This window comes from Palleniella intestinalis (genome assembly GCF_013166595.1).
In the GTDB taxonomy this organism is placed as follows: Bacteria; Bacteroidota; Bacteroidia; order Bacteroidales; family Bacteroidaceae; genus Prevotella; species Prevotella intestinalis.
On the sequence record NZ_JABKKG010000003.1, the window covers coordinates 288357 to 346027 of the forward strand.

The 57671-nt window shown below is 47.3% G+C and carries 34 protein-coding genes and 1 pseudogene (1 of these 35 only partly in view); 20 read left to right on the top strand and 15 right to left on the bottom strand.

What is annotated here, in order from left to right; translation table 11 throughout:
* The 4 genes from HPS57_RS05870 to HPS57_RS05885 form a co-directional block, all read right to left on the bottom strand.
* Window positions 1-5, bottom strand: the 5' end (the start) of a protein-coding gene (locus HPS57_RS05870) for a T9SS type A sorting domain-containing protein (protein WP_172181126.1). The gene continues 298 nt to the left of window position 1, outside the view; 5 of the gene's 303 nt are visible here — the first part of the coding sequence; its start codon is at window positions 3-5; its stop codon lies off the left edge, out of view.
* A gap of 166 nt (window positions 6-171) precedes the next feature.
* Window positions 172-837, bottom strand: a complete 666-nt coding sequence (locus HPS57_RS05875; RefSeq protein WP_172181414.1) for a YggS family pyridoxal phosphate-dependent enzyme — start codon at window positions 835-837, stop codon at window positions 172-174.
* Window positions 838-908: 71 nt separating this feature from the next.
* On the bottom strand, window positions 909-1397 hold the full coding sequence (locus HPS57_RS05880) for a DUF4494 domain-containing protein (RefSeq protein WP_172181128.1): 489 nt from the start codon (window positions 1395-1397) through the stop codon (window positions 909-911).
* Between the two features lie 159 nt (window positions 1398-1556).
* Window positions 1557-4088, bottom strand: a complete 2532-nt coding sequence (locus HPS57_RS05885) for a TonB-dependent receptor (RefSeq protein ID WP_172181130.1) — start codon at window positions 4086-4088, stop codon at window positions 1557-1559.
* A 546-nt stretch (window positions 4089-4634) separates the two neighbouring features.
* On the opposite strand from HPS57_RS05885, the gene susR reads away from it, so the two are divergent.
* The 9 genes and pseudogenes from susR to HPS57_RS05930 all read left to right on the top strand — a co-directional run bounded on the left by susR (window position 4635) and on the right by HPS57_RS05930 (window position 22740).
* Window positions 4635-6317, top strand: a complete 1683-nt coding sequence (gene susR / locus HPS57_RS05890) for a SusR family glycan utilization regulator (protein WP_172181132.1) — start codon at window positions 4635-4637, stop codon at window positions 6315-6317.
* Between the two features lie 774 nt (window positions 6318-7091).
* Window positions 7092-10346 carry a SusC/RagA family TonB-linked outer membrane protein gene (locus HPS57_RS05895; protein ID WP_172181134.1) on the top strand — a complete coding sequence of 1085 codons (3255 nt, stop codon included), beginning with the start codon at window positions 7092-7094 and terminating at the stop codon, window positions 10344-10346.
* A gap of 12 nt (window positions 10347-10358) precedes the next feature.
* Window positions 10359-11876 (top strand): RagB/SusD family nutrient uptake outer membrane protein, encoded by a 1518-nt coding sequence (locus HPS57_RS05900; protein WP_172181136.1) that lies wholly within the window; start codon window positions 10359-10361, stop codon window positions 11874-11876.
* 36 nt (window positions 11877-11912) lie between these two features.
* Window positions 11913-13358 (top strand): hypothetical protein, encoded by a 1446-nt coding sequence (locus HPS57_RS05905; RefSeq protein WP_172181138.1) that lies wholly within the window; start codon window positions 11913-11915, stop codon window positions 13356-13358.
* 136 nt (window positions 13359-13494) lie between these two features.
* A complete protein-coding gene (locus tag HPS57_RS05910; RefSeq protein ID WP_172181140.1) occupies window positions 13495-14847 on the top strand; it encodes a family 16 glycosylhydrolase in 1353 nt (450 codons plus the stop codon).
* 225 nt (window positions 14848-15072) lie between these two features.
* Window positions 15073-16203 (top strand): annotated as a pseudogene (locus tag HPS57_RS05915) (glycoside hydrolase family 5 protein); the annotation flags it as partial.
* 402 nt (window positions 16204-16605) lie between these two features.
* Window positions 16606-18834, top strand: coding sequence for a glycoside hydrolase family 3 C-terminal domain-containing protein (locus HPS57_RS05920; protein WP_172181142.1), 2229 nt, complete (start codon window positions 16606-16608; stop codon window positions 18832-18834).
* A gap of 51 nt (window positions 18835-18885) precedes the next feature.
* Complete coding sequence (bglX, locus tag HPS57_RS05925; protein ID WP_172181144.1) at window positions 18886-21150, top strand: beta-glucosidase BglX; 2265 nt, start codon at window positions 18886-18888, stop codon at window positions 21148-21150.
* A gap of 369 nt (window positions 21151-21519) precedes the next feature.
* The gene (locus HPS57_RS05930) at window positions 21520-22740 is read left to right on the top strand and encodes a BT3233 family polysaccharide utilization protein (protein WP_172181146.1); all 1221 of its coding nucleotides are present in this window, start codon (window positions 21520-21522) and stop codon (window positions 22738-22740) included.
* 599 nt (window positions 22741-23339) lie between these two features.
* Here HPS57_RS05930 and HPS57_RS05935 read toward each other — a convergent pair.
* Window positions 23340-26246 carry a triple tyrosine motif-containing protein gene (locus tag HPS57_RS05935; RefSeq protein ID WP_172181148.1) on the bottom strand — a complete coding sequence of 969 codons (2907 nt, stop codon included), beginning with the start codon at window positions 26244-26246 and terminating at the stop codon, window positions 23340-23342.
* A gap of 434 nt (window positions 26247-26680) precedes the next feature.
* Between HPS57_RS05935 and HPS57_RS05940 the strand changes: the two genes are divergently transcribed.
* From HPS57_RS05940 to HPS57_RS05965, 6 genes are all read left to right on the top strand, one after another.
* Window positions 26681-29788, top strand: a complete 3108-nt coding sequence (locus HPS57_RS05940; RefSeq protein ID WP_172181150.1) for a SusC/RagA family TonB-linked outer membrane protein — start codon at window positions 26681-26683, stop codon at window positions 29786-29788.
* Window positions 29789-29806: 18 nt separating this feature from the next.
* Window positions 29807-31459 carry a RagB/SusD family nutrient uptake outer membrane protein gene (locus tag HPS57_RS05945; protein WP_172181152.1) on the top strand — a complete coding sequence of 551 codons (1653 nt, stop codon included), beginning with the start codon at window positions 29807-29809 and terminating at the stop codon, window positions 31457-31459.
* Between the two features lie 199 nt (window positions 31460-31658).
* Window positions 31659-32213, top strand: coding sequence for a hypothetical protein (locus HPS57_RS05950; RefSeq protein ID WP_172181154.1), 555 nt, complete (start codon window positions 31659-31661; stop codon window positions 32211-32213).
* 76 nt (window positions 32214-32289) lie between these two features.
* A complete protein-coding gene (locus tag HPS57_RS05955; RefSeq protein ID WP_172181156.1) occupies window positions 32290-34647 on the top strand; it encodes an alginate lyase family protein in 2358 nt (785 codons plus the stop codon).
* A gap of 16 nt (window positions 34648-34663) precedes the next feature.
* The gene (locus tag HPS57_RS14320) at window positions 34664-36406 is read left to right on the top strand and encodes a glycosyl hydrolase family 18 protein (RefSeq protein WP_253946476.1); all 1743 of its coding nucleotides are present in this window, start codon (window positions 34664-34666) and stop codon (window positions 36404-36406) included.
* A gap of 31 nt (window positions 36407-36437) precedes the next feature.
* The gene (locus tag HPS57_RS05965; RefSeq protein ID WP_172181158.1) at window positions 36438-39050 is read left to right on the top strand and encodes a glycoside hydrolase family 2 TIM barrel-domain containing protein; all 2613 of its coding nucleotides are present in this window, start codon (window positions 36438-36440) and stop codon (window positions 39048-39050) included.
* A gap of 245 nt (window positions 39051-39295) precedes the next feature.
* On the opposite strand, the gene HPS57_RS05970 is transcribed toward HPS57_RS05965, so the two are convergent.
* A complete protein-coding gene (locus HPS57_RS05970) occupies window positions 39296-40102 on the bottom strand; it encodes a M48 family metallopeptidase (RefSeq protein WP_172181160.1) in 807 nt (268 codons plus the stop codon).
* Window positions 40103-40377: 275 nt separating this feature from the next.
* On the opposite strand from HPS57_RS05970, the gene HPS57_RS05975 reads away from it, so the two are divergent.
* Together HPS57_RS05975 and HPS57_RS05980 are read left to right on the top strand one after the other, a co-directional pair.
* Window positions 40378-40917: a hypothetical protein gene (locus HPS57_RS05975; RefSeq protein WP_172181162.1), complete on the top strand. Its 540-nt coding sequence runs from the start codon at window positions 40378-40380 to the stop codon at window positions 40915-40917.
* 785 nt (window positions 40918-41702) lie between these two features.
* Window positions 41703-42716, top strand: a complete 1014-nt coding sequence (locus tag HPS57_RS05980) for a family 43 glycosylhydrolase (RefSeq protein WP_253946486.1) — start codon at window positions 41703-41705, stop codon at window positions 42714-42716.
* A gap of 173 nt (window positions 42717-42889) precedes the next feature.
* Here HPS57_RS05980 and HPS57_RS05985 read toward each other — a convergent pair whose 3' ends face one another.
* The 9 genes from HPS57_RS05985 to HPS57_RS06025 form a co-directional block, all read right to left on the bottom strand.
* The gene (locus HPS57_RS05985; RefSeq protein ID WP_216653382.1) at window positions 42890-44680 is read right to left on the bottom strand and encodes a CocE/NonD family hydrolase; all 1791 of its coding nucleotides are present in this window, start codon (window positions 44678-44680) and stop codon (window positions 42890-42892) included.
* Window positions 44681-44975: 295 nt separating this feature from the next.
* Window positions 44976-45356: a fluoride efflux transporter CrcB gene (gene crcB / locus HPS57_RS05990; RefSeq protein WP_172181166.1), complete on the bottom strand. Its 381-nt coding sequence runs from the start codon at window positions 45354-45356 to the stop codon at window positions 44976-44978.
* Between the two features lie 52 nt (window positions 45357-45408).
* On the bottom strand, window positions 45409-48216 hold the full coding sequence (gene uvrA, locus HPS57_RS05995) for an excinuclease ABC subunit UvrA (protein WP_172181168.1): 2808 nt from the start codon (window positions 48214-48216) through the stop codon (window positions 45409-45411).
* A 77-nt stretch (window positions 48217-48293) separates the two neighbouring features.
* Window positions 48294-49439, bottom strand: coding sequence for an imidazoleglycerol-phosphate dehydratase HisB (gene hisB / locus HPS57_RS06000; RefSeq protein ID WP_172181170.1), 1146 nt, complete (start codon window positions 49437-49439; stop codon window positions 48294-48296).
* 10 nt (window positions 49440-49449) lie between these two features.
* Window positions 49450-50337 (bottom strand): 4-hydroxy-tetrahydrodipicolinate synthase, encoded by an 888-nt coding sequence (gene dapA, locus HPS57_RS06005; RefSeq protein ID WP_172181172.1) that lies wholly within the window; start codon window positions 50335-50337, stop codon window positions 49450-49452.
* A gap of 37 nt (window positions 50338-50374) precedes the next feature.
* Window positions 50375-51535: a sodium ion-translocating decarboxylase subunit beta gene (locus HPS57_RS06010; RefSeq protein ID WP_172181174.1), complete on the bottom strand. Its 1161-nt coding sequence runs from the start codon at window positions 51533-51535 to the stop codon at window positions 50375-50377.
* Between the two features lie 28 nt (window positions 51536-51563).
* Entirely contained in the window at window positions 51564-52001 is a 438-nt protein-coding gene (locus tag HPS57_RS06015; RefSeq protein WP_172181176.1) for an acetyl-CoA carboxylase biotin carboxyl carrier protein, read from the bottom strand.
* A 45-nt stretch (window positions 52002-52046) separates the two neighbouring features.
* Window positions 52047-53024 (bottom strand): OadG family transporter subunit, encoded by a 978-nt coding sequence (locus tag HPS57_RS06020; RefSeq protein WP_172181178.1) that lies wholly within the window; start codon window positions 53022-53024, stop codon window positions 52047-52049.
* A gap of 111 nt (window positions 53025-53135) precedes the next feature.
* Window positions 53136-54830 carry a putative transporter gene (locus HPS57_RS06025; protein ID WP_172181180.1) on the bottom strand — a complete coding sequence of 565 codons (1695 nt, stop codon included), beginning with the start codon at window positions 54828-54830 and terminating at the stop codon, window positions 53136-53138.
* Window positions 54831-55113: 283 nt separating this feature from the next.
* Here HPS57_RS06025 and mazG point away from each other — a divergent pair, with 283 nt between their 5' ends.
* The 3 genes from mazG to HPS57_RS06040 all read left to right on the top strand — a co-directional run bounded on the left by mazG (window position 55114) and on the right by HPS57_RS06040 (window position 57483).
* Window positions 55114-55908, top strand: coding sequence for a nucleoside triphosphate pyrophosphohydrolase (mazG, locus tag HPS57_RS06030; RefSeq protein WP_172181182.1), 795 nt, complete (start codon window positions 55114-55116; stop codon window positions 55906-55908).
* Between the two features lie 70 nt (window positions 55909-55978).
* On the top strand, window positions 55979-56563 hold the full coding sequence (locus HPS57_RS06035; RefSeq protein WP_172181184.1) for a lipocalin-like domain-containing protein: 585 nt from the start codon (window positions 55979-55981) through the stop codon (window positions 56561-56563).
* Window positions 56564-56565: 2 nt separating this feature from the next.
* Complete coding sequence (locus HPS57_RS06040; RefSeq protein WP_172181186.1) at window positions 56566-57483, top strand: ribonuclease Z; 918 nt, start codon at window positions 56566-56568, stop codon at window positions 57481-57483.
* Window positions 57484-57671 lie beyond the last annotated feature (188 nt).

Sequence of the window (57671 nt, forward strand, 5' to 3'; positions counted from 1 at the left end):
ATCATAAGCTATTCGTTTGTATTTTATATGCAAAAATAGCAAATTATTTGAAAAAACACAAGAAATCAAAAACGCAAGTGCGGTATATTATTTTTTTTTAACACCCGGCATACAATAATCAGGCAACATGCTAAGTTGCTATCGTCTCATGCCACATTGTCCGCATAACTTTTAGTATTGTCGCTCACCGAAAATATACGTTCCGACACGCACCATGGTGGAACGGCACTGCATGGCAATCTTGAAATCCGAGGACATTCCCCATGAACGCTCGCGGAAATTCTCATCATCGGCGAAATAAGCGTTCTTGACCTCGTCAAAAAAGTCTGCTGCCTCAGTAAACTCAGAGCGTATCCGGTCTTCGTCATCGGTGTTGGATGCCATCATCATCAGTCCGCAGATTTGCACATGTTCCATACTGCGCCATTCGCCGTCGGCAAGAAACCGTCGGCAGTCTTCGAGGGAAAAGCCGTATTTTGACTCCTCTTCAGCAATGTGAAGCTCAAGCAAAACCTTTATTATGCGGTTGTTTTTTGCAGCCTGCTTCTCAATCTCTCTAAGCAGTTTGGCAGAGTCGCATGCCTCCACCATGTCTATGTACGGCGCGATATACTTGACCTTATTGGTCTGAAGATGTCCTATAAAGTGCCACTCGATGTCTTTCGGCAGCAGTTCATGTTTCCGTCTGATTTCCTGTTCATGGCTTTCGCCGAACACACGCTGTCCCTCCTCATAGCAGGCAAGTATCGCCTCTGCGGGGTGGTATTTGCTTACAGCCACAAGGCGGCAGCCCGGTGCAAGGCTGTCAAGGACGTTATGCAATCTATCCTTTATCATCAGAACTTGTTGGAAATTATGAATTGTCGGTTGTCCCACGATGATTCCGGCGTGAGACAACCGCATTGTGTTTACTGTTCGTACTCAGGTTTGTCGTTCACTTCCTGCTTCTTTGCAGCGTTGTGCTCAAAGATGTCCATGATAGAAGTGTCCTGAATGGCTGCGAAGATGTAGTCAATGGCTGTTCCGCCCATTACGTCTTCAACATATTTCACAGCCTGCTGCAGTGTGTGAGCCTGCACAAGATAAGTCACAGGAGAGAGCTTCTCCTTTTGTGTCTTCTCGTCGATAGTGATGAATTTCAGCTTTACTTTGAAGAATTTGTCGTCAGTATCAGCGTCAGAGAACATGATTTCTCCGTATCCTGCCTGTGATATGCCTGTCACTTTGAAATCTCCGCTGATGTAGCTTGACATTTCTTCTATGATAGCTGCTTCTGCCTCAGTAAATGAAAGTGCGTCAACGACATAAAGCTCTGTCACCATTTTCTGCTGGCCGTTCTCCATCATCTTCTCGTAACGTATCTTGGTTTCAAACCAGTTCGCTGTTCTTGATCTCATTTTCTTGTCTTTTTATAATGTATGTATTCGTTTATATATGTTTTGAGAGCTTACGCTCTTTTGCATAGTTTCTGCAAAATTACGCATAAGCCCTCAAAATACAAAGGTTTTTGTGTGATTTTTTCAATTATTTAGCAGAGCACAGTCTGCTTCCACGGCTTAATCCTCGCCGCCTCCGCCGTATGAGCCGGCGGCATCGTCATCATTATCCTGGCGATGGTCCATTCCCGGTTTCTTCTTGGCATTGTTGTTACCGAAGGACCATGTGACGGTGAGATTGAACTTGCGGGCATGTCTCCAGTTCTCGCTGTACTGTTGGAATGTCTCGCTTTCGGTGACGCTCTTCCTGCGGCGTGAGTCAAGCAAGTCGCGGCAGTTCAGTGCTACGGTGAGTTTCTTGTCCATGAAACTCTTGCGTATGCCGAGGTCTATGCCGTAGCCCGGTTTTCTGTAACCTTGCGTAATGACACTGCGTGAACGGTAGTTTCCTTTAACCTGCACGGAGAAGTCCCATGGCAGGATTACGCTTGCCTGTATTCTCGCGTTCCAAGAGAAACGGCTGTCACTCTCTCCTGTCACGTGCACCGTCTTGCCCATGAGCGGGTCAAGAAGCTCATAGTCAAATCCGTCAAGCTTGTAGTAGAACGCACTTGCGGTGGTTGTGAGGTCGAGGATGCGGAAGAACTTGTTTTTGAGAGTCAGTTCAAGTCCTGAGTTGACGCTCTCGCTGAGGTTCATGCTTGTCGAGAATGTGCGGTTGTCACCGTCAATCATGTATCTTACGCGCTGTATGACATCCGTTGTCGGGCGGTAGTATGCCGAGATGAGGAACGAATGGTTGGAGAATGTCTTCAGATAGTTCAGCTGGAATGAGTTGCTGTACTCAGGTGTCAGTTCCGGATTACCGAAAGAGACGCTTGTAGCGGAACGTGTGTCCATGAATGAGTTGAGTTCTCCTCCCCATGGGCGGCGCAGACGGCGTGTCACATTAAGCTGCAGCTGGTCGTTCTCCGTGAACTGGTAGGAGAGGAAGAGGCTTGGGAACAGTTTGAAGAAATCCTTGTTGTAAGCCGGATTCTTCTCCTTTCCGAGAAACTCCTGACCGTAGTCGTAGCTCTCTGTGTGCACTTTCCAATATTCGCCTCGCAGACCTGCCATTACTCCGAACTTGCCGAACTTCATCGTTGCTGTGGCATAAAGCGAGTGGGAGTCCATGTTGTACTTGAACCTGTTGTAGAAAGCCTCGTCGATGATAGCGTCTGTGCCGTCGTAATTGTCTGAACTCCAAGACTCTTGCGGTGTGTTCTCACGGCTGAACATTGCGTTGTATCCCGCCTGAAGCATGAACTTTTCAGAGATAGGATTCTCATAATCCAGCTTCACGTCGGTATGGTTTGAGCGGACAAACATCGGGCGGTACTGATAGCTTTCCTTGTCATCGTCGCCATTGTCATAGACAGTTCGGTCCTGATACCAGTTGTCATTGTCAGCATCCCATGAGCCACGGCTTATGTTGAAGTCAAGATAATGCCTGTCGGTGAAGTTATGACGGTAGCCGAACTCATAATGCAGCATGTCCATTTTGCCCCTTCCTGTGGTCTGACGGGTAAGGATATGAGTCTGTACAGGCGCAAGTTTGTTTGCTCCTGTGTATGTGCCATAATAATAAGGTGTGTTGGAACTGCTGTTGTTCCCTCCGTGCATAAGCATTCCGCCAATGGTGAAATCATCCTTTGCAGTGGCATGGAATGTCACTCCGGCGCGTGTGAAGAGGTTGTTTCCGCGACGGTTGGATACGGTGCGTGAGTTCTGGTACGATGCCAATGCTCCATTGCTGAAGATGTCCTGCTCAGAGACAGAGCCGCTCTCGTCCTCATGGTGGCGGTAGCCGATGCTTGCATAAGCGTCAATCCACTTTGAGTTCATGTTTATGTTGACACTTGTGTTGGCACCGCCGGCAGTGTTTCCGCCCGCCTGCACTGATCCATAGTAGCCCGCTTTGCGGTCACGTTTCAGGATAATATTGATGATTCCGGAGCTTCCTTCCGCCGAGAATTTCGCCGAAGGGTTGTCGATTACCTCGATGCGGTCAATGCTTTCGGCAGGAATCTGCTGAAGTATCGTACCACGGTTGTCGGAAGTCAGTCCGCTGCTCTTGCCGTTAATCCACACTTCCACACTCGTGCTGCCACGCAGAGAGATGTTTCCGTCCTGGTCAACCTCCACGGAAGGGATGTTCTCCAAAGCCTCTGACGCACTCGCACCGACATTGGCGAGGTCGTTGGAGACATCGTAGGACTTGCGGTCCACCTCCAGTTTGACGGCAGACTTCTGTCCTACGACCGTCACTTCTCCAATCTGGTGGGCATCCTCAAAGAACAGAATCTTGCCCATATAGACTATCGGCTTCTCTTTCTTGATAGTCACCGACTTTGTCACAGTCTTGTAACCGACGAATGAAATCTGCACATCATACGTTCCGAACTGCAGTCCTGAGAGTTCAAAATGTCCTTCCATATCAGTCAGGCCGCCTTTGACAACAGCAGTCTGTCCCGGCTTCGTTATCTTGATGTTTACATACGACAGGGCTTCTCCTGACGAATCCTCTACTACGGTACCTTTTACCGTTCCTTGCGCTGCCATCACAATGGCGCATAGACATAAAAAAATGAGTGTTGTAAATCGTTGCATACCTTTTTAGATGCTTTCTGACATTAAAAGTTTATTTTTGGAATGCAAAATTACTAAAAAATCCTGATTCAGGCAAAAAATGAGTGTCAATCATACTGCTTATATTGACTATGGACAAGTGGATTATAGACTTGAAACCGAATCTATGGCAGATGACATTATGAAAGGTAACACTTCGTTATGCAAAAGGTAACGTTTGACTTAGTGAAAGGTAACACTTCGCATGATAAAGTGTTACCTTTGGTTATATTAACTGTGTTTTAACACCTGTTAGATTTTGTGATTCGGTTGAGGAATGAAATATATTGCATTTTGTTGTTAAATATTTGATTTTGCTTGCAAATTGATAATTTCGTATAGTCGCCGTCTGTGATATGTGTTTGCCTTATCATTAAGGTTCGCGAGTAAATGTAATCAGGAATATACAGATACCATTTACCACAAAAATCCTTTTCGTGAAAAAATAAAACCATATTTATTTGCATGTTTTCAGAAAAAACATTAATTTTGTAATCAAACCTTAATAATCCGCAAGCTAACTACACCATGGAAACGCTCAAACGTCTTGTATTCTTTATAATTGTTTTATTGTGCTCCGCACTCTCGGCTGCCGGCAGGAACGTTGATTCCGTGTTGGTTGAACTTGACGGTGTGTTGCTGAAATGGCCTGACTATGTAGAGCAGCATGAGGAGAAAATCAGCGAGTTGCGTAAGGAACTGGCTCGCGCAAAGGACGATAAATTGCGCAGTGAGTGCCTTTATGAGCTGTTTGAGAAATACAAGTCATATCAGAACGACTCCGCGTTGGTGTATATAGAAAAATGTGCTGAACTGGCAGGGAAGATGGGCGACAAGGCGCGTGAGGGCGAATGTCTGGCTCTCCTTGCTTACCAATGTGCGTCAACTGGCATGTATGCTGAGGCTGACTTGATTCTCAGCAGGATTAACGTAGATGAATTGGAGGGGGTGGGACAGAAGAAATACTACATGACAGCCACCTATCTTTATTCGGAAATGGCGTTTTACACTCAGGTTCCTGCCCTGCGTTCCGTCTATGGCAGGAAGTCGAAGGAAGCCAACGAGAAGATGCAGGAGGCTTTTGCAAATTCGTTGTTTGATGATTTCTTTCTGCAGTGTAAGGAAATAAAGATGTATAATCAGCACAAGGTCGCCGAAGGATTGAAGATCAATGACGAGCGACTCTCACAGATTCGCACCGACAGCAGGGAGTTTGCCATCATCGCCTTTTATCGCTATATTGGTTACAAGAGCAAGGGTGACATCGAGAAGGCAAAATATTGGCTGGCCAAGTCGGCTGTTGCCGATGTCAAGCATGCGGTGAGAGACCAAGGCGCTATGTGGGAGTTGGCAAACCTTCTCATGGCGGAAGGCGACATAAGCCGTTCGTACAGGTACATAAGTTATGCTTGGGACTGTGCCAACAAGTACGGTACAAAGATGCGCAGCTGGCAGATAGCACCGGTTCTTTCCACTGTTGACAAGAACTATCAGGATGAGTTGGACAGCACAAACAGCAAACTGACGTTGTCGATAGTGCTTGTCAGCGTGATGTCATTGCTGTTCCTTGCCATGCTGTTCTACGTGATGCGCCAGAGGAACAGTCTCAGGCAGGCGCGTAATGAGTTGGACGAGAAGAACAAGAAACTGTCGGAGGTTGTCGGACAGTTGCGTGAGGCGAACGACCGCCTGTCCTCTGTGAACCTGAAAATGGGCAGTGCCAATGTGCAGCTCAATGAGTCCAACAGGGCAAAGGAGATGTATCTGGGCATTTTCCTGCGGCAGTGCTCTCTGTACATCGACAAGTTTGAGACTTTCCGCAAGCGTCTTGAGAAGCTGGCGAAGAACCGTGAGTTTGATGATTTGTACAAGTTGGTGCGCTCAGACAACTTCAAGGCTCATGAGCTGGAGCAGCTGTACGAGAGTTTTGACAAGACTTTCCTCCACCTTTATCCTGATTTCGTTGAGCAGTTCAACAGTCTTCTGCGTGAGGAGGAGCGCATCATCCTTCCCGAAGAAGGCAAGCTCAACACTGTAATCCGCATCTTTGCCTTGATACGCCTTGGCATAGAGGACAGTTCAAAGATAGCCAAGTTCCTGCATTATTCAGTGAACACAATCTACAATTATCGCGCAAGGATAAAGAATGGTGCGATAGCCGACCGTGAGAACTTTGAGAAACATGTGAAGGAAATAGGCACGGGAGCATAGGAATAATGATTATTGGTGTGGGGCAATCCCATGCGCAGCGTTATTTGTAATCTGTATTTGATTATATAGCAAGTATATATTGTGTTACTATAATCTCACCTTATTATATAGTAAGCATGTGTAGTGTTATTTGTAATCTATATTTGACTATATAGTAAGTATACATGGCGTTACTATAATCTGCACCTTATTATATGGTAAGCATGCGTAGTGTTATTGTAATTCGTATCTTACTGTATTGCAAACTTTATTAGACGATAATGAAAGTTGTTTCGCTAATAAATGTGGCGGAGCCACAATCCTCATGGTAACCACCGGCTTCAGCCGTGCGGTCCTAAAGGTGCACCAATAACTTGTGTGGTGGAACCACACTCCTTTATGTTTCCTATAATTATCCCACCTACATATCACAGATTAGTGCTGATTATATTTCAGGCATAAAGGAGTGTGCCTTTACCAACACTTTTTGATGTTCATTAGCATATATTCTACACAAGGATATGCAGGATTTTTTTACCAAGTACTGGCGAAAAGCAATACTTTTCCTATTATAAGTGTTATAAAAACCACTATACATTATCCACTTTTTTGTATAACGGTGTTTGCTTTATTTTGTTGATTTTTAGTGTTTTATTATTGGGGTAGGTAAAAAGCAATCCACTTTTTTTATTTGCATCCTGTTTTTTTGCAAAGAAAATAAATACCTTTGCAATCGGGTATAAAAAGCCTATCAAATAAACTAAATAACTTTTTGAACCATTAACTAAAAGTGAAATGAAAAAAGAAAGGTTTCTAATTTCGTTATTGGTATTCTTTGTGTCAATAACGGCCTTTGCTCAGAAACAGAATTTCTCGGGCACAGTAGTGGATAACCTCGGCGAACCGGTCATTGGTGCCTCGGTTGTTCTTAAGGGAAGTTCCAACGGAACCATTACCGATGTGGACGGAAAGTTCACCGTCAATGTCGAGAAGGACGCTGAGTTGGAAGTGTCTTTTGTCGGTTATGCAACCCAGCGCGTCAAGGCTTCCCAAGGCATGCGCATCGTTCTTCATGAGGACAATGCATTGCTTGACGAGGTTGTTGTCGTCGGCTATGGTGTCCAGAAGAAGAGTGTTGTCACAGCTTCCATTGCAAAGGTAAGCGCAGAGGATTTGGCAGGCAAGAGCCCTGTACGTATGGACAACGCACTGAAAGGACTTGCGGCAGGTGTGAATGTGACATCATCATCAGGCCAGCCAGGCGCTGCTCCTAAGGTACGTATCCGTGGTACAGGTACAATCAATAATTCCGACCCGCTTTACATTGTTGACGGTATGCCTATCGAAGGCGGTCTTGACTTCCTCAACCCGTCAGACATCGAGTCTATCGAAGTGTTGAAGGACGCCGCTTCCGGTGCTATCTATGGTGCACGTGCTGCCAATGGTGTCATCCTTGTCACAACAAAGAAAGGCAAGATGGGCAAGGCTGCTATCAACTACAATTTCTCTTATGGTTGGCAGAGCGCAGCGAAGAGACGCGATGTTACCAACGCTACTGATTATGCAATTCTCCAGAACGAGTTCTATGTAAACGGAGGTCAGAATGCTATTTATGCTGATCCTTATAATCTTAAGGACATTAACGGTGATGCTGTTGTCGGTGGTGGAACAGACTGGCAAGACCTTGTTTTCAACGACAATGCTCCTGTTGTAAACCATGAAGTAAGCATCAGCGGAGCTTCTGAGAAAATAAACTACTATCTCTCTTTGGGCTATTACGACCAGGAAGGTATTGTAGGTGGCAACTACGGCCAGTCCAACTACAATCGTCTCAGTATGCGTTCAAACACCAATTACACGATTCTTGACGCTTCCAAAGAGCGCAACTTCCTGAATAAGATTGACTTGAACGTAAGTCTGGCTTATACACGTATCAAGAATACTGGTATCAGTGAGAACACTGAGTGGGGTTCTGTACTTGGTTCCGCACTCTACATGTCTCCGATACTTCCTCTTTCTGTGACAAAAAAAGAAGTCATCGAAGGAATGGAGACGGCTTCTGCAGGTTATGAACTCATCCGTGACGCTTATGGCAATCCTTATACTGTACCAAACTACTTCGGCGCTTATCAGGAAATCAACAACCCTATCGGCATAATGAGCAAGCCTGCACAGCAGAACTGGTCACATAAGTTTGTTCCGAAGTTCGCTTTTGATGTGCAGCTTTGGGGCAACCTGAAGTACCACTTCTCTTATAGTGCCGACCTCGCTTTCTGGGGCAACGAGTCATACAATGCCACAAAATGGTATCTCTCTGGAAACAATAAGGCTGACCACACAGGCGCTTCGAAGCGTTCGGATAAAGGAACAACATGGCAGGTGGAAAACACACTTACTTATGACAAGACCTTTGGCAAGCATTCTTTTAGTGTAGTCCTCGGACAGTCTGCATTCAAGAGCAAGAGCGACTACCTCGGTGGTAACCGCTATGACCTTGTGAACCCTAACAAGCCTTCAATCGATTACGCTACGGGTAATATAGATTACTCCTATATGACTGACGCAAATGGCAATTTCGTCTTGGACGACGATGGTAAGAAGATCATCACCGGTGCAAGCGCATTGTTTGGAGTCTATGGTGGCAACAATGTTGTGCATACTCTTTCTTCTTATTTCGGACGTGTGAGCTACAACTACGATGAGCGTTACATGTTCCAAGGAACTCTCCGCCGTGACGGTTCAAGCCGTTTCGGTTCTAACAACAAGTATGGTGTGTTCCCATCATTCTCTGTGGGATGGAACGTGATGAATGAGATGTTTATGGAAAAGACACGTTCTTGGCTCAGCAACATGAAGTTCCGCTTCTCTTGGGGTAAGAACGGTAGTGATGCGATTGGTGACTTCCGTTACACAGTGTTGACATCAATGGGCAACAACGTCCTCTTTGGTAAAGACGCCATCAAGTTCAACGGTTCTAAAGCAAGCGGTCTGCCTAATGCCAACCTCAAATGGGAGGAGTCTGTACAGACCGACATAGGTATCGACTTGGGCTTCATGAACAACGCTTTGACATTCACTGCCGACTACTATGTCAAGAAGACCTCCGGAATGCTTATGACAATGCCTATCCCAAGCTATGTAGGTGAGACAAAGCCTATCGGTAACGTAGGTGACATGAAGAACAGCGGTTTCGAGTTTGAGCTTGGTTACAAGTGGCATGTGGCAGATGCAATCTTCTCTGTAAAGGCGAACGCCACTTATCTTAAGAACGAGTTGACAAAACTCGGTGAGGCAAACGGTTACATTGATGTGGACGGTGTTCACGGAATCAATGGCGGTGGTACTCGTGGTATTGTAGGACAGCCGTTCCCATTCTTCTTCGGCTACAAGACAGATGGTATCATCCAGAACGTGGCAGAGCGTGACGCTTACATCAATGATGTACTTAAAGGTGATCTTGCAAACTTCACTCTCGGTTCAAACCTTGCTCCCGGTGATGTGAAATTTGTCGATGTGGATGGCAATGGCATAATTGACACCAACGACCGTACAAACATCGGTAACGGTACACCTGACTGGACATTCGGTATCAACCTCAACGCTGCTTGGAAGGGCTTTGATTTCAACCTCTTCATGCAGGGAGTCACAGGTGCGGATGTATTCGACGGAACATACCGCACAGACATCTATGCCGGAAACTATCCTACATGGATGCTCGGCCGTTGGACAGGTGAGGGCACTTCCAACAAGTATCCTATCCTGAAGGCGGGTGACACACAGAACTGGCTGATGTCTGACCTCTATGTATGCGACGGTTCTTACTGGCGTATCAAGAACATCTCTATCGGTTACACTCTGCCACAGAATATTACACGCAAATTCTTCATAGACCGTCTCCGTGTCTATGTTCAGGCGGACAACCTCGTAACTTGGACAAAGTACTGGGGCTTCGACCCTGAAATCTCTTCAGGTGCTACATCACTCGGTGTTGACCGTGGTGTATATCCGCAAGCTCGTACATGGACTATTGGTGTAAATGTTTCATTCTAACAATCAAAAATCATGAAAGCAACAAAATATATAGCAATGGGCTTGTTGGCAACCTCTGTTATGTTGACAACAGCTTGTAGTGACAGTTTCCTTGAGGTGGAGAATCCAAGCGGTGAGCCTTTGGAGGAGTATTATACTACCGATGCGCATATTCAGGAAGCACTGTATGCTGCTTATGACCCGACCCACTGGCCTGACTGGGGACTTGGACAATATAACGCACTCAATATTGATGCAGAGGTTATGGGCGACAACTTCTGGGTTGGCGGTGCAAACAAGGGCGATATGGCCACATGGCACAAGCTCTTCAATTTCGAGGCAAACGAAAACGAGACATTCAGCTCACTGTGGACAGTGGACTACTCAGGCATCAAGCGCTGTAATGATGTGCTGAAATACATACCTTGGGGCACTGATGTCACACCGGAAAACGCCAAGAGCTATGAGATGCAGGCTCGCGCACTGCGTGTCTACTACTACAATAACCTGTGGCACTACTTCGGCAACATTCCTTTTTATCTTACAAACCTTGAGGGCAACTACATCGCTCCACAGCTTCCGGCAGACGAGGTATATGCAGAACTTATCCGAGAACTTGAGGAAGTCATTGCATCAAATGTGCTTCCTATGCGTTGGGACAACACTTATGCCGGCAAGGTATCACAGGCAATGATATATATGATGTATGCCGAGATGGTAATGTATCAGAATGACCAAAGCCGTTATGCTAAGGCTCTCGAGTATATGAACAAAATCATTTCCGACAGCCAGTATGACCTCGTGGACGATTACGCTTCCATCTGGGAGACTTCCGGTGAATGGAGCAAGGAGTCTATCTGGGAAATCAACTATACCGATAACGGTAACGAGCGCGGATGGGGCAGCCCATTGGCAATCGGTGGTACAGTTCTCCCGACACTTATCTCGCCTCCAAACATGAAGCCTTTCCCTGAGCACGGACTCACACAGGACGGCTGGGGATTCCTCCCTATGAAGCAGGAGACTTACGACATGTTCGAGGCTGGAGACACCCGTCGTGACGCTACAGCATGGGATCTTCGCGATGTACCTTATGAGCCACGTTATCAGAACACAGGCTTGTGGCTGAAGAAGTATCGTGCCCAGGATGCCAACAACGCAAATGCGGTTGGTGACAAGAACCTGAACTTTAACAACAACCTGCGTGTGTATCGTTATGCAGAGACACTGCTCAACGCTGCCGAACTTATCCTGAAGACCGGTGGAAACGCCACAACAGCTTTGGACTATGTAAATAAGGTTCGCGAGCGTGCCGGCATAGGCAAACTGTCCACAGTCAATGAGGACTTGATCATCCAGGAGCGCAACTACGAGTTTGTGGGTGAAGGCAAACGCTATTTCGACCTTGTACGTACAGGCAAGGCGGCAACAGTACTTGTTCCGGACGCTTACGGCTATCGTACCAATTCATGGACTCCTAACAAAAAGTACATTCCTATCGATCAGGCCGAGCTTGACTCTGACCCAGCATTGAAACAGAATGATTATTAATATATGGCAATACAAAAACAAATAAAACAGTAAACTATGAAAAAGGTTTTTAACTATATAAGTTGCGCACTGATGACTGTATTGGCACTCGTAGCATGCTCGCCTGACGACTTTGATGGAGCTAATTCCAACGGCGTGCCAATTGTGTCCGACCTCGTTGAAGGTGTTGACTATATGGCTGAAGTGGACCAGGAAACAAATATTGTCACTTTCGTCCTTAAAACGCCGGGATATTATCCTATATGGACAGTAGAGGGTGAAAACGGTACTAAGACCACCAACGGTTATCAAAAGAAAGTCATGATTGCCGGCACATACAGGTACAGCCTCAAAGTAGGTAACAAGAACGGTATCTCTGACGGAAGCATTGATGGTACATTCACAATAGAGACCACACGTTTCGACTTCTCTGAGTTCTATAAAAAACTTTGCGGTGACGGAACAAAAGAGTGGCGCATATCAAGCAAGGACGAAGGACACCTTGCCTGCGGCGAATCCGGCTCTGACGGTACAGGATGGTGGAAGGCCGGAGCTGACGAGAAGGCTGATTTCGGAATTTATGATGACCGTATCACATTCTCTACTGACGGCACTTACACATACAGCCCAGGTGAGGACGGACTTATCTTTGCAAATAAGGATGTCACTGCTCTCGGTGCACCTGCTCATAGCGAAGACTATACAACTCCGGTTTCTGCCCAGACCTCTACCTACTCTCTGGTTTATGACCCTGCTTCAAATTCTGAGGTAAGTCTCGTATTGCCGGCAAATACGCTCTTCCCGTATATCTCCCATGATGTACAGTACAACAATGCTTGCACATACACCATCAATAAGCTTACGGACAAGAAGCTCGACCTTACAATCCAGATGCCTGGCATAGCATGGCACTTTATCCTTATCAACGGTGAAGATGAAGTGAAAGAGGATGCTTTTGATCCTAATAAGGTAAACTGGTGCGGTGTGGACGACCCTCTTAACCTTGGTGTAGGATTCAACACCAAAGGCGCACTGAATTTCTGGTGGGCATCTGAAGGTTGGTCACAGGTTGCTGACCCTACATGCTCTTTTGCCGATGGTGTGTACACAGTGACATCTGTTGCCAATGGTGGTGCAGAATGGATGGGACAAACTTACATCAATGACGTTCCTGTTGGTGTTGAGATTGGTGAGTTCTATGACATCTCAGTCGACATCGAGACTTCCGCAAATATCGACCGTTACACGATGAAGATATGCCAAGCCAATGATGATGACAACGTTCTCTTTGTAAACGGCAAACTTGACTTGTCAAAAGGCAAGCAGACTGTCCGCTTCGCAAAACTTTCTGCCATAAGGACTTACGAAAATGCGGACAAACAAATGGTAAGTGAGCCTTCAGCAATCGACAATGCCAAATGGATGTTCGACTTCGGTGGAGTGCCGGCAGGTGTGGATATTAAGATTAGCAACTTTATTCTTCAGAAGCACAATCCGAAATAATAGGTTGAATTGTTTGCATAAATTTGGTTAGCAATGTTTATGGGGGTATCAATATGTTTGCATATCAACATGTGTGGTATCCCCATAATCTGTAAAAACATCAAGCGGTGTAAATAACTCCTGAAATCAAAACGACATGAAAAAATATTTTTGGTTATCCCTGTCTATGCTGTTTCCGCTTGTCGCTTGCGGTGGTAGTGACGATGACAATAGTGGCGACTTGTCAGGCGGAGACCTCACTTGCAGTGTTTCATCCATCGAAGCACCTGCCGTCGGTGGAACCTACACTGTCAATGTTTCGTCGGAGCGTGGCGAGTGGACATCTTATACAACATGCACGGACTGGATAAAGCTCTCCAATGCCAATACAGCATCAAAGAACGGTACTGTGACTGTGAAAATAGAGAAAAACAGCACTACGGCAGCACGTGACGGCAGCATCACCGTAAAGTCTGGTATCAACAATGTTGTTATTCCCGTGAAGCAATCAGCTCCGTTGCAGGTTTCAAAAACCGAGGTGTTCAGCATTTCTGCCGGTGAGAGCATCACTGTTGAGGTTACGGCAGCAGGAACATGGACAGCGGAAAGCGCTGCCGAATGGGCGAAAGTTACACAAAACGGCAACACACTTACGATAACAACCGAAGCCAATGACGCACTTAAAAGTCGCTCGACCACCATTACCATAAAAGCGGGTGAGGAAACTGCGACAATAAATGTGCAGCAGGATTCTGCCGAAGACCGCGACATCAACGCTCCGGAAGGCTATCGTTTGGTGTGGCATGACGAATTCAACGAAGGCTCTGTGCTCAGTAATGAGTGGCGCCATGAGGTGCAGAACTCAGGCTGGGTGAACAACGAACTGCAGAACTATCGCAACGGCACTGCTGACGGAAAACGCGTTACTGAGCTCATAGACGGCAAACTGAAAATAACATGCTTCAAAGGCTCTGACGGAAAAATCTATTCCGGACGCATCTATGCTTGCGAGAACCCTGGCATAAAGTATGGCTACATTGAGGCACGCATAAAGTTGCCGAAAGGAAAAGGCACATGGCCTGCGTTCTGGATGATGCCTTGCAATGTCGATTGGGCTATCGAAGGCTGGCCGAAGTGTGGAGAGATTGACATCATGGAAGAGGTGGGATGCGTTCCTAACGAGGTTTCTTCAAGTCTCCATGCCGAGGGACACAACCACACAAACGGCACTCAGGTGACCGCTGCAAGAATGCTTAAGAATGCTGAGGGTGAGTTCCATACATACGCCATTGAGTGGACAAAGGACAATATCACTACTTATGTTGACGGCGAGTGTCTTCTCAGCTACGACAATGACGGCAAGGGAGTGCGCAACTGGCCTTATGACAAGCCGTACTACATAATCCTTAACCTCGCATGGGGTGGCGCTTGGGGCGGCATGAATGGCGTTGACGAGAGCGCATTGCCGGTGACAATGGAAGTGGACTATGTCAGAGTGTTTCAGAAGTAAAACACAATAATCAAGGCACCCGTACCACTGTGCGTTGCGAAGTGTTACCTTTGGAAACAAGGTAGGTTATCGGGTGATTTCTATGTATTACATTATAATATTTATGACTTTTGCTATATGAAAAAAATAAATCTGTTTGTTACCGCTCTTTTGGCGTTGTTCTTCGTGATGACGCCACAGAGTGGTTACGCTAAGAAGTCACGTTTCGTGACAGTAAAGTGAGTTAACCTCGTGCAGCCTAATGGCAAAAAACTGTTTATCCAAGGCACAAACCTTGGCAACTGGGTGAATCCGGAAGGCTATATGTTCGGTTTCCAAAAGACCAACAGTGTCTGGATGATTGACCAGATGTTGCGCCAGCTTGTCGGGCCGGACGCTGCCGATGAGTTCTGGACAGAGTTTAAGGAAAACTATATCACGAAGGCGGACATCGACTTCATTGCTTCAACAGGTGCCAACACCATCCGTCTGCCGTTCCACTACAAGCTGTTCACCGATGAGGACTATATGGGCAAGACATCCAATCAGGACGGTTTTGCGATAATCGACAAGGTCGTGGAATGGTGCAGGGCTGACGGTCTCTACCTCATCCTTGACATGCACGACACTCCGGGAGGACAGACGGGCGACAACATTGACGACAGCTACGGCTATCCGTGGATATTTGAGAGTGAGCGCAGCCAGCAACTGTTCTGCGAAATATGGCAGCGCATCGCCAACCGTTATAAGGATGAGCCTGTAATCCTTGGCTATGAGCTTATGAATGAGCCTATTGCCCATTTCTTCGAAAATAAGGATGAACTTAACGCAAAGCTCGAACCACTGTATAAACGTGCGGTGAAAGCAATCCGTGAGGTGGACACAAACCATGTTATCCTCCTCGGTGGGGCACGCTGGAACAGCGATTTCTTCATGTTCACCGACTGGAATTTCGACAATAATATAATGTACACCTGCCACCGTTATGGAGGTGATGCCACCGCAGCGGCTATAAAAGATTATATCGATTTCCGTGACAAGACAGGTCTGCCTATGTACATGGGCGAGATAGGCCACAACACTGATGAGTGGCAGGAGAGCTTTGTGCGTGTGATGAAGGACAATAACATCGGTTATACATTTTGGCCTTACAAGAAGGTGGACAACTCTTGCTTTATGGGCATTAAGCGTCCGGAAGGCTGGAATGAGATAATTGTCAAGTTCTCGGAGGCAGACCGCTCCACGTTCCAGAAGATTCGTGAGGCTCGTCCTGACCAGGCGAAGGCACGCACCCTGCTGAAAGAGTTCATCAACAATGCAAAATGCAAGAACTGTATGCCGCAGGAAGGTTACATTAAGTCTTTGCTGATGAAGTGATTATAATTGTGTTCGCTAAACACACTGCAAGGTACTGTGGAGCTTACTCAGAAGGTGTGGCAGCGCCACAGCCTTTACGGTAACCGCAGGCTTTAGCCTTGCGGATTGGCCATAAGCTCCATTGGCTGTGTGGCAGCGCCACACTCATTTATGCTACATCAACTGATAATGACAATAAAGGAGTGTGGTTCTACCACACGGTGTGAGGGATTCCTGTTATAGCCCCACTACTGAATCAGGGGGATACCATAAGGATTGTGGCTCTGCCACACTTTACAGCGACATTAGGATATGATGTTAGGAGATGGAGCTTATCATAAATTGATTGAATTGTAAGGTATTATGTGTATTTACCGGACACAGATGGAATTGAAAATAATGAATTATTGAAATAACTTTTATATGAAGAAGAAATATTTATCGATATTGTTCCTTGCCTTTTCTCTGACAATGCAGGCGCAGAATACGCCAGTCTACCTTGACGAGACAAAGCCTTTGGAGGAACGTGTGGAGGATGCGCTGAAGCGTATGACTCTTGATGAGAAGATTGCCATTATCCATGCGCAGAGCAAATTCTCGGCACCGGGAGTGAAACGCTTGGGCATACCTGACCTTTGGACTGACGACGGCCCGCACGGTGTGCGTCCTGATGTGCTGTGGGATGAATGGGAACAGGCAGGACAGACCAACGACTCGTGCGTGGCTTTCCCTGCATTGACCTGTCTTGCAGCGACATGGAATCCTGAAATGTCACTCATCTATGGCAAGAGTCTTGGTGAGGAAGCGCGCTACCGCAACAAGAATGTTATGCTTGGTCCCGGTGTGAACATCTACCGCACACCATTGAACGGACGCAACTTCGAGTATATGGGCGAAGACCCTTATCTTGCATCCAAAATGGTAGTGCCATACATCCAAGGCTTGCAGAGCCAAGGCGTTGCGGCATGTGTGAAGCATTATGCGCTGAACAATGACGAGGAGTACCGTCATCAGGTGAATGTCATCGTCAGCGACCGTGCCCTTCATGAGATTTATCTGCCTGCTTTCAAGGCTGCGGTGGAGCAGGGCAAGGCATGGTCTATCATGGGTGCATACAACTTGTATAAGAACCAGCATAACTGCCATAATGCAATTTTGCTGAACAAGATACTGAAAACCGACTGGAAATTCGACGGTGCGGTCATCTCTGACTGGGGTGGCACACACAACACAATGGAGGCAATCACCAACGGACTTGACCTTGAGTTCGGATCATGGACAAACGGTCTGACCATGGGAGCAAGCAATGCTTATGACAACTATTATCTTGCACTCCCTTACAGAAAGCTGATTAACGAGGGAAAAGTGGGCACAAAGGAACTTGACGAGAAGGTGCGCCGCGTCTTGCGCCTGCATTTCCGCACCACGATGGACTTCTCCCACCACAACCGCGGCTCACTCTGTTCGGAGGAACACTATGCCACAGCGAACAAGGTGGCTACCGAGGGTATTGTCCTTTTGCAGAACAAGAACAATGTATTGCCAATCAATCCTGCTGCAAAGCGCATACTTGTCGTTGGCGAGAATGCCGTGAAGATGATGACTGTGGGAGGAGGAAGCTCCTCATTGAAGGTGCAGCGTGAGGTCTCTCCGCTTGACGGACTGCGGAAAGCGCTTGCAGGAAAGATGCAGGTGGACTATGCGCGTGGCTATGTCGGTGATGTTTCCGGCAATTATAACGGTGTCACAACAGGTCAGAACCTTGACGACAAGCGTTCTCCGGAAGAGCTCATTGCCGAGGCTGTGGCTAAGGCAAAGGACGCTGACTATGTCGTTTTCTTCGGCGGACTGAACAAGAGCGACTATCAGGACTGTGAGGGACATGATCGCAAGGAGTACGCTTTGCCTTACGGACAGGACAAGGTTGTTGAGGCATTGGCAGCTGTGAACAAGAACGTTGTTTATGTCAACATCTCCGGAAACTGTGTTGCCATGCCATGGAAGGACAAGGTTTCTGCAATCCTCCAGGGCTGGTTCCTCGGTTCGGAGGCAGGCAACGGACTCGCATCTGTTCTCACCGGCGATGTCAATCCTTCAGGAAAACTGCCGTTCACATGGTATGCAAAGCTGAATGATGTGGGTGCTCATGCACTGAACACTTACCCCGGCACATGGCGTGAGAATGAGAAAGTGATTGACGAGGAGTACAAGGAGGGCATCTACGTAGGCTATCGCTGGACAGAAAAGAAGAAAATCAAACCTTTGTTCGCGTTCGGCCATGGTCTGAGCTATACCACTTTCAAGTTTGGAAAGGCAACTGTCAACAATGCGGTTATGGCTTCTGACGGTGAAATAACTGTCAGTGTGGATGTCACAAACACAGGAAACAAGGCAGGAGCGGAAGTCGTTCAGCTGTACGTTGCTGACAAGAAAGCCTCTGTCGACCGTCCTTTGAAGGAGCTGAAAGGTTTCAAGAAGGTGTTCCTTCAGCCGGGAGAGACAAAGTCTGTGAGCATCACCATCAACAAGGATGCACTCAGCTTCTATGATGAGGCGACACAGTCCTGGAAGGCTGAGGACGGTGATTTCGAAGCACTTGTCGGCAATTCTTCAGACAATATTTCAAGCAAAGTGGCGTTTAAATTAAAGTAAAGTGTGCAGAGGCGGAGTTGTTCCGCCTCTGCAATGACATATATTACTGTTATGAAGAAAATATTTCTGTTTGCAATGACATTCTTTGCGCTGTCTGTTTCGGCGCAGGATGCTAAAATGACGAAGTTCATTGATGGGCTTATGTCCAAGATGACGCTGCGTGAGAAAATAGGGCAGCTCAACTTGCAGGTGGCAGGTGACATCACGACAGGTTCTGCACAAGACACTAAAGTGGGTGGGGCAATCGCCGGTGGAAACATTGGCGGAGTGTTCAACCTTAAAGGTGCGGACAAGATTAGGGCACTGCAGGAGATTGCGGTGAAGAGGAGCCGTCTCGGCATTCCGCTCATTGTTGGCATGGATGTCATACACGGCTATGAGACAATCTTCCCGATTCCGCTTGCCATGTCATGCAGCTGGAATCTTGCAGCCATAGAGCATTCCGCGCATATCGCTGCGAAAGAAGCTTCGGCTGACGGTATTTGCTGGACTTACAGCCCAATGGTGGACATCTGTGTCGATGCACGTTGGGGACGCTCCTCCGAGGGAAACGGTGAAGATCCGTATCTGGGTGCGCTGATAGGGCAGGCCATGGTGCGCGGCTATCAGGGCGATTATTCAAAGCAGGACAACATAATGGCGTGCGTGAAGCACTACGCCCTTTACGGTGCGGTGGAGTCCGGACGCGACTATAACACTGTGGACATGAGCCGTGTGCGTATGTACAACCACTATTTCCCACCTTACAAGGCTGCCGCAGAGGCAGGGGCGGGCTCGTTCATGACATCATTCAACATTGTCGACGGTGTGCCTGCGACAGCCAACAGCTGGCTCATCAACGATGTGCTGCACAAGCAATGGAACTACGACGGCTTTGTTGTCACCGACTATGGCTCAATAGGCGAGATGCTCAACCATGGTGTCAGCGAGAATCTCAAGGACGCTTCGGCACAGGCACTGAAAGCAGGAACGGACATGGACATGTGCTCCATGGGATTCCTGAATACTCTGGAACAGTCCGTGAATGAAGGAAAGGTCAGCATGAAGGAGATAGACGACGCATGCCGCCGTGTGCTTGAAGCGAAGTACAAGTTAGGATTGTTCAAGAATCCGTACAAATATTGCGATGCGAAGCGTCGTGCAAAGGACATGTTCACAGCAGAGAACCGCAAGGCAGCACGTGACCTTGCCGCCGAGACTTTTGTACTTCTGAAGAACAAGAACAATGTCCTGCCACTGAAGAAGGTGGGCAAAATCGCACTCATAGGTCCTTTGGCAAACACAAAGGCGAACATGTCGGGAACATGGGTCGTGGCTGCCGTGCCTGAGAAGTATTCCACTTTGAAGGAAGGGTTTGAGCGTGCGCTGCAGGGAAAGGCAGAGTTGCTCTATGCACAGGGTTGCAACGTGACCCGTGATCCTGCCATTCAGGAAGCCGGAGCGTTCGGAAAACCTATCCCACGTGGTGATGATGCGAAGATGAAAGCTGAGGCTTTGGAGATTGCAAAGCGTTCTGACATAATCGTTTGCGCCATGGGTGAGAGTGCGGAGATGTCCGGTGAGAGCAGCAGCCGTGCCGACATCGTGCTGCCGGACGTGCAGCAGGAACTGCTGAAGGAGCTTGTCAAGTTGGGCAAACCTGTCGTACTGCTGAACTTCTCAGGTCGTGCAACGGTGCTGACATGGGAGAGTGAGAATGTCGATGCACTGATGAACGTATGGTTCGGAGGAAGCGAGACAGCCGATGCCGTATGCGATGTGCTCTTCGGCGACAAAGCTCCGTGTGGCCATCTTACAGTGACCATGCCGCAGTCAGTGGGACAAGTGCCACTCTACTATAACCACCTGAACACAGGACGCCCTGTCCGTGAGAATGCAAACCGTTACTACAAGTACCAAAGCAACTACCTTGATGTGCGCAATGACCCGCTTTATCCGTTCGGCTACGGTCTGACATACACAACGTTTGACTACAGTGGCGTGACACTGAGTGCCAAAGCGATGGGCATGGACGGTAAGGTGACAGCTTCGGTGACAGTCACAAACACCGGCAACAGAGAGGCAACGGACGTCGTGCAGCTCTACATCCGTGACCGTGTGGCAAGCATCAGCCGTCCTGTCAAGGAACTGAAAGGCTTTGAGCGCATAACCTTGAAGGCGGGGGAGAGCAAGAAAGTCGATTTCACCATTGACGCTTCAAAGCTCTGTTTCTATGACTCAGAGGGCAACACCGTCCTGGAACCGGGCATGTTCGACATCATGATTGGTCAGGACAGCCGTAATGTGAAGACAGAAAGTCTTGAGCTTTTGAGATAATGTTAGTTAGTTAAACACCATGTCCGTAAGTGCATTTGACAATGTGCTTGCGGACTTTTTAAGCGATAGAGTGGTTGAAATAGTTTGCTGTCCGGTAAAACTCCACAAGTTGTTGTGAAATCACATTTTCATGGGAAATGTTTCGCATAAGTTGTGGCAGAGCCACACTTTACAGCGAAATATGAGTGAGAGAAAAGAAATCGCAGCAATGCAGGGCTGTGGCTTTGCCACACTCTACAGGCAATTCTGTTGCTGTATGTGATGATAGAGGCTTGTCACAACAGAAACAGATTAATGATAATGTGTTGTGCATGTTTGCCGGACAGCAATAATAAAAATAGTTTGAAAATGAAATGTTTTAGGATTATTATGGAAAAGAAAAACAAGACATACAAACCGACAACAACAGTCGGAAACATGGAAAAAGGTACAAAGAAACGCATAACGTCAAGGTTAAAATCAGCGTTCTCCTTGCCTGTCATGCTTGCAGCATTGCTCTCCTCTTGCACCTCCGGCACATCGGTCGTTGTCAGCAATGACTCCGGTCTGAGCCGCAAGAATGAGGTTGTCGAGATAGAGAAACCGCATTTGAAAGCCATGAAAGGCTTTGTGATAAAGGACTCCAAGAACCGCGAAATCCCTTACCAGATTCTCGCCAACGGCAATATTGCCATTCCGGTTTCTGTCGATGCCCACAAGAAAGCTGTCTACAGGATAGCCAAAGGGCAGCCATCTGTCGTGGACACTCTCCTTGCATGGACTTTTCGCGAGGATTGTCAGGACGATTTCGCATGGGAGAATGAGCATGCAGGCTTCCGACTTTACGGCCCGTCTTACAAGGACAAGGGAGGGACGGTGCATGGATATGACATTTGGTGCAAGCGGGACACTCTGCCGATTGTCGAGCGTTTGTACGACCTTAGCCGTGGGCCGAAGCGGATAACGTTCCATAAGGATCATGGGGAAGGCTTTGACGGATACACCGTAGGGCCGACTCTTGGGGCAGGCTCAAGTGCTCTTGTGTGTGGCGATTCCATACTTTATTCCACGGCTTACCGCACTTTCGAGGTCATTGACTTCGGTCCGTTGAGGCTTGCCGTGCGTTTCGTCATCGACGGCATGACGGTAAATGGCAGCTATGTGCAGGAGACGAGGACACTAACCCTTGACCGTGGCGCGCATTTCAATAAGGTTTCATCGATTTTCAACGGACTGAAAGAGACGACACCTGTCATCTCCGGTGTGGTGGTTCATGCCGATAATCCGGAGGGATACTCACTTCTGCCTGACTGTGGGGCAGTCGCTGTTGTCGATCACGCTGACGATCGCAAAGTCGATAATGGCGATATTTACATCGCAGCCATAGTGCCCGACGCATCGAAATGTGAGTTCATGCCTGTTGTTCCAACGACAGCCAACGCCATAGGCCATGTGGTTGTAAAGTCGGCAGTAAGTCCCGGAATCCCTTATGTGTATTACTTTGGTTCGGGATGGAGCAAGAATACCGTCCGTTCACAGGCAGAGTGGGAGCGCATTATAAAGGAGCATGCGCTGAAAATAAAGCATCCTTTGAAAGTCAGTCTGCGCTGAATGGAGAAAGCGGAGTGTCTTTTTTGAAAGTGAGGGACGGACTCTTTTCATCTGCCGGCATAGTGTTGTGAGAACAGAAAAAGTGCATGAGTTTTCTAATGCGCTATTTATCATAATGTGAAAAGCGAGCCTTTTCAAGGCGCACAAACACACTTGATGGCGGCATTTATGACCTTCTGCACAGTGAAAGGTAACCTTTTTCAGTGCGAAAGGTATCTGTTTAAGGTGCAAAAGGTTATGAAAAACACTGCAATTAGTTACCTTTCATGGTGCTTTTGGTAACGAATTGCAGTGTTTTTTTGCTTGTTTGAGGTTGTTTGGATTTCTAATTCGCTGATTTATAGTATAATACAAAAAACGAAAATTCGTGCGTTTTTCAGGAAATTTCCTTTCGTTTTTTATTCTACGCAAATTATGGAGGGCAAAAATAGTGTGAGTTTTCTTATACAGGTTATGGCTCTAAGAATTAAAAGAAAGAAAAGAATTGGCTTCGCCTCGGCATGGTTTGTTCGCATGCGGACTCAGAGGATTTAAGCGGATTCTTTCCTTTCTTTGGATTCTTAGAGAGACAACAATCCTTTGAGATACACGAGTATGGCTTACGCCTGGCTGAACTTCCGCAGGAACTCGGAGAGGTTTTCGCCCTCTTCCAAACCCAGTTTGCGGCGGATGCGGTAACGGCTGATTTCCACTCCACGCACGGAAATGTTCATCAGCGGGGCAATCTCCTTTGACAGCAAGTCCATCTGTATGTATGCGCACAGCAGCTCCTCACGCTTCGAGAGGGTAGGGCACGCCTCCCGCAGCTTGCCGAAGAAACTGTTGTGTACGATGTCGAAGGTGCGCTGGAACTCCTGAAGGTCATTGTCGTGCGAGATGTTGTTGTTGATGTCACCAATCAGTTTCAGCAGTTTACGCTTTGTTGCCGACGGGTCATCGTCTCCGGTTGCCTTGTAGATGTTTGTCGCATCCTTTTTCAGCTCCAGGAGGATTTCATTCTTTCGCGCAAGGTTCAGTGTCGTGTTCACCAGCTCTTCCGACTTGCGGCGTAGCTCCGCCTGCAGGTTCTCTTCAAGCAGTGTGTTTATCTCCTGTTCCTTTTTCTCCGCCTCTTCCTGGAATATCTCCTTTTGCTCATTCAGCTCCCTGTTCTTCGCAGACACTATGCGCTGCTTGCTTCTGCGAAACAGGTGCAGGATGTATGCGACGCATGCGGCAGCCATGATAAGATACAGCATGTAGCTCCACCATGTGCGGTACCATGGCGGCAGCACCCGGAAGTGCACACTTGTCTCTATATAATCCTCACTTTCAATGGTTTTCGCTTTGACATGGAACACATAATCACCTTCATGAAGGTTGGTGAACTCCTTTACATTGCTTTCGTAAGGCCCGCTCCATTCCCCTTTCTTGCCATTATGGTCAAGGCGGTAGGAGTATTGTGTCGGGAACGCTTTGGAGAAGTTTGTCGCGCTCCATTCTATGCGTACCGAATTGTTTGCGTATGGAATCACCACTTCGCCCATGCCCTCCGCCTCTCTGTAGCTGCGCCCGTAGAGGAGCGAGTCGGAGGGTGAGGTGATGTACAGCCGCCTGATCTCCACGGTCGACACATGCTTCTTCATGGCGTTGGCATTGGACAAGTCCAGTAGCGAGAAGCCATGCTCGGATGCAAGGATGGCATAATTGTTCCATACGGTGACATTCTCGAAGTCCACGGTCAAGGCATTGTTCAGGTAAACATCGCAGGTTCGGGACACATTCTTGTTGTTCTGAATGTCATAGCGTGACAGGAACAAGGCATGTCCGTCCGAATACCACAGGTTGTAGAGATGGTCGGCAAAGATGTAGGAATACTTCCTGTTTGTTGCCGGCAGCAGCTTTTCCAGTTCTGTGTCTCTCGCTATTGTGTCGGCAGCATGGTTGTAGGTGAACAGTCCGTCACGTGTTGCTATGCACACCTTGTCATTGACCACAGTGAGCGACATGTCGGTGGATACGGATTTCAGCCATTTGTTGTATTTCTTCTGCTTCACAACCTTTGTGCCGTCGGCAGACAGCTTCAGGCGGAACAGTCCGTCGCCTTTGTTTGCAAACCACAATGTCCGCTCATCGTGAGGGTCGGCAAGCAGTTGCTTGCACGATGCCGAAAAGTTGCCTACTTTGCCTTTTACCACCCATTTCGCGTTTTCCTTCCCTATCAGGTGCAATCCGCGGTCAGTGCCGTAGCATCCTGCAATCATGGCATCCTTCACTCCCGGCAAGGCAGCTATCTGCCTTACGCCACGGCAACCGTGCAGTATTGTTGCATTTCCGGCGGCATTGATGACTATCACTCCGTTTTCATTGGCACAGAAAAGTTCGCCATTGTGTGGCGTGAACTGCCACACCTGTCCGTAAGTGTTGGTCAGGAACTTCACTTCGCTGCCATGGAGAGTGCCCGGCAGTCCGGTGTGGTAGACACCTCGGTTAGTGCCCAGATACAGGCGTCCTCCGAAAACGCATGAGGCGTATCCCGCTCCGATGGCCGATGTCTTTCCCAAGAGCAAGTGCTCTGCTGACGACAGCACGATGTAGTCAATGCCGGTGTCGAACCCCACCCATAAGTTTCCGTCACTGTCAAATGTCAGGCATCTCACGGTCTGGTTCTGCAGTCCGTTGTGTGAAGATATGATTTTTGTTTCCCCTGTGCGTATGTTGACAAGGGCTATTCCGTCCAAAAGTGTGCCTATGGCTAACTGTTCTCCATTGATTGCGGCACAGCAGATGTCGTCCTTCCTGAAGAAGTCATCCGCCAATGTCGAGACATGATGCGTCCCCTCCTGACGGCTCCATGTGTAGATGCCGTCAAAGCGAGTGATTATGGCAAGTTTCCCGTTGTATGCCAGCATGCTTACAATCCTTTTGTTGCTCAATGCCTCCTGTGACGGAAGTCTGACAAAAGTATTGCCCTTCAGTTCCATTATTCCGTCATGTGTGGCTACAAACAGCCGGTTGTTGATAGCCACTGACGAATTTATGGTAGATTTTGTGTCAAGTACATGCAGCGAGTTGTTCTTATACATTATTATATTACGGTCATCTTGGAAATAGACACATTTGTCTCCAAGCATGATGTTGCGCACCACTCCGACATGCACCTTGTCCATTATGCGTTTGTACAACGAGATGAAGTGCATCCCTCCTTTTCCGTCAGGTTCGAAATATCCGAAGTTGGACATCGAACCTACGTACAATCTTCCGTCAGGCGATTTGCGTATGGCTCTCGCCTTATGGCCGTTCACGGAATATGTGTTCCACCGCACTCCGTCATATTCTGCCACTCCGTTGCTGTTGGCAACATATATCCATCCGTTGTCTTGCTGCTCTATCATCCAGTTCTGTGCGGCGAAGTTGTACGCATGGTGAGGGTAGTTGATTATGGGATATTGCCATGTTGCATCCTTTTGAGGCATGGCTTTCAGTGTTACCAGTAAGACGGCCAAGGTAAGGAATAGGTTTTTCATAACAGGTTTTAAGTTATTATTGCTATACAAAATTAATAAAAAATATGTAATTATACAAATTAATTTGAGAAAATGAGAAAACTAACATTCATTAACAAAGTAAAGTGTCAGAGTGGATTCGTGTTTTCAGATAGTATTGATATTCAGTAAGATGTCTTTTTGTAAATATAACATTTAATAAAAGAATAATATGGAAACAGATGTGATTATTGGCTTATGAGAAAGTGATGATGTAATGAAAATGTACGAATGAGAAAGCGTAAGTGTATTACATTTTTTTACTTTTGTTGATATATGTACTACTTTTGCATGTGCTAATGCAAATCGAGTGCATGACAATCCGGCGTGCTTGCATGTTGGTGCCGAGATGCCGCTTAGCTTTACGTTCGGAAATCATTCAACTTTATTTATTAACTAAAACAACAGTATTAATTATGCAACAACCTTTCTGCAAATGTAGAACTGTCTTCCTGCTTGTGGTAGGCTTTCTGCTTTCATGTAAAGTCCAGGTGGCATTAGCCCAGGACGTTATCCAAGCGTTGGGAACGGTAATTGACGCTGACACCAAAGAACCTCTTTTGGGCGTGGTGGTCAAATCGTCAGACGGCAGCGCAGGTGTGACAACCGACCTTGACGGTAATTTCAAAATCAAGGTGACACGAGGCGCGATGTTGGTGTTCTCTTATATAGGTTATGAGAACAAGACAATGAAGGCTTCTGAAAAGATGGCGGTTCAGCTGGCTTCGTCGGCAACCAATCTTGACGATGTGGTGGTTGTCGGTTATGGCACACAGAAGAAAGTGAACCTCAGCGGCGCTGTAAGCCAGATCAGTGGTGATGAAATCGCCTCCAAGCCTGCTTCCGATGCTCTTTCAGCCATGCAGGGTCAGATGCCGGGTGTGGCAGTGTTGCGCGGTGGCGGTGAGCCCGGCGCAGAGACCTCCGGTTTGCGCATCCGTGGCTTCTCTTCTGCCAACAGTACATCAACACTTGTCCTTATCGACGGTGTTGAAGGCGACCTTGCTCTTGTCAACCCTAATGACATTGAGTCTGTCTCAGTGCTGAAGGACGCGTCAGCCTGTGCCATCTATGGTGCGCGTGCCGCTTCCGGTGTTGTTCTTGTGACAACCAAGAACGGCTCTTCCGGCAAGGTGAAAGTTTCTTACAATGGCTATTTGGCTGTCAACACTCCGGGAAACATGCCTGAGCGTCTGCCGGCATGGGAGGAGCAGGAGTTTCTTAATATCTCACGTATCAATGACAATGGAAAGATAGAGTGGAGCCCGGAGCAGAGTTCTTGGGTAGCAAACCCTAACTTCAACTACCGTCCTAACAACAATGGACGTTGGGATCTTTTCCAGGCAACAAACTGGGTTGCTGAAGGAACAAAGAAGCACACATCCCAGCAAAATCATTCATTGTCAGTGTCCGGAGGAACAGACAAGCTCAACTATCTTGTCTCTGCCAATTTCTTCACAAAGAACGGACTCCTTAAGTATGGTCCGGACAAGAACGACCGCTACAACCTTCGTATGAAGTTGAACAGCAAGGTCAATGACCACATCTCTTTCAATGTGCAGGCAAGCTATGTCCAGCAGATCACAAAACAGACACCTTATGGCTCGAAGAATATCCTTAACACTCTGTATCGTGTCCGCGGACGCCAGCCTATCTTCCAGCCGGAAGAGGATATAAATGAGAATCCTTATAATGGTGATTTGCAGATTAATGCCATTGACATCATGAAGAATGGCGGTGTGACAGAGAATATTTATACTGCTTATATGGGAAAGGGCGAGCTTAACATTAAGGACTATTTCGTGAAAGGTCTTGCTCTTAAGCTCAGTGCCAGCCGTCAGGCAAGCTATTGGAAGCAGAACAGGAATCAGCGTAACCTCGTATGGTACAACCGTCTTGGCAATTCCATCCGTAACCAGTACGCTAATCCGAACCAACTTACAAAAACAAGAAACGATGATTATCACGACAATGCGGAGGCTGTGCTCACATACAACACCAAGTTGGGCAAGCATAGCATTTCAGCATTGTTGGGTACATCTTATGAGCGTTATCGCAAGGATGAGATAAGCGGAACGGTGAAGAATCTCAATTCTAATGATTTCTTCTCTTTCAACTATTATGACAACTCAGTGTTGACTAACACCAACATTAGTGACAAAATCGAGACATGGGCGATGATGTCTTACTTCGGACGTGTCAACTATAACTATGACGACCGCTATCTTTTCGAGGCAAACTTCCGTCGTGACGGCAGTTCACGTCTTGCACCAAGCAATCGTTGGGAGACATTCCCGTCAGTGTCCGGTGCATGGCGCGTATCCGAGGAGAAATGGTTCAATGTTCCGGTCATCAGCAATTTGAAGCTTCGTGCCTCTTGGGGACAGCTGGGTAACGGTGCCATCCTTGGTCTCTACGATTACATTGCTCTCATCAACAGCAACAATAACGGTGGCGAGGCAAACTACTACCAAAGTGATATGGCCTCTACTTCTAAGACATGGGAGATTATCTCTACAACAAACATCGGTATTGACCTCGGGCTCTTCAACAACTCTCTCCGTATCACTGCCGATTACTATTGGAAGAAGAATGACAATATGCTCGCAAACCTTGAGCTTCCACACATTGTTGGTATATCTGTTCCAAAATCCAATGTTGGTGAGTTGAAGACATGGGGCTGGGAAATCGATGTCAACTACAGCAACAAGTTCAAGGACTTGAAGTACAGCATCGGATTTAACCTTTCTGACAGCCAGAATGAGGTTGTGCGTTATGATGGCTCAAGCTCAATATGGGCAGGTACTGTAGGCATCCTCGAGGGCTATCCGCTTAACTCAATCTGGGGCTACCGGACTGACGGCTATTGGAGCAGCCGCGAAGAGTATCTTGCTTACAAGGAGGCACATCCGGGCTATCAGTCGTTCCAGGATGCACGCGTCTCCGGTGGTGACATCAAGTATGTGGCACAGGGCAACCCTGACCACACAATCGGAGCCGGTGGTGGTACACCGGACGATCCGGGTGACCTTGTCTACCTTGGCGACACCAACGCACGCTATTTCTATGGCATCACACTTAATCTTGAGTGGCGCGGCTTCGACTTCAGCTGCATGTTCCAGGGTGTGGGCAAGCGCAATGTTGTCATCAATGCAGGCGACCTTGCACCACTTGCACAGACTTACAACATGCCTTGGACTATCCACCGTGATTACTGGACAGAGGACAATCCTAACGCTTACTGGCCACGAATCATCAGCGGACAGTCTTACAACTACAACCCTTCTGACCGTTGGGTGCAGGATGCGTCTTACATTCGTTTGAAGAATCTTCAGCTTGGTTACACAATCCCACTCAAGACAAAGGGCATCGACCGTCTGCGTGTGTATGTTTCCGGTCAGGACATTTGGGAGCATTCCAACATGTTGAAGGTGTTTGACCCTGAGGTAGGCAACACACCAAGTTCAAGCAACACCTATCCATTCTTCCGCACATGGGCATTTGGTGTAAATCTTTCATTCTAATCTCTAAACATTAAAATAATGAAACATATAATATATTCATTGCTTATCGGTGCAGCCGGTCTCACACTTTCAAGCTGTGACCTTGACATGACTCCGGAGACAACCCTGTCTGACGCCAACTATTGGAATACAGAAGGAGACTTGCGTGGTGCCTGCAACCGTTTCTATCAGCAGTTGGGAGGAAGCCTTGGTGGCTTCAACCATGACTATCGTTCTGACGAACTGAGGGGAAACTCGGCAAACGGCACGAGCGACGGCAGCCGTACAGTGCCTAACACCTCAGGTGATTGGACTGACCCATATTGGAGAATCTTCATCTCAAACAACATCTTGGAGAAGGGACTCAAGGCAAATGTTTCGGAATCTGTCCGTGACCGCTACTTCGCAGAGGCACGCTTCTTCCGTGCGTTCCACTATTTTGAGCTTGTGAAGAAATACGGCGACGTGCCTCTTCTCCTCAAGGCCGTCAGCGACACCGGCGACCCTGTGCTGAAGATGGGGCGCACACCACGCGAAGAAGTAATCCAGCAGTGCATCGCTGACTTGGACTTCGCTGCCAAGAACCTTCCTGACATAGACCATCTGGACTCTTGGGGACATGTCTCTCGTTCTGCTGCTCTTGCGATGCTTGTGCGCGTAGGCCTTTACGAAGGAACTCACAAGAAGTACCACCATACAGAGGGCGGTGACTACAAGGCTCATCTCAAAGTGGCAATCGATGCTGCCGAGCAGATGATTAATGTAGACAAGAAGCACGACCTCTATCCTGATTTCGCAAAGCTCTTCACTTTCGATGGTGAAGGCCGTCAGAATAAGGAGAATGTGTTTGTGAAGATATACGGACCTAATGGTGCAGGAACAACAACTCACAACAACAGCCGTACGATGGAGAATACTGCTCACGTCACTCGTCAGACCATTGACAAGTTCCTGTATGTCGACGGACTGCCACGTGAGAAATCGCCTCTGAAGGTTTCTCCTGAGACATCTTATGATGACATCTTTGTAAACCGTGACCCACGTCTTGAGAAGACAGTATGGAAACTTGGTGAAGATGCTTATAAGGGTGAGTACAAGCCATTTGCCTTCGGTGAGGCATATAACCTCAAGAAAGGCTTCATGATGAGTGAGTGGGAGACACAGCAGAAAGAGACTGTCGACAAGATGATAATCCGCTATGCAGAGGTGCTTATCTCCTATGCTGAGGCTCTGTACGAGTATAACGGCTCAATAACTGACGATCAGCTTGACAAGACAGTCAACGCTATCCGCCAACGTGCCGGCATGCCTGCTATGCTCACAAACGCTTTTGCCAATGCCAACGGACTTGACATGCTTGAGGAAATCCGCCGTGAGCGTGCTGTGGAGTTTGTCGATGAGTGCCTGCGCTACGATGACATCATCCGCTGGAAGATAGCTGAGAAAGTGTTGCCGACAAACATCCTTGGACTGAAATTCATTGCAGAGGAGACAACACGCACCCGTGACGAAATGGTTGACCGCCTTACCACAGGAACAGACGCTGTCTACAATGAGCCGGATGTCTACATCCTTGAGTTTGCAGCAAACCGCCGTTTCGACCCTGCGAAGGATTATCTCTATCCTATACCGCTGTACGAGATTTCACATTCCGATGGCAACGTGGTGCAGAATCCGGGCTGGCGCGAATAAAGAAAGTTAGTTAAACAATAGAGGTTTCATAGAGTTAAAGTTAAGTGTATTTGTGCATGCTCAAAGAGGCATTTTTCCGAGTCGCTGACTCGGGAATGTCAAGTCGCCGACTCGGGAAAATGTCCTCTTAGAGCTGCTCTGCAAGATATGATATTTAACCGTGAAACAAAAGTCAAACAAATATTCAAAAATCAGAATAATGAAAAAGTTAATGTATATGGTATCGCTCCTTTTCTGTTGTGCATTCTTCACAGCATGCAGCGACGATGACTGGAGCAATGAGGATGCTCCTTTGCAGAATGTCTATTACTTCGGCTTCGAGGATTGGGTTACCCAGACCAAGAAGAGCAACAGTATCGAGGTTGATGCTGCCCATGGTGCTACCGCTGTGCTGCCTATGCAGTTCTGGTGCGAATACATCCGTTCTTATGATGTCGTGACCTACTACTGGGTGGTGAGCAACCTTACGCTCGGCACTGACTATCAGGTGGTGGACGACAACGGCAACCCACTGACTCCTGGTGCCAACGGCGCTTATTTATTTACATGGCCACAGGCTAAGAAGGGTGTGAAGAATGTGAACATCAAGGCTCTTAACGGTGCAGAGGGCAAGGTGGTGGTGCAGACATTCGACCCTGCTTCCGACGTGGAACTCTCAAACCAGGATGTGGAGTCTACGGTTCAGACACGCAATGACCAGTACGAAGTGCGCATATTCACACAAAACTACATGGCTACTGTTAACATAAAGTAAAATTGTGAAATGTCTGGCAAGTGCAGAAAATACTTGTCAGTCATTTCCGTTTATACACTTAGACAACTAACTTGATATGAAGAAGAAATTTATAATAATTTTTGCGCTATGCTCGACAATGTTGGCAAATGCCCAGTCCGTTTGGGAAATGGAGCATCTTGCCAATGTGAGGCAGAAGAAGGACACTCCGTTCTATGCCGCTGCATACAAGGCGCTGATAGCCGAGTCGGACAAGCTGCTTGACACGGAAGCTCCTTCCGTCATGGACAAGCCGTACACTCCGGCAAGCGGTTCGAAGCATGACTACATGAGCATTGCCCGCTATTCATGGCCTGACCCGTCAAAGCCTGACGGACTGCCATACATAACACGTGACGGCAGAAGCAATCCTGAACTGTACAAGTATGACCGTGAACCTCTTGGCCGTATGGCGAATGCTGTGACAACGCTTTCATTGGCATGGTATTTCAGTGGTGATGAGCGTTATGCGCAGAAGGCTGTGAGCTATCTGAACACATGGTTCTTGGACAAGCGCACGATGATGAACCCTAACCTTAACTATGCTCAGGTGATTCGCGGTCAGGACAATGACCGTGGGCGCAGCTACGGAGTCATCGATTCTTATTCCTTTGTGGAGATGCTTGATGCGGTGCAGTTGCTGCAGCAGTCACGCTCTTTTCCTAAGAAGGACCGGCAGCAGCTGAAGAAGTGGTTCTCCCGCTTCACACAATGGCTGCTTACAAGTCCGCTTGGCAAGCAGGAGGCAAAGAACGGCAACAACCATGCCGTAGCGTATGACACTCAGGTGGCTGCCTATGCTTTGTTCATCGGTGACAAGCCTTTGGCACAGAAAATCCTGTCAGCAGTGCCGGAAAAGCGAATCTACACTCAGATTGAGCCGGACGGAAGGCAGCCGCATGAGTTGCGCCGCACATTGGCTTTCCATTATTCACAGTATAACATCGGTTTCTTCGTAGACCTTGCTCTTATGGGCAAAAAGATAGGGTTGGACATGGCCGGGCAGGCATCTGCCGACGGGCGTTCCATGCTTAAGGCGGTGGATTACCTCACATCCTATCTTGTGCGTCCTGCCGATGAGTGGCCTTACAAGCAAATCAGCGATATGGAAGGCGCAAGGCAATCATTCTGCCGGCAGCTTTACAAGACTGCAAAATATCTTGGAGACCCTGACGGAAAGTATATGGCGGCCTATATGCAGGAGCGCATCGACCGTCCTGCCGACCGCTTCCGCCTTGTCTATGAGCAACCGACACTGACCGATGAAGCATACGCATTTGCTGCCGAGCAGTTGCGCTATGCCATTACATGTGCGGACAAGGCAAAGCGTGACCCGAAGAATGCGGCACAGCGCCGTGTCACTCCGCGTTCACTCCGCAAGGATGGTTCTTTGGCAATGGTTGGCTCTTATGACTGGTGTTCAGGATTCTTCGCCGGCTCATTGTGGCAGATGTATGAATACACTCACGACCAATATTGGCGTGAACAGGCTATCTCATGGACATGGCCGATAGAGGATGCGAAGCTACATACCGGAACTCACGACCTTGGCTTCATGATTGGCGACAGTTTTGGAAAGGCATGGGAGCTCACCGGTGAGCAGTCCTATCGCGATGTGATGATTCGTGCGTCAAAGTCATTGATAACACGTTTCCGTGACAACATCGGATGTATCCGTTCATGGGACCATAACCGTGACAAGTGGCAGTATCCTGTGATTATCGACAACATGATGAATCTTGAGATGCTGTTCAAGACAACACAGCTCACAGGTGATTCCACTTATTGGAAGATAGCCGTGCGTCATGCCGACACTACGTTGAAGAACCATTTCCGTCCTGACGGCTCATCGTTCCATGTCGTGGACTACGATATGGAGACAGGAAAGGCTCGCATCCATTGCACACATCAGGGTTACAGTGATGATTCCTTCTGGAGTCGTGGCCAAGGATGGGCGGTTTATGGCTACACCATGTGCTACCGTTTCACTCATGACAAGCGCTATCTTGACCATGCACGCAAGGTGGCACGTTTCATCCTTTCATTGCCGAACACTCCTGCCGACGGTATCTTCTATTGGGACATGAAAGAGCCTCGCACGCTTGCCCTGCGCAATGGGGAAAGCATTGCTGCTGTGCCTCGTGATGCATCTTCGGCGGCTCTTGTTGCTTCCGCATTCTATGAGCTGGCACAGTATGTGGCAGCGGAAGAAGGCCGATCCTATCGTCAGGCGGCAGATAAGATTCTGCAAAGCCTGCATGATGGCTATGAGTCAAAGATTGGCGAGAATCAGGGATTCCTGCTCCTCCATTCCACAGGTCATCATCCCGGATGTTCAGAGATAGATGTTCCTATCAACTATGCCGATTACTATTATTTGGAAGCTCTGCGCCGTAAGGCTGAGCTTGCAAAATAAACTTCTGCAAAAGCAAATGTTAAGACGATTTTTTTCTATGCTTACTCTGCTGCTCCTCGCTTTCAATGCGTGGGCAGCAGAGAGCAAAGTAGTTGTTGCCTACGTAACATCTTGGAGTGATGTCATGCCCGATCCGTCGTGCATGACACATATTAATTATGCCTTTGGGCATGTGGGTACGGATTTCCGCTCTGTAACCATTGACAATCCGAAACGCCTGAAGTCAATCGTAAGCCTGAAAGGTAAGAATCCGCAGCTCCTCATATTGCTGTCCGTAGGAGGGTGGGGCAGCGGCCGTTTCAGTGAGATGGCTGCAAATGAGGAAACACGCAAGGCGTTCGCGGATGACTGCCGCCGTACGGTCGATGATTATTCCCTTGACGGCATAGACATTGATTGGGAATATCCTACCAGCAACGCCGCTGGCATATCAGCTTCGCCTGACGATACTCGGAATTTCTCGCTGCTTATGAGCGACATCCGTCAGGCTATCGGCAAGGAAAAGCTGCTGACACTTGCCACGGTGGCTTCTGCCGAATACATTGATTTCCATGCCATTCTGCCATACGTTGATTTCGTCAACGTTATGTCTTACGATATGGAGGTAGCACCGAAACATCATGCTGCGCTCTTCGATTCAAAGAACAGTGGTGGGATGACTGCCGACCGTGCGATAAAGGCACACCTCAAAGCCGGTGTGCCGGCAGACAAACTTGTAATGGGAATGCCGTTCTATGGTCGTGGAAAGAAATATGTCGGTGACTTTCTTGATTACAAGAACATTGACTCTGCCAAAGGTAATTCTGTGGAGAAATGGGATAATGTGGCGAAAGTCCCTTATCTTGCCGATGCTGACGGCAATCTTATCTGCGGTTACGACAATCCTCGTTCCATTGCCTTGAAGTGCCAATACATTCTTGACAATGGTCTTCTTGGAGGAATGTATTGGGATTATGCCGGCGATAATGCCAAAGGCAGTCTTCGCCTTACAGTCAAGGAACAATTGCTTGACAAAAGCCACTCTGACTATCCTGCACGTTATGCCCGTGAGCCACGCTTCCGTGCGCTTTTCGTTTATGACCCTCATGCCGAGCCTGCCCATGTTGAGTTTGACAAGCAAGCTCTTGAGTTCTTTCATCGCTTGTCTTACGGAGAAGGTTTCTTGTATGATGTTGCGGAAAGTCTTTCCGGTTACACTCTTGAAAAGATGCAGCAGTATGACATGATTATCATGCTCAATGCTCTGCCGGGCATCGGTGAGCGTGAGGCATTCCAACGATACATGGAGAATGGTGGAGGCTGGCTGGGCTTCCATGCTTCTGCTTTCAACAATGAGGACACCGGTTGGCAGTGGTTCAATGAGTTTCTTGGTTGTGGCAGTTTCCTTTGCAACAACTGGCCGCCACAGCCAGCACTCGTAGTGTGCGACACTGACAGGCATCCGATTACCAAGAATCTTCCCGAGAAGTTTGTGGTGCCTGCCAGTGAGTTCTACCAATGGCAGCCAAGCCCTCGTCTTGACCCTGATGTGCAGGTGCTTGTCTCCATATTGCCTGACAATTATCCTTTTGGCATCAAAGATGTTGTCTTGCGAGGAGATTTCCCGATTGTATGGTCAAACACTCGCTACCGCATGGTTTATCTAAACATGGGACATGGCAACAGAGGCTTTTCGGACGCAACTCAGAATCTGCTTATCACCAATGCGTTCCGCTTTGTCGCCAGCCAAAGTCCCAAAGGCGACCCATTTGCAAAATAATCTCCGGTTTGTACAATTAAAACCTTAAACAATGAGACATTATTTATATATATTGGCACTCTCTCTGCTTGCCGTCCTACCAATGAAAGCGTCTGAAAAAATCAGTATCAACAGTGGTTGGCAATTTCATTCCGAAGCACGGCCAAAGCCTGCATACGTGAATTTCCCTCACACATGGAATGCTGCCGATGCCATGGATGATGAGCCGGGCTACTTTCGCGGCATGGGACATTATGCCAAGGACATAACCATTGCAGAGGAACAACTCAAGGGCAAGTGCGTATATGTTTATTTCGAGGGAGCCAATCAAGTGCTTACACTGAAGGTCAATGGGCATGAGGCTGGCATTCACCGTGGTGGATATACTCGGTTTTGCTTTGACATTACACGCTATCTGCATCCCGGAAAGAACCGTTTTGAGATAGCTCTTACCAATGCCCATGATGAGAACATTCCGCCGCTTTCCGCTGACTTCACCTTCTTTGGTGGTGTCTATCGTGATGCTTATCTGCTGATAGAGAACCCTGTACACATCTCGCCGTTGGATGCAGCTTCAGAGGGCATGTATGTCCGCACTCCCTCTGTCAGTGCCGAAAATGCAGATGTTGAGTTTGAACTGCTGCTCAACAATACTACTGCCGACCGCCGGAAGCTCACTGTCCAATACGATGTGTTTGCTCCGGACGGAACTCTTGTTACCACACTGCGCAAGCGTGCCACTCTTGCTCCTTCCGCTGTCAATGCCAAAGTGAAGGCTTCGCTTTCCATAGCCTCGCCTGTGCTTTGGGATACGGAAGCCCCTAATCTTTACAAGGTTGTGGCAACGGTGTTGGATTCAAAGGGACAGGTCACTGACCGTCTTATGGATAATTTCGGTTTGCGCTGGTTCTCTTTTGATGCTGAGAAAGGTTTCTTTCTTAACGGCCGTCATGTGAAGCTCATTGGCACTAACCGCCACCAGAGTTATGCCGGTCGTGGCTGGGCGGTCACCGATGAATATCATCATCAGGATTTGCGGCTTATAAAGGATATGGGTGCGAATTTCCTGCGTGTCTCCCATTATCCGCAGGACCCTCATGTCCTCGCTCTGTGCGACCGGCTTGGCATAATCGCCTCGGTGGAGACTCCCGGCAACAACTGCATAACTCCGTCAGAGGAATTCCTGCATAATTCATTGGTCATGCAGGAGGAGATGATAAAGCAGAGTTTCAATCATCCTTCTGTGATGATTTGGGCATACATGAACGAAGTCTTGCTTAGCGGTGTTCCCGGTGACAGGGAGCAGTACCTGAAGACTCTCAATGGCTTTGCACACTCCATAGATTCGCTTTCCCATGCGCTTGACCCTGACAGAAAGACGATGCTTCCTTGCCATGGTTCTGTCGAAGCATACGAAAAAGCCGGACTTATTACTGTTCCGGACTTGATTGGCTGGAATCTTTACAGTGGCTGGTATGGAGGGAAATTCTCTGATTTCGGACGCTTCCTTGACTCTTTCCATGAACGCTATCCGTCAGTGCCGATAATCGTTTCCGAATACGGGGCTGACAATGACCGTCGCATACATTCCACACAACCTGAGCGGTTTGACTTCAGTGTGGAGTATGCCGACTTGTACCATGAGTCCTATTTGCATGACATTCTTTCGCGTGATATTGTCTGTGGAGCAAACCTCTGGAATCTTAATGAGTTTTATGCCGAACCGCGAAAAGACGCAATACCGCATGTCAATCCCAAAGGAATTGTCACGCTTGACCGTCAGCCAAAGAACACATATTGGCTTTATAAGGCAAATTTCTATCATGGCGAACCGTTCATAGCATTCGCCAATGCTGAACAGACACGCATGATGGCGCAGCTGTCGGCAGAGGGAAATGTCAACCATCAGGTGAAAATCTTTACCAACCAATCGGAAGTTAAGCTCTTCCACAATGGTCGCCTTGTGGCAACTCTGCCTGTGAAAGAAGGCATGGCACAAACTAATGTCCCTCTCAGTCGGGGAAGAAACGTGCTGTTAGCACAGTCGGCTGTATCAGGTCAGACGGCAATACGGGAAATGTTCGTTGAAGGAATCCCTTACGAAATAGACCAATCCTTCACCGCACTCCATTGCCTCCTTGGCACAAATCGCACGTTCACTGATTTCAAAACACAGACAACATGGATGGCGGAGCAACCTTACCGCCCGCATTCATGGGGATATGTTGGCGGACAGGACTTCAAACAGTCACGACGCAACGGCAATTCGCCGTCAGCAAGTGTCAACATCCTTCAGACCGACCTTGACCCACTTTATCAGACGCAGCGTGTTGGCATTCAGGAATTCAGGGCAGATGTGCCACGTGGCGAGTATGAGGTTACTCTTCGCTTTGCCGACCTTTCCCCACAGTCCGGCAAACTCATCTATGAACTGTCCTCAGGCGATAACCCTTCTGTTGACACATCCGCCGATGTCTTCGACATAGTAGTCAATGGGCGGACAGTGCTTCCTGCATTCTCTGCTGTTGACGAAGCACCACAGGGCACTGCCATCGACAAGAAGCTCTGTGTTACCGTCTGTGATGACAATGGTTTGTCCATCAGTTTTGTCCCACGCCAAAATAAGACATTCCTTAACGCCATCTCCATTGTCCGTATGAAATGATAAAGGCAAAATAATGAATTGTTTCTCCAGTAATTCAAAGAAACAAGAAGCTGCTTTGCCTTTGCAGGTATTCTTGACTAACTCTTTTGCCTCTTATAACTGTGGGAGCTATAAATAAAATATTTTGAGGGATATTTTGTTTAATGGATAAGTACTGAGAGGTATTATAAAAATTTGGCAGTGTCGTATGCTCACTACACTGCCAAATTTTGTTTTCTTTATTTGATTGATTTCCTAAGAAATTCTTATTTCTTTGTGTTCTCAGGCTTTGCGATGCCTTCTGATGTGGCACGCTCTTCCATACGCTTGATGCGCATGTCAAGGTCAGGGTGGGTAGAGAACAGCTGGTTGATTTTGCTGTCTTTCTTTGCTCCTGCTTCCTCCTGCATCTGCTTCAGACGGCGGAAAGAGTAAGCCATGGCCCAAGGATTCTTGCCGGCTTTCTTAAGGAACTCATATCCATAGTCATCGGCAGCCTTCTCCTGCTTCTGTGAATATGTGGAGTTGACGAGAGCCTCGCCGAGAGAGCCAAGCTGTGATTCTGTGAGGGCTGCCGCTGTTCCGTTGCTTGAGGAGATACCGTCCTTAAGTGCGGAGGTTAGCAATGCTGTGCGGAAACCTTTCTTTGAGTCACGGTGTGCCACGTGTCCGACTTCATGTCCGATAACTCCGAGAAGCTCTTCATCGGTCATGATGTCCATGAGTGATGAGAACACGCGTACACTGCCGTCGGCACATGCGAAGGCGTTGACATCAATGACATAGTAGACCTTGAAGTTAAGAGGTATGCCGTCAGCATCCTTCAGGCCTTCGGTGAGTTTGTTGAGACGGATAGTGTAAGGGTCATTGGCGTCACACACCTTGTTGTGAGTGTCCATCCAGTCGATGTACTCCTTGACATAAGCAGCCATCTGTGCGTCAGAGAGTGTGGCAGCCTGAGCAACTTTTGTTGCGCCGCCGATGGCTTTCTTAAGGTTGAATTGCGCCATTGCAGGCGTTGCAAGCGCTGTGCAGAATACCGCCATGGCGCATTTCATTACAAGTTTCTTCATTTTTATTCCTTAATTTTATTTAGGTTTATAAAGTATGGTGCAAAGATAATGCAAACCGAGCGCAAATAGAGCTTGCTCTGAATTGCCGAGGTGCTACTTATCTTCTGCAAAGGTAATGTTTTTTCTTTGATTATGGCATCAAATCAGAGATTTATTTTAATTTGTGTATAAAAATAGCGGTAATCATGGGGATGACATTAAATAAATGTATAGATTTTTCAGTTGATTATGGATTTTTTTGTACTTTTGTAAATGATTTGTATAAACTGCTTATTATGAAGAAAAATCTTGTTTACGTATTCCGCTGTACGGTGATGTGCGTCGTTTTGTTCTTGGGCGTTTTGGGCTACGTTTATTATGAGAAGACGCTTGTGGAGTGGTGGACACCGGTGGTTTTTGCCGTATTCGTGACTGTGGCTACACTGCCGTTGCTTGGTCGTCATTGGTCATGGCTTGTGGGTGAGGATAAGACATTCGGTTTCTTGTGCCACATATTTGTTATTGGCTGTATGGCTTATTTCTTATTCTTAGGCGGAAACTGGTTTCTTGCCGATGAGAGCACTGTGCATCAGGAGGAAGTTACGGTTGAGGAGAAGAAGCATAATGAGCGCACCACAGGCCATAGGGTTGGGCGGCGTTATTACCGTTCCGGGCGCAAGTCGCACAGTTACTATCTGAAGGTGCGCCTTGCGGACGGAAGTCTGAAAGAAATGCCGGTGACACTGAAGCGCTACAACCGTGTGCGCACAGGAAGTACCATTACTATAAGCCTACAGGAGGGTGCTCTTGGATTCATGGTGATAAAGGGGAAATAGAGGTTGTACAAAGCAAGTTTTGTGGTAATATGCACCTTGGACGGTGCATAAGTATGTGTTATATGCACTTTTCGTGGTGCATATCTGTTGTTTTGTGGGCAACGATATGAATAATTAAGAGTTTCAGCAAGAAAAAATGATAAAAAATGCGTAATGGCTGTATGAAAATGCCAAATTTTTGTCCATCGGTCATAATATTGCCGTGATGATGCGCGAATTAGTTATTAGAGCAGGTTATGGCTCATTTCCAATGATCCTACATGTTGTAAGTTCTATGGGAATGTATCTTGTTGTAAATCAAAGGGTAACGGAGGGCGTGATAAAAGGTAACACTTCACCATGTAAAGTGTTACCTTTGACCATGTAAAGCGTTACCTTTTGTATGGTGAAACGTTACCTTTCGTAATCTATCAAGTTACTTGCGTTTTTGCGGTTGTGGTATAACTGTTTGGAGGTTCTGCAAAGTCTGTTTTACAAAAAAGATGAGAAGATGCTACAGTTATGGTAAAACGTAATTATTTTGCGATTATTTCGGAAAAAATTATTACCTTTGCAAAATACGTTTACAATCATCTCTCAGGGAACTTTCGTATAAGGATGCCTCTTTTGATGATTGTCAATTATAGATAAGACCATATTATAATAAAAAGACTATAACTATCTTTGATAAGCCTTGCTGTCTCAGGATTCTGTGAATGGCTATAAACTTGTCAATGAATAAATTACGCATGAAGATGAATATATCACATATACTTTTGGGGGCTGCAATGTTGATTGCTGCTCCCATGGCAAACGAGGGAAGCCATGCCACGGCACAAGACAAGAAGGACAGCCAACTTGTCATAGTGGAAAATCCTGCCGTTCATGACCCCGTAATGGCTTACGAGGGGGGCAAGTATTATCTCTTTTGTACAGGCCATGGAATCACGCAGATGACTTCTACTGACCTCAAGCGCTGGACAATCAGCAAGGAGGGAGTGCTGAATGATAAGGATATTCCGGCTTGGACACACGATAGTGTGCCCAGATTTGAAAACCATATATGGGCACCTGATGTCATCAACTATCGTGGTAAATGGTATCTGGCTTATTCTTGCTCAACCTTTGGCAAGAACACTTCCGTCATCGGTTTGCTGAGCAACACTTCGCTTGCAGATAAGGGCGGTTGGAAAGATGAAGGATGCATAATCGCCTCAAAGGGCAAGCGTGACAATTGGAATGCGATTGACCCAAACTTCATCATCGATAAGAAAGGCAATCCTTGGATGACATGGGGTTCTTTTTGGGACGGCATACAGATGGTACAGCTTGACAAGAAGACGCTGCATGTGAAGAAAGGTGCGAAGCCGCAGACTATTGCCCGCCGCCATGCTGTGGGAGGAATATCGGCAGAGCCTAATCCCACATCAAAGTATGCGGGTGTCAACGCTGTTGAGGCTCCTTTCATCATGAAGCATGGCGATTATTACTATCTTTTTGTGAGCTGGGACTATTGTTGCCGGGGCATCAAAAGCAACTATCGGGTAGTCGTGGGCAGGAGCAAGAATGTCTGCGGTCCTTATCTTGACAAGGAGGGGAAGGATATGCGTGAAGGTGGTGGCAATCTGATACTTGAAGGTGATAAGAAGGGATATGAGGCGATGGGGCACTGTGCGGCATATCATCTGCCTGAACTTCCTGCCGACTTGTTCATCTGTCATGGCTACAGCGTGGAAAAAAACGGGATGCCAATCCTTGTGAAAAAACGCATCAACTGGACAGCCGATGGCTGGCTGACACTGACGCCATGGCAAGAATGATGTTGCTTTTTTATGTTGGCTAAATAAGAAACAAGTTGTTCCTTTTTGTTTAACTCCAATCGGTCATTAGGTTTGGGGTAAACTTTGGCACGGAGTCCTGATTACAATCACCGGCACCGGGGAGGTGAGCGTTTCGCTCATCTTCCCGGTGCCGGTGATTTACTTGCAATGCATCATTTCTTTACAGGCAAACAAACACTTGATGTGTTGAAGATTTTGATTTGTGAAGACTGGAAGTCGGAATCATCACAATGATAAATATCACAGAACTTCTGCGGATTGCGGTCAGCCAATGGGAACCATGATGACTGCACTTGAATCATCAGACGGTGACCTGGTTTGAAAGTGTGGCAAAGACTTGGAAGCCTATACTTTACCGTGGTTTTCTCTCTGGGGACGAAAGGCACAGGCTCGGCAAAACTCTCGCGATACTTTCCACGCATAATGTCTCCACGCACAAGCATCTGGTATCCGCTCATGGGATATTCATTACTACGCTGGGGAGGCAGGTTGTCATTTTGATTATATGCGAAATCCTCAGGAAATACGTCTATAACTTTAACCACGAAATCGGCATCTGTAGTAGAAATGCTTACTTCAAGATTTACCTCAACTTCCCCTTCAAGGACAAGTTCCGAGGTGAGTGGCTCTGTCTGATAAACCAAAACATCTGGACGCTGAGAAGCAAAACGCTGGTCGTCGAGCATATATGTTGTTGTGCGTCTCTTGCTTGGTGTCATCTGATAGGGGACTGGTTTGTTCGGGTCAGAAATATACGTCTTGAAGTCTTGTACCAAAGGTTTCTCGGTAATAAGTTCACCATTGGCAGCAAGGTAATAAGGTGTAGTCTCTGCTTTATTGTTCCAGCCGTCAGGATAATGCTTCCACCGGCAAGTTCCGGTGTCATAGACCTTGGCTCCCGGGGCAGGTTTTTCTCCTTTACCCTCAAGATAATATGCAAAGAAAGGATATTCGATATTCTTATGATACCACTCTGAAGTCATATTGGAAGCAAAACGTACATTGCCGAAATATTCGCGCGCACTATTAATCCAACCGCCATGTGCCCACGGTCCTTCCACAAGATAAAGTTCCGTTGCCGGTGACTGCTCGCGGATAGCCTCATAGGTGCGGAAGGCTCCATAGCAACACACCGCATCGAACAATCCTCCGACAACCATTACGGCTGGCTTTACGTCGTGGCAATGCAGAGAGACATTATGCGACTCCCAATATTCGTCAAGATTAGGATGGTTCATCACCTCGTTCCAGCTTACAATGCTGTCACCGTAAGTGGCACTGAAATTCTTCACCGCACCCATGCGGAGATAATCCGTATAGACATCATTCTTCACCAATGTCTCCGTTGTTCTGATACTGCTACCGTCAAACCCTTTTTGGTGCGCCTGCTTGGTCATCGCCTTCTCAAACCAGAACAGGAAATTGTACATATCCATAATGAAGAAAGCACCGTTGTGGTGGACATCGTCACCTCGGAACCAGTCAGTTACAGGAGCCTGGGGTGAAACGGCCTTGATGGCAGGGTGTCCGCTGAGGGCAGCCATGGTTGCATAAAACCCCGGATAGCTCATGCCATAAACGCCGATGTTGCCATTGTTATTGGTGTTCTTGACGAGCCATTCCGCTGTGTCGTAAGTGTCGCTGGCCTCGTCGGTGTCAATCTTTTTGCCTTTCTTTTTCTTCAAGGACTTGTTTTCAATGAACGGACGGATATTCTCATATTCGCCGTCGCTCATGTTCTTGCCACGGACGTCCTGAAAGACGAGGATGTAGCCATTCTCGACATAGGTCTTTGCAGACTTCCATATATCTGCGAAATTCTCTTTGCCATAGGGACTTACGCTGTAGCAAGTGCGTTGCATAAGTATAGGATGCTTGACCGACTTGTCATTCGGTTCGTAAATAGCAGTAAACAAATTAATGCCATCACGCATCTTAATCATGACTTCACGCTTAGTATAATTTGCCTTAACCCATTCTGCATTAATGTGCTCAGGTTGCTCTCCAAATTTTACCTGACCACAGGTCGTTATGGCAAACAAACAAAAAAATAAAAAAAGAAATGACCTCTTCATAGCATACAATTGTGAATAATCCAACATAATAAAACGGATTGTGCTGCTTCAATGAGACAGCGATTTATTAGTTATGTTCGTTAAAAATGTCTCAAAGATAATTAGTTAAAACAACCTCATAGATTAACTGATTAGTTGTATAACATTATAGCACAACTCATCTTTATTTAATCGCAAACGGCAAGAGGGCGGCAAGGATTCCGAGGATAATGCTCAGTGCTATGTAGAGAAAATATGTGCCGGCATATCCTTCGCGGAGCAGTATCAGACCTTCGTAGGAGAAGGTTGAGAATGTCGTGAAGCCGCCACATAGCCCGGTGGTGAGCAGCAGGCGCATCTCATTGCTTAGTCCCCATTGTTCGGAATATTTGTAGAAAAGGGAGATGAGGAAGCAACCTATGACATTGACAATGAGTGTCGGCCATGGCATCACTGTGCCTGCAAACCGCGGATGCAGGGCGATGTGCTGCCATAGGACCGATGCAATGAAGCGCAGGACAGAGCCTGTGCCGCCGCCAATGAAGACAAAAAGGAGTTCTTTCATGTTTTGTTGTGTGTCGGCAGGATAGTGCTGCGCTTGTTTCTTTATCTTGTTATCAGAGTTTGTCCTTCAGGAATTGTCCTGTAAGGCTTTTCTCGCATTTCACAATTTCTTCCGGTGTGCCTGTGCAGACAATATTTCCACCTTTGTGACCGCCTTCAGGTCCGAGGTCGATGATGTGATCGGCGCATTTTATGACATCGAGGTTATGCTCAATGATAAGCACGGAATGTCCACGCTTGATGAGTGCGTCAAAGGCTGCAAGCAGGCGTTTGATGTCATGGAAATGTAGACCGGTGGTCGGTTCGTCAAAGATGAAGAGTGTCGGAGCCTGTTTCTCCTGCCCGATGAAATAACCGAGTTTGACACGTTGGTTCTCGCCTCCTGACAGTGTGGATGAACTCTGTCCGAGTTTGATGTATCCGAGTCCGACATCCTGCAGTGGCTTCAGGCGGTTGACGATTGTCTTGGCGAGAGTGTCTTCGGAGAAGAATTCTATTGCCTGGTTGATGGTCATTTCCAGAATGTCATGGATGTTCTTGTCCTTATACCTTACCTCAAGGATGTCATGCTTGAACCGTTTGCCATGGCATGCCTCACACTCCAGTTCAAGGTCGGCCATGAACTGCATCTCAACGGTGATTGTGCCCGCTCCCTTGCACTCCTCGCAGCGTCCGCCTTCGGTATTGAAGGAGAAATGCTGTGGTGTGAATCCCATCTGTTTTGACAATGGCATGTCTGCCATCCATTGGCGGATGGCATCGTAGGCTTTGACGTATGTCGCCGGATTGGAGCGTGTTGATTTGCCGATAGGGTTCTGGTCGACAAACTCAATATGCTTTATGGCTTTCAAATCGCCTTCCAGTCCTCCGTATTCTCCCGGTGCATCGCTGACTTCCCCAAGATGTCTCTTCATGGCGGGATATAGTATGCCCTTTATCAGAGATGATTTTCCTGAGCCTGAAACGCCTGTGATTACGGTCATGCAGTTCAGCGGTATTTTGACATCTGTGCCTTTCAGATTATTCATCAACGGGCTTTTGATTGTGATATGATGGTTCCATTGACGGCGGCTTGCCGGGGTAGGGATAGTTTCGGTGTGTGTGAGATACTCGACAGTATGGCTTTTTGAGTATTTTTTTATGTCATTCTCGGTAAGTCGTGCTATCTCTTCCATATCACCCTCAAAGACAACCTCACCTCCATGTCTTCCGGCATCCGGACCAATGTCCACGAGATAGTCGGCGGCACGCATGATTTCCTCGTCGTGTTCTACTACAACGACGGTGTTGCCAATAGCCTGCAATTGGCGCAAGACCTTTATAAGTCTGTCTGTGTCACGTGGGTGAAGACCTATGGACGGCTCATCAAGAATGTAAAGTGAGCCTACAAGGGAAGAGCCAAGGTTTGTGCAGAGATTGATTCTTTGGCTTTCTCCTCCGGACAATGTGTTGGAAGGTCGGTTGAGAGTGAGGTAGCCCAAGCCGACATCCATGAGGAATTGCAGGCGTGAGTTTATCTCCGGCAGCAATCGTTTGGCGATAGCCTGCTCGTGTTCGTTGAGCTGTATGTTGCGGAACCAGTCCTGCAAGTCGCTGATAGGCATTTCGATGAGTTGCATGATGGTCTTGCCACAGACTTTGACGTATCCGGCTTCTTTCTTCAATCGCGTCCCTCTACATTCCGGGCAGACGGTTTTGCCACGGTAGCGTGCCAGCATCACACGGTACTGAATCTTGTACTGGTTATCTTTGAGCATACGGAAAAACTCATCGATGGAGACTTTCTCGTGCATGTCCATTCCTTCTTCTGACGGCAGACCGTGCCAAAGCCAGTCCTTATGTTCTTGTGAAAGAGAGAAATAAGGCTCGAAAATAGGGAAATTGTCTTTCTCGGCACGACGGCAGAACTCTTCTTTCCAGACCTTCATCTTTTCTCCGTGCCAGCACTGTACGCAACCGTCATAGACAGATAATGAGGGATTTGGGATGACGAGTTTCTCGTCAATGCCTACGACTTTGCCAAAGCCTTCGCAAGAGGGGCAGGCTCCTACCGGTGAGTTGAAGGCGAAAAGGTTGGCGGAAGGCTCTTCGAATGTTACGCCGTCTGCCTCGAATTTTGTGGAGAACTCATGCTCAATCATTGCCGGCATGAATATCAGGCGGCACATTCCATGTCCTTCATAGAATGCTGTTTCGGCAGAGTCATAGAGGCGGGAGATTGTCTCTTTGCTGTCATCCACACTCATTCTGTCGATGAGAATGTGGGCTTCATCGGCTTTTATGGTGCTGACTTTGTCGCCAAGTTCATCAATGCGCAGTATTTCGCCTTGGTAATACAGGCGTGCATAGCCGGCTTGCACAGACATCTCCAGTTGGCGTTCAATGGTTCTTCCCTCTGGCACATGGAGTGGGGCGGTGATGATGAATTTTGTTCCTCGCTGATAGGAGAGCATGCACTCGACAAGGTCTTCGACGGAATGCTTCTTTACTTCCTGTCCGGAGACTGGGGAGAATGTTCTGCCGATACGTGCGAAGAGCAGGCGCATGTACTCATAGATTTCTGTGTTTGTGCCTACTGTGGAGCGTGGGTTGCGTGAGATGACCTTCTGCTCAATGGCGATTGCCGGTGGCAAGCCCTTTATGTAATCACACTCAGGTTTAGGCATTCTGCCCAGAAACTGTCGGGCGTAGCTTGACAGAGACTCGACATAGCGCCGCTGTCCTTCGGCATACAGTGTGTCGAAGGCAAGGGATGATTTGCCGGAGCCTGACACTCCGGCTATTACGATGAATTTGTCTCTTGGGATATTTATAGAAATGTCCTTGAGGTTATTGACCTTTGCGTGTGAGATTTCTATCATGGAAAGGCTGTTTCTGTGTTGTTTTGGATCGTGGTGCGCGGAATGTGCTGCGGAATATTCTTGTCAGTGTTAGTGCGTTAGAGCATTCCTTTTGTTGAAGGAAGTTCGAATTTGTAGATGTCGCGTTTCACTGCCATTTTCAATGCATGGGCAAATGCTTTGAAGATTCCTTCAATCTTGTGGTGCTCATTCTGCCCTTCAGCCTTGATGTTGAGGTTCATTTTTGCAGCGTCGGAAAGGGATTTGAAGAAATGGAGGAACATTTCGGTAGGCATTTCTCCTACTTTCTCACGGTTGAACTCCGCGTCCCATACAAGCCATGGTCGTCCACCGAAATCAAGTGCAACGGAGCACAGACAGTCATCCATAGGCAGACAATAGCCGTAGCGTTCTATTCCGCGCTTGTTGCCAAGGGCTTCAGCGAGGCATTCGCCTATGACGATGGCAGTGTCTTCTATCGTATGGTGCTCGTCAACTTCAAGGTCACCTTTTGTGTGAATGGTAAGGTCTATCATGCCGTGTTTGCCAATCTGCTCCAGCATGTGGTCAAAAAATCCGAGACCGGTGTTTATGTCACATGTACCTTTGCCATCGAGGTTCATACGCACGTAGATGTCTGTCTCCTTTGTCGTGCGTTTGATTTCCGCAATACGTTCCCCGGCAAAGAGGATTTCTGTGATTTTGTCCCATGTCATGTCCTCACCGATGATGAGAGCTTTGCACCCGATGTTCTCTGCAAGCTGACGGTCTGTCTCGCGGTCTCCGATGACATAGCTGTTGATGAGGTCGTATTTCGGTTCTTTGTTCTCTGTGGCAGCGGAATCGGTTGTGATGTTCTCGGACAGAATGGTATTATATTGCGGATTCAGATTTGAGTCTTTTATATATTCCGTAAGCATACCTGTGCCCGGTTTACGGCATGGGTGGTTGTCTTCCGGGAAATGGCGGTCTATGAGGATGTTGTCGAACACCACCCCCTCTCCTTCAAGTGTTTGAAGGATGAAATTATGTACAGGCCAGAAAGTCTCCTCAGGGAATGAGTCTGTTCCAAGGCCATCTTGGTTGCTGACCATGACAAACTCAAAATCGAGATGTTGGCGTATGAAACTCAGATTTTTGAAAACACCTTTGACAAATCTCAGTTTGTCAAAGGCGTCTATCTGTTCGTCGGCAGGCTCATGTATGAGTGTGCCGTCGCGGTCTATAAAAAGGACTCTTTTCATCAATGTGTTATTAAAGTTTCAGGTCTTTGAGAATTTGTGACATCTTCTGTACAGTCTGCACACGTGTTGGGACAAGTGGCAGGCGAAGTACATTGTTGATGAATCCCATCTCATTAAGCAATGCCTTTACGCCGGCAGGATTACCGTCGACAAAGAGCAGAGAATACAAGTCCGTAAACTTATGGTGTATCTTCAAAGCTGCTTCAAACTCGCCACGCTTCTCAAGGCGAATCATTCGTGAGAACTCTTTTGGCAGAGCGTTTCCGATGACAGAGATTACTCCCTCGGCTCCGCATGCTATCATCGGATATGTCAATGAGTCGTCGCCGGAAAGTACTGCAAAACCATCAGGCTTGTTCTTCAGAATCTCATCCACTTGTTCAAGATTGCCGCTTGCTTCTTTTATTGCCACAATGTTTTCGCATGCTTTTGCGAGTCGTACTGTTGTCTCAGCCTGCATGTTTATACCTGTGCGTCCCGGCACATTATATAATATGACTGGGAGCTTTGTGGCATTAGCGATGGCTTTGAAATGTTGGAAAAGACCTTCTTGTGATGGTTTGTTGTAGTAAGGGCAAACACTAAGTATTCCGTCAATGCCTTTGAAATCTCCTGTTTGCAGTTCTTCAACGATAGCGGCTGTATTGTTTCCTCCGCAACCAATGACTACGGGGATGCGTCCGTTGACAAGGTTCACTATGAAATGCTGTACATCAAGGCGTTCTTGTTTGGTCAGACAAGGTGTCTCTCCTGTTGTGGCAAGGATGCAGAGGAAATCTGCACCATTGCCAATTTGGTACTCTACAAGTCTCTTCAGCGCATGGAAATCTATATCTCCCGTTTCTGTAAATGGAGTAATCAGGGCTATGCCAAGACCACGGAATATATTTTGCTTCATAAGTTGTTTCACAAAATCAGTTAATGTGTTGTAACGTTTACGACAGGAATCCGAGCAGTGCACCCGCAGCAACTGCAGATCCTATGACACCGGCAACGTTTGGACCCATTGCGTGCATAAGGAGGAAGTTCTTGCGGTCATACTCAAGTCCAAGGTTATTGGAAATGCGCGCTGACATAGGAACTGCCGATACACCCGCGTTGCCGATAAGCGGATTCAGCTTCTTGTGTTCTGGAAGGAACAAGTTCATAAACTTAACGAAGAGCACACCTGAACATGTAGCAACAACGAAAGCGCAAGCACCAAGCACGAAGATGAAGATAGTGTTCATTGTGAGGAACTCACTGGCTTGTGTTGAGCAACCTACTGTAAGACCGAGCAACATCACAATGATGTCATTGAGTGATGAGCCTGCTGTCTTTGCAAGGCGTGTTGTCTTGCCTGATTCTTTCAATAGGTTTCCAAAGAACAACATTCCAAGAAGAGGCATACCTGAAGGCACTATGAATGTAGTGATGAGGAGGCCGATGATAGGGAAGAGGATGCGTTCTGTCTGTGATACCTCACGGCCGGCTTTCATCTTGATGACACGCTCTTTCTTTGTTGTGAGGAGGCGCATCAAAGGTGGCTGTATTACAGGCACAAGAGCCATGTAAGAGTAAGCACAGACAGCAATTGCTCCCATAAGGTTTGGACACAGTTTTGAACTTAGGAATATTGCCGTAGGACCATCGGCACCACCGATAATGGCGATGCCTGCTGCTTGGTTAGGCTCGAAGCCAAGGGCAAGCGCTGTCATGTATGCACCAAAGATGCCGAATTGTGCTGCAGCTCCAATAAGTACGAGCTTAGGATTAGCTATGAGTGCAGTGAAATCAGTCATAGCACCAATGCCAAGGAATACCAATGGAGGATACCATCCCTGCCTTACACCTTGATAGAAGATGTTCAGTACAGAGTTATCCTCATAAAGACCAATCTCAAGTCCGGCATCAGCTTTGAAAGGAATGTTTCCCAGAATGATGCCAAGTCCTATAGGAACGAGCAACAGTGGCTCAAAGTCTTTCTTTATGGCAAGCCAGATACAGGCAGCTCCGACAGCTATCATAATCAGGTTTCCTATTTCAGCATTTGCAAAGCCTGTGTATGTAAGGAAATCGAAGAAATTGCCTTTAAGGAAATTCAGAAATGTTTCCATGATTCTTTTTTTTCTTAACGGTTAGCCATTATCCAATAGTTATGAGTGGAGCACCTTCCATAACAGTATCGCCCACTTTTACAAGGACTGCTGTAACTTGCCCATCATATTCAGCCTCTATATTATTCTGCATCTTCATGGCTTCAAGGATAAGGACTGTGTCACCTTGCTTCACAGTGTCTCCGACTTGGACCTTTATCTCGTTGATTGTTCCTGGCAGTGGAGCGAGGACATGCTGACCAGCACCGGCAGGCATTACAGGTTTAGGCTGTGGAGCTGCTGCCGGAGTTGTGGCTTTAGGCGCAGCTTGCACTTGTTGGATTGGGCGTGTGGTAGGTTTAAGGGCACGCTTCAATTCCACTTCAAATTCTACTCCGTTAACAGTGACTTTTGCCACTTTGTCTTGAACTTCGAGGATGTCTACTTCGTAGTCGGTACCCTCAACTGTATATTGGTATGTAGCCATAATATATTGTTTTCTGGTTGTATTTTTTTATGTTTGAACCTTTTTTTATTTCTTTATTTCATTATTGAACTTAGGAGCATTCCATGTAGTGTTCTTTGGCTTGATGGATATGATGCCGGACTCAACATCATGGACATCATCTTCATATTGTTTGATAGCCATTGCAATGACAGCTATATAGACTTTCTTGTCAATGCCTTTGAGCTTCAGACCGTCCTTCATCAGTTTTCCTGTTGTATCAAGCACCTCAGCACCGATTTTTGCTGTTGTGGTGATAGTGCTTGTCACAGGCTTGAGAGGATATGCATTTGCAATTTTCTTTGTCGTATTGATATGATCCATGATAAGCCCCAGCACACGGAAAAATACGAACAGCAGTGCAAGACATGAGAACACAGTGCCCATAGCAAGTATTGTTATTGCAAATCCGTGTGGGTCTTCTGCCTTTGTGCGTGCTATTTTGTTATTGATGTTTGGTGTGTTGGCAATACCCGGTGTGGCATTCTTGGAATCACGCACGACCCAATTTGCGCTGCCGTCTTTCTCACGTGCATATGATTGGTTGTCTGCTAGTGCCGGGACTGTGACAGAGTCGATAAGCTCCACACCGTTGCCATCATAAAGTGCTACCCAAACAGGTTCTCCTTCCGTAATCTTGGCTGTGATGTGGCGTGAGCCATCTTTGGGATTTCCATTGCAGTACAGGATGAAGTGCTGGTTGCCTGACAGCAATGTGCCCTCGTCTCCGTTAGGAATTAATGACATGAGTGCCTGACGTTGCGGTGCACTGAGGTCTTTGTTCAGTACCGACTTGTCTGTTGTGATGTACATCCCACGGATGTTGACTGTTGTGAATGATGCGTTGCACAACTCTATCCACGCCTTATGATTCCCGAACTCGTCTACGATGCTGGACTCATTGTCTGTCATCACCTCATTTATTTTGATATTCTTCGCGCCTTGGGCAAAGATATCCGGTGATATGCATGCAAGTATGGCAAGCAGTAATCCGATTTTTTTCATTAGTTTATTTGCGTTTTTTTTGTTCTTATCTGTTAGTTTTCAAAGTTACGGTCTGTATGACTTTTGGAAATGCAATAGTTTGGTTCTTACGTTATTATATATCTGCCTGCATTATCCACAGCATAGGATTATTACCAGTTGGGCTGTGAAAATGCGCAGGAACATAGTCAGAGGGTAAACTGTGGAGTAACCTATGGCAGGAACTTCTTTTGAACATACAGAGTTCGCATAAGCGAGTGCCGGTGGGTCTGTATATGAGCCAGCTATCATACCCATTATGGTGAAATAGTTCAGTTGGTATCTCATACGCGCTATTGTTCCTATAATCAATATAGGTATTACGGTGATTAGGAATCCTGACAGGACATACAAGAGTCCGTCACCTGCAACAACAGTGTTCACAAAGTTCGCTCCGGCTTTTATTCCTACACTTGAGAGGAAAAGCACGAGTCCGACTTCACGCAGCATAAGGTTCGCCGACGTGGTGGTGTAGGTTACCAAATGGAACTTATGGCCGAACCTTCCGATTAGGATTGCTATGATAAGCGGACCGCCTGCAATACCCAGTTTCAGTGGCACCGGTATGTTTGGGATGGCAAATGGTATGCTTCCAAAGAGGATGCCAACCATTATGCCGATAAATATCGTTGCAATGTTCGGGTGGTCAAGACGCTTTATGGAGTTTCCGAGGATAGTGCTGACACGTTCCACATGTGTCTTCTCGCCGACAACCATCACCCTGTCACCTACTTGGAGTGCGAGGTTGCTTGAAGCAAAGAGGTCCATTCCCTGTCGTGTGACACGGGTCACGTTCACGCCATAGACACTTGAGAAATGCATCTTTGCCAACGTCTTGCCGTTGATTTCCGGCTTTGTGACAAGGATACGCTTGCTTATCATCTGCTTTTTCTCTTCCTGCTCCTTGAACTCCAGCACTTCTGTGCGTTCTCCGACAAAGGCGATGATGGCTTCCGCGTCGGCTTCCGCGCAGACACAGTAAATCTTGTCTCCAAATTCAAGTGTGGTGTCTCGCTTCGGGATTATCAGTTCGCTGCCACGGAGTATGCGTGAGAATACAAAGTCGCGCTTCATGAAATCATGGATTTCAAGGATAGTGCGTCCACAGATATATGAATTGCGCACAAGGAGGTGCATGAGGTGTGGCTTCTTTGCTGCATTTCCCTCGTCCTGCATCTCCAATGCCTCTTCCTCTTTGTCAAGTCTTGTACGTGTAATGAAGCGTATGGCAATTGTTGCGCCTATGATACCGACAACGCCAAGAGGGTACGCACAAGCATAACCGTTTGCTATTGGAGGCGCTGCTCCTTCGGCAAATACAGAAGACAATACCTCGTTTGCGGCACCGAGTCCCGGAGTGTTTGTCACAGCACCATAGAGTGTGCCTATGAGCATGGGCAGATTTTCAGGGTTGCTTGTGTCAAAGAATGCATAATAGCAGCCGAACATCACAGCGATGTTCAGGATTATGATACTTGTTGCCATAAGATTCATCTTCACTCCTCCCTCTCTGAAACTTTCAAAAAAGCCCGGTCCCACCTGCAAACCAATCATGAACACAAACAGAATGAGACCGAAATCCTGCACGAATGTCAGAATAGGAGTAGGGGCTGTGAATCCGAAATGCCCGGCAGCAATGCCGGCAAACAACACAAATGTCACTCCAAGAGCGATTCCTCCGAATTTGATTTTTCCAAGATAAACACCAACAGCAATGACTAACGCGTAAAGCAATGCTATATGCGCAACAGACTCAGTGCTGGTGAATAAGTTTATTAGCCAATCCATATGATATTTACATAATTTCGCTACAAAATTACTCATTATTTTGGTAAGAAAAGAATTTTTTTGTACTTATTTTTTGTTAGTGTGCAAGTTTTTGGAATTTTATATGTACTTTTGTATCGTGCTTCCTGACACACCGTGTGCGGAAGGGTACATCTCGTATTGCCGGCAACGGTAAATTCCATTTGACGCTTTATTGGAAAAGTGGTTGGATGAGAAGCCCGGCACACATGAAAACTGTCAGTTAACGTATAGAAATCTAACAATTAATATATAAATTAAGAATATGCATACACGTGAGGAAAAACTTGAGGCGTTCGGAAGGCTGCTTGACGTGCAGGAAACCCTTCGGGAAAAATGCCCATGGGACAGGAAGCAGACCAACGAATCATTGCGCCCTCATACCATAGAGGAGGCTTATGAGCTTTGCGACGCTTTGATGAAGGATGACAAGAAAGAAATCGTAAAGGAACTTGGCGATGTGATGGAGCACATTGTCTTTTACAGCATGCTTGGCAGCGAGAAAGGCGATTTTGACATTGCTGATGTCTGCAACAAGGAGGCTGACAAACTGATTTTCCGCCATCCCCACATTTATGGCGAACAACAGGCGGAGACAAGCGACGATGTCAGCAAGTTGTGGGAGCGTGTCAAGCAGAAGGAAAAAGGTGGAAATAAGACCGTCCTTTCGGGTGTTCCGGTCTCTCTTCCTTCGCTGATAAAGGCTTACCGCATACAGGACAAGGCTCGCAATGTCGGTTTCGATTGGGAGGAGCGTGAGCAAGTTTGGGACAAGGTCTATGAGGAAATAGGAGAGCTGAAGGCGGAATTGGAATCAGGCGATAAGGAAAAGGCACTCAATGAGTTGGGGGACTTTATCTTCGCTGTCGTCAATGCTGCGCGACTTTATCACCTTAATCCGGACACAGCCCTTGAGAAGACAAACCGGAAATTCACGCACCGTTTCAATTATGTGGAGGCGAAGGCGAAGGAAATGGGCAAGGAACTTAAGGACATGACACTTGCAGAAATGGATGAACTTTGGGAAGAGGCTAAAAGCTCGGAACGAACTGTTTCGTGATGCCTGACTCTTCAGGGCATGGATTTGGCATTATTGGACATTATATTAATATTACAACATTTTTATAATCATGAAAAAACTGACATATCTGTTTGTGGCATTGCTGGTTGCCGGTCTGTTGACAACAGCATGCAACGATAAAAAGACAAGTTCGTCGGAGGCTACTGCTGACAGCGTTTGTGTGGAAGAGCAGGACACTACCGTTTATGGTGTCTGCGGCGAGGGCACGACGATGCACAACCTTGAGTTGATAACAAATGACGGTGACACTCTTAATCTGCTGCTCGATACGGAAGAATCAGACGTGGAAACAGTTAAGGGAGGCCTGCTCAGCGGCGACAAACTGGCTGTCATTGTTACAGAACTGGACGGTGAGAAAAGTGCTTCTGTCGTTGTCAACCTTACTACCCTTGAGGGCAAATGGACAGGTCTTGACCGTAATTTTGAGATAGTTGACGGAGGAGAAGTATTGTCAACAATGCAGAGTGAGGCTAATCCGTATACAGCGTGGAAAATACATAACGGCCGCCTTCTTATGGGACGCGACTCTTTTGATGTCGTGACGCTTGGCGCAGACTCATTGGAATTGGAGAGCAGCAAGGGCATTTTTGTCTACAAACGGCAGAAAAAAGCCATGCCAAAACAGAAGAAATAGTAATGGAACCTTTTAAGATACATATTTTGGGCTGCGGTTCTGCGACACCGCGACTGCAGCATTTCCCCTCTTCACAGGTGGTGGAGGTAAGGGGAAAGGTTTTCATGGTCGATTGTGCAGAAGGCACTCAACTGCAATTGCGGAAGACGCGTGTCGCGTTCACAAAGATACAAGCGGTGTTCATTTCCCACATGCACGGCGACCATTGCTTCGGACTGATAGGAATGGTCTCCACTTTCGGGCTTCTTGGCAGGACAGCACCGCTGCATATCTATGCTCCTGCCGCCATGGAGGAGTATCTGATGATGCAGAAAAGGCTCTTCTGCAAGGATTTGGGTTATGACCTTGTCTTCCATGCTGTTGACACAACGAAGCATCAGGTCATATATGACGACCGGAGCCTTACCGTGGAATCCATTCCGTTATGTCACCGTGTGCCGTGCTCAGGCTTCCTCTTCCGCGAGAAACCGGGACTGCCGCATATACGCCGTGACATGATTGACTTCTATAAAATCCCTGTCTCGCAGATTAACAACATAAAGTCCGGTGCCGATTGGACTATGGAGGACGGCACTGTGATTGAGAATGCGCGCCTTGTCACTCCTGCCGACAAGCCTCGGACGTATGCTTACTGTTCGGACACGAAGTATCTTCCCGAGCTTCACAAGATAGTTTCCGGCGTGGATGTCCTCTACCATGAGGCGACATATTCCGAGGACATGATGGAGAATGCTGAGAAATACTGCCATTCCACTGCCCGTCAGGCAGCGATGGTTGCCCGTGATGCGAACGTTGGAAAGTTGCTCCTTGGTCATTACAGTGCGCGTTATGAGCGTGAGGAGTCTGTATTGCTGGAGGAGGCACAGAAGGTTTTTGAAAACTCACATCTGACAAATGAACTGCAGGTGATAACGGTATAGAAGCGGTAGGGTAGGGCTATAATCTAATAGTATAATGTGCGAGTCGCAGCATAACAGGGATAGACGGTATTTGGTAAAGTGGAGCATTTCATACCGATGCGTAATAGTCTGACTGAATGTTGTTAATTGTTTTGCATTAATTCGAAATCTGTTATGTCGCCATGGCATAATATATGTATTATATATAA

Excerpts from the sequence above, each read along its gene's own strand:
- HPS57_RS05875 (WP_172181414.1), bottom strand. The coding sequence starts at position 837 with ATGATAAAGGATAGATTGCATAACGTCCTTGACAGCCTTGCACCGGGC.
- HPS57_RS05880 (WP_172181128.1), bottom strand. The coding sequence starts at position 1,397 with ATGAGATCAAGAACAGCGAACTGGTTTGAAACCAAGATACGTTACGAG.
- HPS57_RS05885 (WP_172181130.1), bottom strand. The coding sequence starts at position 4,088 with ATGCAACGATTTACAACACTCATTTTTTTATGTCTATGCGCCATTGTG.
- susR (WP_172181132.1), top strand. The coding sequence starts at position 4,635 with ATGGAAACGCTCAAACGTCTTGTATTCTTTATAATTGTTTTATTGTGC.
- HPS57_RS05895 (WP_172181134.1), top strand. The coding sequence starts at position 7,092 with ATGAAAAAAGAAAGGTTTCTAATTTCGTTATTGGTATTCTTTGTGTCA.
- HPS57_RS05900 (WP_172181136.1), top strand. The coding sequence starts at position 10,359 with ATGAAAGCAACAAAATATATAGCAATGGGCTTGTTGGCAACCTCTGTT.
- HPS57_RS05905 (WP_172181138.1), top strand. The coding sequence starts at position 11,913 with ATGAAAAAGGTTTTTAACTATATAAGTTGCGCACTGATGACTGTATTG.
- HPS57_RS05910 (WP_172181140.1), top strand. The coding sequence starts at position 13,495 with ATGAAAAAATATTTTTGGTTATCCCTGTCTATGCTGTTTCCGCTTGTC.
- HPS57_RS05920 (WP_172181142.1), top strand. The coding sequence starts at position 16,606 with ATGAAGAAGAAATATTTATCGATATTGTTCCTTGCCTTTTCTCTGACA.
- bglX (WP_172181144.1), top strand. The coding sequence starts at position 18,886 with ATGAAGAAAATATTTCTGTTTGCAATGACATTCTTTGCGCTGTCTGTT.
- HPS57_RS05930 (WP_172181146.1), top strand. The coding sequence starts at position 21,520 with ATGGAAAAGAAAAACAAGACATACAAACCGACAACAACAGTCGGAAAC.
- HPS57_RS05935 (WP_172181148.1), bottom strand. The coding sequence starts at position 26,246 with ATGAAAAACCTATTCCTTACCTTGGCCGTCTTACTGGTAACACTGAAA.
- HPS57_RS05940 (WP_172181150.1), top strand. The coding sequence starts at position 26,681 with ATGCAACAACCTTTCTGCAAATGTAGAACTGTCTTCCTGCTTGTGGTA.
- HPS57_RS05945 (WP_172181152.1), top strand. The coding sequence starts at position 29,807 with ATGAAACATATAATATATTCATTGCTTATCGGTGCAGCCGGTCTCACA.
- HPS57_RS05950 (WP_172181154.1), top strand. The coding sequence starts at position 31,659 with ATGAAAAAGTTAATGTATATGGTATCGCTCCTTTTCTGTTGTGCATTC.
- HPS57_RS05955 (WP_172181156.1), top strand. The coding sequence starts at position 32,290 with ATGAAGAAGAAATTTATAATAATTTTTGCGCTATGCTCGACAATGTTG.
- HPS57_RS14320 (WP_253946476.1), top strand. The coding sequence starts at position 34,664 with ATGTTAAGACGATTTTTTTCTATGCTTACTCTGCTGCTCCTCGCTTTC.
- HPS57_RS05965 (WP_172181158.1), top strand. The coding sequence starts at position 36,438 with ATGAGACATTATTTATATATATTGGCACTCTCTCTGCTTGCCGTCCTA.
- HPS57_RS05970 (WP_172181160.1), bottom strand. The coding sequence starts at position 40,102 with ATGAAGAAACTTGTAATGAAATGCGCCATGGCGGTATTCTGCACAGCG.
- HPS57_RS05975 (WP_172181162.1), top strand. The coding sequence starts at position 40,378 with ATGAAGAAAAATCTTGTTTACGTATTCCGCTGTACGGTGATGTGCGTC.
- HPS57_RS05980 (WP_253946486.1), top strand. The coding sequence starts at position 41,703 with ATGGCAAACGAGGGAAGCCATGCCACGGCACAAGACAAGAAGGACAGC.
- HPS57_RS05985 (WP_216653382.1), bottom strand. The coding sequence starts at position 44,680 with ATGATTAAGATGCGTGATGGCATTAATTTGTTTACTGCTATTTACGAA.
- crcB (WP_172181166.1), bottom strand. The coding sequence starts at position 45,356 with ATGAAAGAACTCCTTTTTGTCTTCATTGGCGGCGGCACAGGCTCTGTC.
- uvrA (WP_172181168.1), bottom strand. The coding sequence starts at position 48,216 with ATGATAGAAATCTCACACGCAAAGGTCAATAACCTCAAGGACATTTCT.
- hisB (WP_172181170.1), bottom strand. The coding sequence starts at position 49,439 with ATGAAAAGAGTCCTTTTTATAGACCGCGACGGCACACTCATACATGAG.
- dapA (WP_172181172.1), bottom strand. The coding sequence starts at position 50,337 with ATGAAGCAAAATATATTCCGTGGTCTTGGCATAGCCCTGATTACTCCA.
- HPS57_RS06010 (WP_172181174.1), bottom strand. The coding sequence starts at position 51,535 with ATGGAAACATTTCTGAATTTCCTTAAAGGCAATTTCTTCGATTTCCTT.
- HPS57_RS06015 (WP_172181176.1), bottom strand. The coding sequence starts at position 52,001 with ATGGCTACATACCAATATACAGTTGAGGGTACCGACTACGAAGTAGAC.
- HPS57_RS06020 (WP_172181178.1), bottom strand. The coding sequence starts at position 53,024 with ATGAAAAAAATCGGATTACTGCTTGCCATACTTGCATGCATATCACCG.
- HPS57_RS06025 (WP_172181180.1), bottom strand. The coding sequence starts at position 54,830 with ATGGATTGGCTAATAAACTTATTCACCAGCACTGAGTCTGTTGCGCAT.
- mazG (WP_172181182.1), top strand. The coding sequence starts at position 55,114 with ATGCATACACGTGAGGAAAAACTTGAGGCGTTCGGAAGGCTGCTTGAC.
- HPS57_RS06035 (WP_172181184.1), top strand. The coding sequence starts at position 55,979 with ATGAAAAAACTGACATATCTGTTTGTGGCATTGCTGGTTGCCGGTCTG.
- HPS57_RS06040 (WP_172181186.1), top strand. The coding sequence starts at position 56,566 with ATGGAACCTTTTAAGATACATATTTTGGGCTGCGGTTCTGCGACACCG.